We start from the raw sequence: 55,902 nt of genomic DNA, 5'->3' as shown, positions 1-55,902 counted from the left end.
AAATCGCCATGCAGCGATAGTCCCATGGCCGTTTCAGTCTTTAATGTGCAGATGCCCAGCCGCAGCCGACGCAACACCGCACTCGGGTACGCGCTGCTGGCGCCGAGCCTGTTCGGGGTGGTGTGTTTCCTGCTGCTACCCATGCTGGTGGTGGTATGGCTGAGTCTGCACCGCTGGGATCTTCTGGGCCCGATCCGCTATGTGGGACTGGACAATTGGCGCTCGGTGCTCACCGATGCCAGTCTCGGAAACTCGCTGTTGGTGACGCTGACTTTCATCGCGGTCGTCGTTCCCGCCCAGGTCCTGCTGGGGCTGCTCGCCGCCTCGTTGCTGGCCCGGGAGCTACCGGGCAGCGGCGTTTTCCGCACGCTGTACGTGCTGCCCTGGGTGTGCTCACCGCTGGCGGTCGCGGTGCTGTGGCATTGGATCCTGGCGCCGACCGACGGCGCGGTGAGCACTCTGCTGAACCACCGCATCGAATGGCTCACCGATCCGGGGTTGGCGCTGCCGGTGGTCTCGGCGGTGACGGTATGGACCAACGTCGGCTATGTCACGCTGTTCTTCCTGGCCGGCATCCTGGCCATCCCTCCGCAGATCCAGGCCGCCGCGCGGCTCGACGGCGCCACCAGCTGGCAGCGGTTCTGGCATATCACCCTGCCCATGCTGCGCCCGACGCTGTTCTTCGTCTCGGTCACCGGCATCGTCAGCGCGGCGCAGGTGTTCGACACGGTATACGCGCTCACCGGGGGCGGGCCGGCCGGACGCACCGATCTGGTGGCGCACCGCATCTACGCCGAAGCATTCGGCGCCGCAGCGATCGGGCGGGCCGCGGTGATGGCGCTGGTGCTGTTCGTCATCCTGGTCGGCGTGACGATCGTCCAGCACCTCTACTTCCGCCGGCGGATCAGCTATGACCTCACGTAACGCGCTGGTCTATCTCGGACTGCTGGCCGGTGCGCTGATCACCCTGGCCCCGTTCGGGTTGGGCCTGCTGACCTCGCTCACCTCTGCACAGCAGTTCGCCACCGGCACACCGCTGTCGCCGCCGAACCCGCCGACGCTGGCCAACTACACCGCGCTCGGTGACGCCGGATTCGGCCGGGCGCTGGCGGTCACCGCGCTGATGACCGCGCTGATCACGCTGGGGCAGCTGACGTTCTCGGTGCTGGCGGGCTATGCGTTCGCCCGCCTGGATTTCACCGGCCGGGACGCGTTGTTCTGGGTGTACATCGCCACCCTGATGGTGCCGGGCACCGTCACGGTGGTGCCGCTGTATCTGATGATGGCCGAGCTGGGTTTACGGAACACGTTCTGGGCGTTGGTGTTGCCGTTTCTGTTCGGCTCGCCCTATGCGATCTTCCTGCTGCGCGAGCACTTTCGCGCCATCCCCGCCGACCTGGTCAACGCCGCCCGGCTGGATGGGGCCAACACCCTCGACGTGCTCGTGCACGTGGTGCTGCCGGCCAGCAAGCCGATCCTGGTGACACTGACGCTGATCACGATCGTCAGTCAATGGAATTCGTTCATGTGGCCGCTGGTCATCACCAGCGGCGGCACCTGGCGGGTGCTGACGGTCGCGACCGCGGGGATGCAGACCCAGTACAACGCGCAGTGGACGCTGGTGATGGCGGCGACGACGGTGGCGATCGTCCCGCTGATCGCGCTGTTCCTGGTGTTCCAGCGCCAGATCGTGCGCTCGATCGTCGTGACGGGGCTGAAATGAGCTGGCCGCCACGGTTCTCCACCCGGATGCTGGCCGGCCTGATCACGGTCGCGCTGCTGCTGGTGGCCGGCGCACTGGCACTGGATCGCACCGGCGAGACGCCGGGCAAGACGGTGGTGACGGTGCGCTTGTGGGACCCTGCGGTGGCCGCCGCGTATCGGGAGTCCTTCGCCGAGTTCAGCCGAGCCCATCCCGACATCGAGGTGCGCACCAACGTCGTCGCGTATGCAAGCTACTTCGCCACGCTGCGCACCGATGTGGCCGGCGGTGGCGCCGACGACATCTTCTGGATCAACAACGCCAGCTTCGCCGAATACGCCGACAACAACCGGCTCATGGCCATCGAGCCCAGCTCGGACTGGGACCCGTCGGTGGTCGCCCAGTTCACCCGCAACGGAACGCTCTGGGGTGTACCGCAACTCACCGACGCCGAAATCGCCCTGTACTACAACGCCGATCTGCTGGCCGCCGACGGTGTCGATCCCTCCGAGTTGGACACGCTGCGCTGGGATCCCGACCCGACACTCGACACCTTGCGGCCGATGCTCAAGCGGCTCACCCACGGCAGGCAGTGGGGCTACAACGCCGCCAATGATTTGCAGGCCATCTACCTGGACTACATCGGGTCGGCGGGCGGGGTGTTCACCGACGGTGACCGGTTCGCCTTCGACAACCCGCAGGCCGCCACCGCGTTCACCTACGTCATCGGCCTGATCAACACCGATCGGGTCGCGCCGCCGGCGTCGGACACCAACGACAACGGCGACTTCTCCCGCAACCAGTTCCTGTCGGGGCGGATGGCGCTGTTCCAGTCCGGCACCTACAACCTGGCCCAGATCGCCGAGCAGGCGCCGTTCCGCTGGGGTACAGCCCTGCTGCCGGCCGGGCCGGCGGGGCGGGTCAGCGTGACGAACGGGATTGTCGCCGCGGGCAATCCGGCCAGCCGCCATCCCGACGCGGTGCGCGAGGTGTTGGCCTGGCTGGGCAGCACCCGCGGCAACGAATATGTCGGCCGGCACGGCGCCGCGATCCCGGCGGTGCTTGCCGCCCAGCAGGTGTACTTCGACTACTGGTCGGCCAAGGGTGTCGACGTGTCCCCGTTCTTCACCGTCCTCAATGGCCCGCGCATCGGCGCACCAGGCGGGCCGGGCTTCGCCGCGGGATACCAGGCGATCAAGCCCTATTTCGACGAGATGTTCCTCGGCAGAACACCGGTCGCCGACGCACTGGCCGAGGCGCAACGCTCCGCGAACGCGGCCGCGTCGCGTTAGATCCCGACCCCGGCGAGCACCGTCACCTGCAGGGCGACCGACACCACGCACACCGCGCCGGTGATACCCAGCGCGACCCAGTCGGCGCGCCGCGGTCCCGACGGCGCCGCCGAAATCTGACCGGTGCCGCCCCGCGCGGTAATCGCGTCACCCATCTCGTCGGCGCGCCGCAATGCCACGGTGATGCCGGCGGCCAGCAGGTCGACCAGCTCGATGGCCCAACGCCGCCGCTGATCGCGCCGGGTGGTCAGCACCGGCGCCGGCCGTAACCGCCGGGAAGCGGAGAGCAATCGGAATTCGTCGAACAGCATCGGGAAGGCGCGCAGTGCCAACGCCAGCGCCACCGCCCAGTCGTCGACGGGGATGCGGAAGAACCGCAGCGGCCGGCCCAGCCTGGCCACCGCCGGTGCGACGTCGGCCACGTTGGTCGTCCACGACACCATCGCGCCCAGCGCCACCAGAACGAACGACACGATGGTGAAGCGCACGAATTTGAGCAGGCCGCCGAATCCGATGTCGTAGGAGCCCAGGTGCAGCTCCGGGGCGCCGCCGGCCAGCGCCGCGGTCACCCCGCCCAACAGCAGCAGCAACCACAGCCAGATGGGCACCGACGGCACGGCACCGCGCGGGATGCGCGCCAGCCGCACCGCAACTGCGATCAGCACCGCCACCAATGCGATCGGCACCCAATCGGGGTAAAAGGCCATCAGGGCCGAGAGGGCAAACACCACAATGAGTTTGGTGCCCGCCCACAGTTCGTGGATCGGTGAGGTTCCCGGGATCGGTCGCAGCAGCACCACCGGGCGACGCTGACGGGTGGCCGTCATGGCCGACCGCCCGTCGTCGTGGGCGCGGTTGTCAGTACGCCGCTGTTGAGGTGCAGCGTGCGCGGACACAGCTCTTCGAGACCGACGAAGTCGTGGCTGATGACCACGACGGTCAGGCCGCTGTTGCGGCGCAGATCGACCAGCAGTCGCAGCAGGCCTCGCTGGCTGGCGGCATCCAGGCCGGCGAGCGGCTCGTCGAGAATCAGCGCCTGCGGCGAGCGGGCCAGCAGCCCGGCGATCACCACCCGGCGCATCTGTCCGCCGGAGAGCTGGTCGATGCGGCGCCGCGCCAGGGACGCGTCCAGGCCGACTCTGGCCAGGGCCGAGATGACCCGGGCCTTGTCGTCGGGTGAGAACCCGGCGGTGGAGGCGACTTCGAGGTCGACGCGGCTGCGCATCAGCTGCAGCCGGGCCGCCTGGAACGCGATGGCGACCTCGCCGACGCACTCGGTCGCCGGGCGGCCTTTGACCAGGCAGGCGCCGCTGGTCGGGGTAGTCAGCCCGGCCATGATCCAGGCCAGGGTGGATTTCCCGGATCCGTTGCCGCCGTGGATCAGAACGCCCTCACCCTCACCGACGGTGAAACTCACATCGTGCAGGGCGTTCTTGGCCCACGGTGTGCCGCTGGCGTATTCGTGACTGACGTGGTCGAGTTCGAGCACCGGCGGGCCACTGCGCGGGGCGGCGCTGGCTGTCACCGTCGGCGCCGCGGCGCTCTCGACCATGTCGGTGTTGTCCAGCGAATCGCTGAGGTTGACCACCCGGTCAGCCACGTCGGCCTCGTTGTTGTAGTGGGTGATCTGGAGTAGGGCCATCCGATGCCGTTCGGTGAGGCCCGACAGGACGCCGAGCAGTGCCTCCCGGCCACGCTGGTCGACCATGCTGGTGACCTCGTCGGCGATCATCATCGACGGGCGCCGGGCCAGCGCGGCCGCCACCGACAGCCGCTGCAGCTCACCGCCGGACAGCCCGCCGGTGTCGCGTTCCTCCATACCGGTCAGGCCCACCTCGTCGAGCAGTGCCGCGATATCGGTATTCGTCCCCGGCGGCAGGCCCCAAACCACGTCGTCGGCGACCCGGGTGCCCAGTACCTGGCTCTCCGGGTGCTGCATCACCACAGCGGTGCCGCCCAACCGGCCGAGGCCGACCGCACCGGGCCGGTCGATGGAGCCCGAGGTGGGCTGTCGCCCGGCCAGCAGCAGCATCAACGTGGTCTTGCCGGATCCGTTGGCGCCGGTGATGGCCACGTGCTCACCGGCGTCGACGGTCAGGTTCAACGGCTGCAGCGCATCGTGGTCGGCGCCGGGATAACGAAAGCGGGTCTCGATGAGGCGCACCGGCACCGGCGCGACGGGCCCGGATTCGTCCGGAGTCTCGAGTTTGTGGACGTCCGGGATCCCACGCAGCCGATCCAGCACGCGCGACAACGCCCACCAGCCGACCAGCGTCACGATCATGATCGAGAAGATCGCGTACGCCATCAACAACACCGGCCAGTACTCCAAAGCGGTGTCGAACATTCGCTTGGCATCCTCGGCGGCGGGCCGGAACAGCTCGATACGCGACATCACCGAGATGACGCCGTCGAAGTTGGCGGTCATCGCCGAGAACGTCAGGGTGCGCAGCCGCACCAGCACAGTCAGCGCGGCGATGATCTGGAGACCGAAGATCACTCCCGCCAGCAGTCCCACCGCCACTACCGTCGGGGTGCCGCGGCCGCGGCGTTTCATGATGCCGGCGAGTCCGCCGACGTAGGCGCAGGTGACGACGACCATGAAGCCGCTGATGCCGGCAATCAGGAACGACACCGCACCTGCGGCGAATGCCGACGCGAGCAGCACCCGCAGGCGGTAGCGGTAGCCCAGCAACCCCATCGGCACCGTCACCAACAGCGACAAGCCGCCGGCGAATGGGACGACGACCGAGATGATCGACAGCGCAGCAGCCAACGCCCCCATCACGGCGGCCTGGGCCATCTCGACCGGCGACAGCGACCGGGCGGGCCGTCGCCCCGACGGTGAACCGGAAGGCTGCCGCTGTAGCTCCTCCGGTTGCGTCGCGGTCATCACCCGATTCTGCCAGCCGCGCCGCGAGGGCAGTCGGCTCCACCTGCGCCGGCCCAGTGTCCTGTGGGGTTGCTGTGAGAAAAACCACGCCCGCCGACGTCTGACAACATAGTAACTCTATGTAACTATGGGGGGATGAGTCCGACGCCCATCCAGGAGCGCCCCCGCGGCCGAACCGAGACCCAGGATCACCTGGGTTCGGAGCTGCTCACCGTCGTGGCCAGGCTCAATCGGCTCGCCACCCAGCGCATCCGACTGCCGCTTCCAGTCGCTCAGGCCAGACTTCTCGGCACCATCGAGGACAAGGGCGAGGCCCGCATCTCCGATCTGGCCGAGCTCGACCACTGCTCTCAGCCGACGATGACCACCCAGGTTCGCCGGCTCGAGGACGCCGGGCTGGTGGCGCGCACCCCGGATCCTGCCGACGCGCGCGCAGTCCGCATTCGCATCACCCCGAAAGGCCAGACCATCCTGGCGCAGGTCCGCGCAGACCGCGCCTCGGTGATCGACCCGCGCATCGAGCGGCTCTCCGACGAAGACCGCGACATTCTGTCAGCTGCCGTCGGGGCGTTGCACCGTCTCCTCGACGACATCGACGCTTCCCCCACCACTGACCGCTGACGTTAGGAGCAAGCCACCCATGTGGCGTCAACCCAAGGCCGTCTGGGCCGTCGCGTTCGCATCCGTCGTCGCCTTCATGGGCATCGGACTGGTAGACCCGATCCTCAAACCGATCGCCGACAACCTCGACGCCACACCGTCCCAAGTGTCGTTGCTGTTCACCAGCTACATGGCCGTGATGGGGGTGGCGATGCTGATCACCGGCGTCGTCTCCAGCCGTATCGGCCCCAAGCGCACCCTGCTGATCGGGCTGGTGATCATCATCGCCGGCGCCGGCCTGGCTGGAATGAGCGACACCGTGACGGGCATCGTGGGCTGGCGCGCGCTGTGGGGATTGGGCAATGCGCTGTTCATCGCGACCGCGCTGGCCACTATCGTCAGCTCGGCCCGCGGCTCGGTGGCGCAGGCCATCATCCTCTACGAGGCGGCGCTGGGCCTGGGCATCGCAGTCGGTCCGTTGGTCGGCGGCGTGCTGGGCTCGATCTCCTGGCGTGGGCCGTTCTTCGGAGTGTCCGCACTGATGGCTTTGGCGCTCGTGGTGACGGCGATCCTGCTGCCCGAAACGCCACGCCCGCAACGGGCCACCACGCTGGGCGACCCGTTCCGCGCGCTGCGCCATCGCGGTCTGCTCGGGGTCGCGATCACCGCCCTGCTGTACAACTTCGGCTTCTTCACGCTGCTGGCGTTCACCCCCTTCCCCCTCGACATGAACGCCCACCAGATCGGGCTGATCTTCTTCGGCTGGGGTCTGGCTCTCGCCTTCACCTCGGTGGTGGCCGCTCCGCGGCTGCAACACCGCTTCGGCACCGTGCGCACCGTGCTGGTGAACCTGCTGTGCTTCTCGGCGCTGCTGGCGGTCATGGCGCTGGGCACCGACCACAAGGCCGTATTGGCCGGATCTGTGGTGGTGGCGGGACTGTTCATCGGCGTCAACAACACACTCATCACCGAGACGGTGATGAAGGCGGCCCCGGCGGGCAGGAGCGCAGCGACGCGGGGGTTGGAACCCGTCGAGCGTGGCGTGGCCGCGGCGGCCTACAGCTTCGTCCGGTTCGGCGGGGCGGCGCTGGCACCGTGGCTGGCCGGAGTACTCGGCGAACGCATCAGCGTGCACCTGCCGTTCTGGGTGGGCGCCGGTGCCGTGCTGGCCGGCGCCGGGGTGCTGGCCGCGACCTGGCCACACCTGAGCGGCATCGACGAGCCGGAGGACGAGCTCGAGGAGCTCACCGAGCAGGCCACCGCAGTCACCGTCGGCGACTGAACAGTCACATCCAGACGGTCGCCTTGGCGCTGTCCCGGGGCTGCGCCAGCGGGTGACCGGCGCCCAACAGGTTGCCGGTGATGATGGCGCAGAAGCGGTACATCGCAATGTCGAAGACGCTGTTGTTCATCGGTTGCTCGATGAAATGACCGAGGCGTTCGGCCGAGATGAAGACCGTCATGAGCAGCAGGCCGATCACCACGCCGGGGATCTGGTGTGAGGATCCGTCAAGGCGGCTGAAGGCCATCACGGCGAAGAACCATGCCAGCGCGCGGATGAAGACCTCGTAGTGCAGCGGGATGGGCTCGTTGCGGATCCGCTCGAGCCCGCTCTGAGCACTCACCACCCCGGTGTTGACGCTCATCAGCATCACCCGCGCCTGGGGATCGATATGGTCGGCCGCAGACAACGTCTGGATGTCGGCCGCCTGCCGGGTCAGCAGGTCGGTGGCTGTGGTCTCGGCCGGATCTTCGGGGGTGAGGTCGACGGCATCGGTCACGGGGGCGACTCCGCGCAATTCGGCGGCGAGCTGCCAGCAATACCGGACCTGACGGCGACGCATGCGGTCCAGCACGACGCCCATCTCCGGCGTGCCGCTGTCCAGCGAAGACAGCGCGTTGTGCGTGGCCCGAGAGTTGATGATGATGTTGCCCCACAAGGTCCGCGCCTCCCACCACCGGTTGTAGGCGGTGGTGTTGCGAAAGCCGATGAACACCGACGCACCGATACCCAGCACGGACAGCACCGCCGCGGCGTAGTCGATCTGCGTCGGGTCGGGCACCGGGATCAGAACCCCGGCGACCACCGCGATGGCGACGAGGTCCCATCGCAGCCGCCACGCCACCAGCCCGGCGACCTTGAGCGGACCCAGTCTGCCGACGCTTCGGATCACCGCGTCACCTTATTACCTGGCGGAGCACGGGGCGGCTCAGATGACGGTGCCGACGAGTTTCCCGACGGCATACGTTGCCGCGATCGCGATCACCCCGAACGCCAACTGTCGGCTGGCACCCCGCCACAGTGAGCCCTTGGTGAACCTCGCGGCGACTGCACCGGCGACCAGCAGTCCGGCGCCGCCGCAGATCAGGCCGGGCGCCAGCGTGTGCGCTCCGAACAGGTACGGCAACAGCGGGACGATGGCACCGAGGGCGAACAACAGGAACGACGAAACCGCGGCGACCACCGGTGAGGGCTTCTCCCGCGGATCGACGCCCAGCTCCTGGACCAGGTGGAAGTTGACCGCGCGGTCCTCGTCGCGGTGGATCTCCTCGGTGGCGGCGCGGGCCGTCGATTCGCTCATGCCCATGTCCATCAGCATGGCGACGAGTTCGACTCGCTCGGCATGGGGATGGCGTTCGAAGGCGCGCCGCTCGGCACGCACTTCGGCCTCGATCTGCTCGTTCGCGGTGGTGACGGACGTGAATTCGCCCAGCGCCATCGAGAAGGCGCCCGCCAGCAGTCCCGCAACGCCGCTGAGCACCACCGTCTGCGGGCCCGCGCTTGCGGCCACACCGGCGATCAGCGCGGTGTTGCTCACCAAACCGTCCATCGCACCGAACGTCGCAGCACGCAGCCAACCTCCGGTGACGTCGGCGTGGGAATGATCCACGTCGTGCGGCAGCGCGATCTTCTGCGGCGGCGAGTCGCGTGCGTCGTCGTCAGACATGGTCGTCATTGAACCCGCGCCGATCCGCTCACACCGACTCAGGTTCACCTGTGTTTGCCACATCCGCGTTTGCCCGCAGCGCCGGCGGGCTACTTTCACGTATGACCACCACTGCGGAACATCTGCGCAACGCGCTCGACGGTCGCTGGCGCGACGCCAAGAATGCCGTACGCGCCGAACTCGCCACCGAGGTCTTCCGGCCGCACTACACCCCGAACACCGCCATCGCGCGCGCGAAGGTGGCCGAGCAGATGAAGATCATGGCCGCTGCGGGTGCCGCCGAAGACGGGTTCAAAAAGCAACATGGCGGCAACGGCGACGTCGGCGCGGCTGTCACCCGCATCGAGATGCTGGCGATGTCGGACCTGTCGCTGATGGTCAAGGCCGGGGTGCAGTGGGGCCTGTTCGGTGGCGCCATCGAGAACCTGGGCACCGAGCGGCATCACCAGGCCTATGTCCGTCGCATCATCGACCTCGACCTGCTGGGTTGCTTCGCGATGACCGAGACCGGGCACGGCAGCGACGTGCAGTCCCTGGAGACCACCGCGACCTATGATCCGGCAACCGAGGAGTTCGTGATCGACTCCCCCACGCCGACGTCGCGCAAGGATTACATCGGCGGGGCGGCCGAAACGGCAAAGGTGGCAGCGGTTTTCGCACAGCTGGTCACCCAGGGCGAGACGCATGGGGTGCACTGCTTCGTCGTGCCGATCCGTGACGAGGACGGCAACGACCTGCCCGGCGTCACCACCTCGGATTGTCATTACAAGGGCGGCCTCCCCGGCGTCGACAACGGCCGGATCGTGTTCGACCACGTCCGCATTCCGCGGGAGAACCTGCTGAACAAGTACGCCGATGTCGCGGCGGACGGCACGTACTCCTCGCCGATCGAGAACCCCAACCGGCGGTTCTTCACGATGCTGGGAACACTCATCCGCGGCCGGGTGACGGTCGGCGGCAGCGCGGGCGCGTCGGCGCGGGTCGCGTTGGACATCGCCGTGCGATATGCATTGCAGCGCACCCAGTTCAGCGCCCCCGACGAGGAGGGCGAGGTGGTGATCATGGATTACCTGGCGCACCAGCGCCGCCTCTTCCCCCTCGTCGCCCGCTCGTACGCGCTGCAGTTCGCCCAAAACGAGCTGGTGTCCAAGCTGCACGACGTGCAGACCGCCGACAGTGCCGACCCCGAGGAGCAGCGCGAGCTGGAGTCGCGCGCGGCAGGCCTGAAGGCGGCCAACACCTGGCATGCCAGCGCCGCGATCCAGGAGGCCCGCGAAGCATGCGGTGGCGCAGGCTATCTCGCAGAAAACCGGCTGATCGCGTTGCGTGCCGACACCGACGTGTTCACCACGTTCGAGGGTGACAACCACGTGCTGACCCAGCTGGTGGCTAAGGAGCTGTTGACCGCCTACGCCGACGACATCAAGGGCATGAGCCCGGTGGAGTGGGTGCGCTTTGCCGCCAACTTCGCCGGCGACCGGGTGCTGAAAAGGACTGCGGCCGAGACGATCATGCAAACCATCATCGACTCCCGCCAGGACAACGAGGAAGAAGGAAGCCTGTTCAACCGCGGCACCCAGGTGAAGATGTTCGAGGACCGCGAGGAATATCTGCTCTCTTCAGTAGCCCGACGGTTGCAGGGCAAGTCGAAGGAGATGTCGGCGTTCGACGCGTTCAACGCCGTACAGGATCACGTGCTACACACCGCCAAGGCGCACATCGACCGGGTCGTGTTGGAAGCCTTCGTCGCCGGGATCGACACGTGCGAAGACGACAAGGCCCGCACCATTCTCGGCCTGGTGTGCGACCTGTATGCGCTCTCGGTGATCGAGGACGACAAGGCCTGGTTCATCGAGCACCGGTTCCTGTCCACCGAGCGCGCCAAGGCCGTCACCCGCGGCATCAACGAACGCTGTCGCGCGCTGCGGCCGCACGCGGAGTTGCTCGTGGACGGCTTCGGCATTCCGGAACAGCTGCGCTACGCGGAGATGCTGCACCCGGAGCATCTGTGACCGGGCGGGTCAGGGCGCCTCGACGCGACGTTTGAGTGCCGTCAACGTCGCGTCGACGATCATGGATTCGAGTCGGCTGCGGATGCACCGCGGCACCCAGACGCCGATGCCGAGCTCGAGGTGGTACTCCACCGTCGTGCCGGTTCCTTCGGCGATCAGCCGATAGCGGCCGTCCTCCTTCTTCAGGATCCGGCCCGCCACCAGCTGCCAGCTGAGGCCGGTGTCGCCGTCCCACTGGTAGCGCAGAACGAAGTCGTCGGCTAGCGGTCCGTAGTGTTCGCGCCAGCGGGCCAGCACCGGACGTGCCTGCGAGTCACGCTCGATGACCTCGACCGAATCGGCGGGCGACCATTCGAGCATTCCGGGCAAGTCGGCCAGTACGGCGATGATGTCGGCCGCCGGTGCGGCGATGGTCGTCTGTCCGATTGCCACTTAGTGCGCCGCCCACACATCTTCCAGGTAGTGGTTGGTGGCCCGCAGATTCTCCAGCCACGCGCTGCCCTCCTCGGGCGACACCGCCTTGTTCTTCTGATAGATGTCGGCGAAGGCATCGCGCAGCGCCGGGGCCACCGTGCCCGCGCCGCCGCACACGTAGGTGATGCCGCCCCGGCCCATCAGCTCCAGAATCCGATCGGCGTTGGCGCGCACCGCATCCTGGACCCGTGTCCGAGTGCCGTCCGACACCCTGGAGTAGGCGGTCACGATCGAGACCACGCCGTCGGACTCGAACTGGCGGATCTCGTCCTCGTAGATGAAGTCGGCGTCGGGCATCCGGCAGCCGTAAATGAGCAGCGCCGGGCCCAACTGGGCCGAGGCCCCCTGGGCCGCCCGCTCCTGCAGGAACCCGCGGAACGGCGACAGGCCAGTTCCGGTCGCGATCATGATCATCGGTGTCGACGGATCCTCGGGCACGTCGAAGGGCAGTCCGGGCGGCCGGATGAAGCCGGGGACCAGGGTGCCGGGCTCGGTACGCGCCAGGAAGTTCGACGACGTTCCGTGGTAGAGGCCGTTGCCGCTGCGGGCGGGCGCCCGAAGCACGCCGACGGTGATGCTGCACCGATCCGGGTAAGCCGTCGGCGACGAGGAGATGGAGTAGTAGCGCGGCGCCAGCCCGGGCAGCAGATCCAGGCACGTGTTGAGCGGCACGTCGATCGACCGGTAACGCTGCACCATGTCGAGCAGCGACACCCGCTTGAACAGAACCTCTTCCCGGTAGCGGGTGACGTTGTCCTCACCGTCGGCGGCCAGCGCAGCCAGCTCCGCCTGTTCGTCGGCGTCGGTCGCGAACTCCGCCAGGGTGCGGATCTGCGCCCGGGTCAGCGGGGCCTGCAACTCAACCCGCGCGGCCAACAACTCCGAGACCACGAACGGTGTGTCCAGCGGCAGGTGGCTGGACACACCGGTGTTGGCGCGGATCATCACCAGCTCGTCAAGGTCGAGTTCGGCCAGCGCGGCGGCCCGGCCGATCAGTTCGGCGGCGTTGCGCGGCAACAGCGCGATGTGGTCGCCGGTGCGGTAGGTCACGCCCTCGGGCAATTCGAACTCGATGTGGCGGGTGGATTGGGCGACGGGTCCCGACGCACCGACCCGCCCCAGCAGCTCCCGGTTCTCGAGCATGCGGTACGGCGTCGCCTCGAGTGCGGAGAAGAACGACGCGTGCAGGCGTTGGCCGGTGGGCGCGATCTCGTAGCGGTTCATGTCGGCGGCGACCTCGACCTGCGGCGCCAGTCCGAGGGCGTCGCCGGCCTGCGTCCAGAATCCGCCGTACCAGTCGCGGAACATGCCGTCGAAGTCGTCGGAGGCGTCGGCGGCCCCGCGGGGTGCGAAGCGGGTCGCACCGGCGGCGGCAAGCAGGTCGTCGATCTCGGCGGGCACCTTCTGGAAGGTGGAGGCCCACACCCGATCTCCCGACCCGAAGACGGTGTAGGTGATCCCCGCCAGCGCGTCGGCCGCGAGCCCGCCGCCGAGCCAGCGATGGAAGTCGGTGGCGTTGTCGGGCGGGTTGCCGTTGTAGGACGACGTACAGATCACGACCAGACCGTCGCTGGGTAGGGCGTCGACGTAGTCGTTGAGTGCGCCCTGGGTGACGGTGAATCCGCGGGCTCGGCCGTCCTCGGCGATCTCGGTGGCGATCCGTTCGGAGGTGCCCAGATTGGAGCCGAAGAGCACCAGCAGGTGGTTGCCGGCACCGTAGTCGGACACGACGCGGGCGGGCGCGGCGGCGTGAACCGGTGCCTCGGCCGGCGCGGCGGCGCGCGGACCGGAGATCACCGCGGCTTCACGTCCCTCACGCGGCGCCACGGTGATGGTCAGGTTGCTCGGCTTGATCGAGAAGAAGTCCTTGATGTCGAGCTGGTAGTCGAACGAATCGAGCAGCCTGAAGCGCTGCAGGATCAGCCCGAGCAGCAGTTGGGATTCGTAGAACGAGAAATGCCGGCCGATGCACGCCCGCTGACCGCTGCCAAACGGCATGAACGCCCACGCCGGACGGGAGGCCTCGAGTTCGGGGGTGAACCGGTCCGGGTCGAAGGTCTCGGGATCGGGGAAGATCGCCGGATCGCGCTGCAGCTGCGGGGTCAGCAGCAGGATCGCCTGGCCCTTCTTGATCCGGTACCTACCGCCAAGCACCTCATCAGCCAGCGGGCGGACCTGGAATCCGGCACCCACCGGCCACAGCCGCAGCGCCTCCTTCATGCACTGCAGCAGGTACTGCAGCTTGGGGATCTGCGTGTCGTTCGGCAACACCGACAGATCGTCGCCGAAGACCTCGTCGACCTCTGCGTAGCACTTGGCCAGAACATCAGGATTCTTCAACAGGTGGTAGACGGTCCACATCAACATCCCGCTGGTGGTGTCATAGCCGGCCGCGAGGAAGGTCAGCATCTGCTGGCGAATGTTGAGCCGGTCGAGTTTCTGGCCGCTGTCCTTGTCCGGCTGGGTCAGCATCAGGTCGAGCACGTCACCGTTCTTGCCGACGTCCGCACTTCGAATTCGGTCCTCGATGATCGTGTCGGCCAGGTTGTTGAGGAAACTGACTTGCTCCTTGTATTTGCGACGGCCCTTGATCGCTTCGTAGATGTCTTGGCCGGGTAGCCGGCTGGGTCGGTTGACGCACTCGGCGATCGCCTCTTCCAATGCCGTCACGATCGGCGGCATGTCCTGGCGATAAAAGGAACCGGGCCGGTAACTGAAGCAGACCAGGCAGATGGTGTCGAACGTCAGCTTGGTCATATCGGTGACGATGTCCACCGGATCGCCCGGGTTCAGCCGCGCCCACTTCATCACCAACTGATCGGCGATGTCGGCCATCTTCTCGGTGTAACCCTTGATCGCCTGCGGTGCGAAGGCCGGGAGCAGAATGTTGTGCGCCTTCTTCCACGCGGGCTCCTGGGTCCACGAGCTGAAGATCGCGTCGCCCACGACTTCCCGCATCGCCACCAGTTCCGGTGCGACGTTCTTCTCGAACCGGGTTTCGTCCAGACACTCGGTCGCAATCTCCCCACCCGAGACGACGATCATGTCCTGACCGGGGGCCACCAGGCTGTAAATCGGGCCGAGCTCATCAGCCAGCTCCATCAGGCTACGAGTGGGGTGAGCTCCGTCGAGGTGCAGCGCGTCACCGAGAACCGGCACCCTGTTCTTCGGCTGCGGGATGTCGTCGTACGCGTTCTGAATGTTCTTCACGGTCAACGGGATCCGGCGGTGGCTGTCACGGCCACGAGCTGGGCGCCGGGCCGGCCGGTGGCGCGGGTACGACGAGATTGGCACCCGGAATCTGCGAGTTCTGCAGCGCCGCCATGCACAGGCCCAGCCTGCCCGGCAGACACATGCCGCCGGTGCCGCTGATCCCCAGCGTGGTCTGGGCCTGCGACCAACACACCCCGGTACGGGGATCGTTGACCTGCCCCGCATTACACGCGGCATGCGCGATTGGGGCAGCTACCAGTGGCGAGAACACAAGTGCTGCACCGCACACCGATGCGAGCACAAAACCTGGAACAGTGAATTGGCGTTTCATGTTATGGGTCTCCGTCGCAAAGCAGGGCTTACGTGGGCTTCAGGACAACCAGCCAGCACTAGGCCGGCCCGGTGATCTTCGTCTGCTCGTCGATCACCTTGGCCGCATCCAGAATCACGTCCTGTTGGCCATCAAGAGCGTCAGCATTGAGCTGCAGCGCGAACAACGCATCCTTGCCCGGAATCACCACCGTCTTCTGAGCGGCGATGCGCTTCTTGCCGTCGTTCATGTAGGTGCCGGCGTACTGCACCGCGTCGAAACCCGACAGGGAACTCTTGTTCGGCTCACCAATCGGGGAGAACTCCGGCAGAGCCTGCAACTGGCTAGGCGCCAACTCCAGCACCCTGGCCGGATCAACGTCGCCGGTCAGCTTGACCGCAATGGCGTACATGATCGGCGGGTCGTTGGGGTCGGTCGGTTTGTCGTACACGATCGCCCCGTATGCCCACTCCGGGGTCCTGTCCCCGGCCGGGCTCCACCCCGCCGGGAACGGAAAATCAAAATTGGGCGTGCCGGGTTGATCGGGTTTGATCGGCACCTCGGCAATGTCGTTCTTCGTGATGTAGTCGTTGATCGTCATCCCGGCAGCCGCAGGCGCGGCCGATGAGGACACCACCGACGATGACGAACCAGCCGACGACGAACTCGTCGACGAGGCCTCGGTCCCACTCTTTGATCCACAGCCAACCAATGCGAAGCTCAACCCGACAACGGTCACACCCGCGGCGGCTGCCACCATGACGTTCTTCATCAGATCGCCTTCTCCTTGCTGGTCAATATGGGTTGTTACCATCACCAGAGAACGACAGCACCGTAACAGTACACCGTATTAAAAAAGGCCGCAGCGGATTCGGACACGGACGGTGGGCGGCCGTTCCCCACCAAGCCGAACGAAGCGAGCCTTGCCCAAACAGGTTGACCACGACCAACGCCGTCGCGAAATCACCGCCGCGATGTGGCGCATACTCCTGCGCGACGGCATGGCGGCGGTGACGGTTCGCGCCCTGGCCGCAGAAGCCGGCTGGTCGGTGGGCGCGATTCGGCATTACTACCAGTCCCAGGACGACCTGATTCTGTTCGCGACGGGCGAGATGCTCTCGACGATCAGCCAGCGGATCTACGCCCTCGACCTGGACAGTCCCGATCACCGAGTACTCCAACAAGCCATCGAAGAGATGCTCCCCCTCGATCGGCAACGCAAGGCCGAAGCACAGGTGTGGTTCGCACTTCTGACACGCCGAGTCGCCAGCCCCCAAGTCGCGACCGAAGCCAACGAGCTAGACCTCGTCGTCCGCGACGCAGTACATCAGGTGCTGACGAAACTGGACTCCGCCAAGCTGCTATCGGAGGGGCGCGACCTCGAGGTCGAAGCAGTGCGCTTGCACGCCCTGATCGACGGCCTGGCCCTGCACGCACTGTCCGAACCGCCACTCGATTCACCCACGGCAATACGCGCCGCGATCAGCACCCACCTCCGAGAACTCGCCCGCTGAACGAGGATGCCGGAGAACGCGATTCCGGTTGGCGGGCAGGTCAATTCAGGTCTGCTGGTTATCGGCGGCCACTGCCGCCCGGTGCTTGGCCGCACGAACCGGAACCGTCAGCAGCGGAAGGGTCAGCACCACGACGAGCAGGGCCGTCATGCCCAGCCGGGACCAGTGCCCGCCCGTACCGGCGATCCAGCCTCCGACCGCGGGCGCGACGGCCCCGGCCACCAGGCTGATGCCACCGGCCACGACGACCAGCCGGCCCGAGCTCGTGTCGAGTTCGGCCGCCATCGCGAGCAGCAGCGGAGTAAGGCAGAAGAAGGCCAGGTTGATCGCGAGGAAGCCGACCATGTACGAGGTGGGGCCGGTCGCGGTGCCGACAAGCAGATTGCCCACACCGAGCACGACGACGGCCGGTGCGATGAGGAACATCTTGGGCACCCTGCTGCCCAGGGCCAAGGTGATGCCCGATCCGATCAGGCCGATCAACTGGGAGAGCCCGAGGAAGGTCGCCGTGAATTGCGGAGACAGCCCTGCTCCTTCCCCGATCGACTCGGCGAACGTCCAGATCATCACGTTGCCGACTTCCATCAGGAACAGGGAACCGACCAGGAGCGCCGCCGGAAAGACCGAGGTGATCTGCCCCGAGGAGTCGGGGCCGGCCTGGCGTTCGGCCAGCTGTTCGTGTTCGGCCAACGTTCGCACATCCGGTAGGCGCAGGATGAAGATGACGCACACCAATTCCGCGGCCGCCATTCCGAGGTAGATGCCGACCTTGGGCCAGGCATCGTGCAGCGCGGGACCCGCGGTGAGCATGGCCGCTCCGACGAGCATCCACGTGATGGTGACGATGCTGAACGCCCGCTCCGGAAATCGCGAGTAGGCCAGCGCGGAGTTGGCACAGGCGTAGCAGAGGCCGGCGCCGAGTCCCATCACGATCTGCAGCGCCAGAACCGTGCCGAAGCTGTCGGCGAAACCGGTCAGCGCGAGGCTTGCCGCGGCGATGATCGCCCCGGCGATCCCGACCCGCCTGCGGTCAAGCCGCGGCAGGACCGGCAATATGCCGAACGCCGACACCGCCACCCCGCCCTGCCCGAGCGCCACCAGCAGACCAGCCGATTGGATGCCGAAGTTGAACTCCTGCGCGAACGAGACCGCCAACAACGGTGAGAGCAGAGTGGTGAGGAATCCTGCGACCATCATGGCGGCGGCGCCGACCAACAGGCCTTTGTGTTCCTTAACGGCGTGTTCCTTAACGGCGTGGTCCTTGACGGCGTTCTCCGATGCGACCATCAGATGCTCCCCACAGCGCCGTCACCGCGCAACCGTCGAGCCACACTGCAAGGCTTCATCACTATCCGGTTCGGTGTCGACAATGGTTCGGGGTTCGGGCTCGCAACGCAGCCTAGAAGGCCGCGCCGAAGATCGCTCGGCAACGGCTCACATCGCCGCAACTCGCATGGCCCGGTTCACTTCGCCGACACCCGGCGCCCGCTTTCCGCCGACAAACGACGCGCCGTCGTTTTGACAATTTTGACAAACCGTTGCCGATTCTGACCCGGCAGGCGGGGTGGGCACAGTAACGTCGCCGCCGTGGAATTGAGGCTGCAACGCGTCGGCGCGTGGTGCGGGACGATCATGATCGTGCTGTACGGGACGAGTCTTTCGGGGATAGCGCGGATGTTCCCGCCGCTGTCACCCGTCGCGTCTCCCGAGGAGATCGCCGAGTTCTACGTCGACCACAAGATTTGGATCCGCATCGGCGTCGCCGGGTGCCTACTGACGTCGGTGATCGCACTGCCGTTCCTGGCTACCATCGTGCTGCGCATCCGTCGGATCGAAGGCCAGTGGGGCATGCTGTCGATCACGCAGCTGTTCGCCGCCACGATTTTCGTTCCGGCCCTGCTGTTTCCGTTCCTGATCATGGCTGCCGCCGCATTCCGTCCCGAATCCCGACCGCCGGACATCACCCAGGCCCTCAACGACGTGTTCTGGCTGATGTTCATCGGCATCGTCGGAACGATCATCGTGCAGAACATCACCCTGGCGATCGCGTCGTTCATCGACAAGACAGAGCCGCAGACGTTTCCGCGCTGGTACGGCTACCTCAACCTGTGGGTGGCGCTGCTGTCCCTTCCGGGTTGCGTGGTCGTGGTGTTCAACGACGGACCACTGGCCTGGCACGGGGTGTTCGCGTTCTACATTCCGGGTGCGGCGCTGACGATATGGCTGTTCTCGACGACCTACGTGCTGAATCGTGGCATCAAGGCCCAGCAGCTCGCCGAAGCACAATGACGGCGGTGGGACAACCACCAGCCAGCACACGACGCACCCCGGGCGAAGCGGGCACCTGGGTATTCCTGCTCGGCGACATGCTGGTGTTCGCGGTCTTCTTCGCCACCTTCATGGTCGAAAGATCGGCGGCGCCAGAGGTTTTCGACGCAGCCCGCAAGACCCTGCACGTCAACATCGGACTGGTCAACACGCTGGTGCTGCTGACCAGTTCGCTGTTCGTGGTGGCGGCGATCAACGGTCTGCGTACCGGAGCCCGCCCCGTCGCTGCCAGGGTGTTGCTGGTGGCGATCGCCTGCGGGGTGGTGTTCGTGGCGCTGAAGGTCACCGAGTACGTCTTGCTGGTAGGCGCCGGGCACACCGCGGGCGCCAACCACTTCTACCTGTACTACTTCATCCTGACCGGGCTGCACCTGCTGCACGTGTGCATCGGGATTCTGGTGCTGGTGTTGATGCTCACCCAGACCCGGCGCACCGAACTGTCGGCGAACCGGCTTGCCGTCGTCGAGGGCGGCGGCTGCTTCTGGCACCTGGTCGACCTGTTGTGGATCGTGCTGTTCCCACTGCTGTATCTGGTGAGCTGATGTGGGCATTGATGCGCAGCCGCGCCGGCGTGAGCTGGCTGATCCTGGTGGCCGCCACGCTGGCGTCGTTCGCGTTAGGCGCCGACCACGGCACCGGGTCCCTCGTGGCGGTCGCCGTGCTGGCGATCGCGGCGGTCAAGGTGCGGCTGGTGGGCCTGGACTTCATGGAATTGCGGCACGCGCCGATCCCGCTCCGGGCGGCATTCGAGGTGTACTGCGTGGCGTTATGGGCGCTGCTGTCCGGGCTGTATCTGTGGCTCTGAGGCGGTCGAAGTCCGCATCTCAGCGGCGCACAGCACGGAACACATGTCGCAACTTCCCATTTCGGGGATTGACTTCGGGGCGCTGCTCGGCCAGGTCTATGGCCACCGGACCGGCGCCCTGGGCGGCGATGAAACCTCTGAGCCGTCGGTTTACCTCTGTCCATACCGCGCACCGGTCGCTGCCGGCATCTTCGTCCAATCGGATGGTGAGGCCTGCGGGTGCAGTCTGGACGATCTGATAGCGCAACACACCGGGCGTCTCTTCGACCACGGTGGCGATTGCCATCGGAATCAAGACCACCTCACCGCCCTCTCGCGCAGGGAGTTTCAGCAGCTCGTCGGTCCGACCCTCCGGCGTCACCGTCGGTAACGGGCTGCCGCATGGGCACGGGTCGGCGGCCACGACGACGCTGTCGCCCATCTCGTAGCGGATCAGCGGCTGCACGTGGTTGGCCAGGTTGGTCAAGAGCAGCGAATCGGATCGGCGCCCGGGCGGCACCACATCGCCGGAGCTGTCGATGGGCTCGACCAGATACCAGTCGGTGTTCAGGTGCAGGTTGCCCAGGCGGCAGGGCAGCGACAGCGGGGTGGCCTCCGAAGCGTTGTAGGTTTCCGTCACGACGCAGCCGAACACATCCTGCGCGCGTTGCCGGACACTCGGCAGCAGCAGTTCGCCCCCGCTGGTAATGACGATCGGGTGAATGTTGAGCCGCCCGGCCTCCTGTTCGTCGATGAGCACACTGAGCGCGCTGGCGTAGGTGCCCAGCAGCACAGGCTGGAATTCGTTGAGATCTGCGACGATCTCCGGCAGCGGGTCCAGCACCGAGAGGAAGCGAGAGTAGCGGCGACGCACCGGATGAGCGCGTAGCCGACGCTCGAACATCACGGTAGCCACGAAATGGCCGCCGGTGGCGAACAGCGCGGCTTGGCGCGCCCCGCGGCCGAGAACGCGAAGCATCAGCCCCGGCGGCAACACCCCCGCCGACCGCGCGTACGTCAGCCCGAACATGACTGCCATCGCCCGACGATCCTCGATCAACAGTGCCGGCTCGGCCGTCGACCCCGACGTGGTGAAGACGACGTACTCGCCGAACATGTCGCGTCCGGTGTTGGCGGGATCGGCGACGAATGCCGAGACGGCCGTCCTGGTCAGCCGGGGATCGGTGACCCATTCGTCGAATCGGGCCATCAGTTCGGGCTTGTACACGGCGGGAAGCGAGGGAAGGGCTGCCAGATTCACCGGACCTCGCTGAACATCCCGGTAGTGCTCGGCGTAAAACCGCGAATGAGTGCGGGCGTGCGCAACCAGCGCCTGCAACCGCGTCGTCTGTCGGGCCGTGACCGCACCGGCGCCGCCCCGCGTGGTGCGCCAGGCGTCCCAGGCCACCCCGAAAGCCTTCATATCGCCATCAACGTACGACACAATCAGCGCCATGGGGGCCCCGGTGCTGCTGGACGGTTTGTCGGCGCAGGAGGCGGCACGGCGACTGGCGGCCGATGGGCCCAACGAATTGCCCACGGCGAAACGACGCAACCTGCTGCAAGAGGCCAGGGACGTCGTCCGGCAGCCGATGCTGCTGCTACTGCTCGGCGCGGGCGCCGTCAACTTCGCGCTGGCCGCGCTGCGCGATCTGTCTTCGCCGCGCGCCCTGGTGATCCGCGACGGCCAGCAGGTCCGCATCGCCGGACGCGATGTGGTCCGCGGGGACGTGATCCTGCCGGCCGAGGGCGACCGGGTGCCTACCGACGCAATCCTGTTGGAAGGCAACAACTTCTCGGTGGATGAATCGGCCCTGACCGGGGAATCGGTCCCGGTACGTAAGGTCGCCGGCTCGGGAGAACAGTTGTCGGCCGACATGGGGCAGCCGGGTGGCGATGCTACCCCGTGGGTGTTCTCCGGCACGCTCGCGGTCAAGGGTCACGCCATTGCGGTGGCCAAGGAAACCGGCGCCGGAACCGAGTTGGGCAAGATCGGCGCGACGCTTCCGCACGATCGACGCCGAACGCACCCCGCCGACCCGATGGACAAGGCTTTTCGCACAGTGCCGGCGTTGCGGCACGCCTTCAACTTCGGACCACTGCCTGCACTTGGCTGGCTCGTCGCGGTAGTCGCCGGTGTGGCCGGCGTCGTGTGGTTCGAGATCTACACAGCCGTTGCCGCCCGTCGGCCCACCGGAAAAGTGGAGTCGTGAAACGGGTTCCGTCGGTCTCGGTCGGTTTTCAGATCGGCACGCAACCTCCACTGGCCGCGCTACGTGCTTTTCTGGTCGGAGCGCGGGTGATGCGGCTCGACTCGGTGATGGTCATCGACCACTTCCAGAACGTCTTCCCCACCGCGATCTGGGATCGCGAACTGACCTGGCTTGCCGCGCAACGGTCAACCCCGCACGAATTCTTCGACTATCAAGTCCTACTGGGCCATCTCGCCTCGCGGGTCGGCTCCCTTCGCCTGGGAGTCGGTGTGACCGAACCCATCCGGCGCCACCCCCTGGTCATCGCCCAGGCCATGATGACGCTGTCGCATCTGACCAAACGCGCCCCTATCCTCGGCATCGGGGCCGGCGAACGAATGAACATCGACCCCTACGGGCTGGACCCCTCCGAGCCGGTGACCCGCTTGGAAGAGGCGTTACAGATCATCCGTCAGTGCTTCTACGGAGCAGGACCGATCACGTTCTCCGGCAAGCACTTCAACCTCGATCGGGCGACGATGGACCTCAAACCGGCCAGCGGACGGACCCCGCAGATCTGGGTAGCCGGACACGGTCGGCGCATGCTCGGCTTGACTGGGCGCTACGGGGACGGGTGGTATCCCGCTGCTGTGGCCTCCCCCGACGAATATGCCATCAAACTGGAGACCGTGCGGATCGCGGCCCGTAACGCCGGACGCGACCCTGCCTCGATCACCCCTGCCCTGCATCGCTTTCTGGTGGTCGCCCAATCCGAATCAGAGGTGCGGGCCATGCTGGACACCAAAGTGATTCGCGCGCTCGGGCTCATGGCGCCAGCTGATGTGTGGCGACAAGCCGGGGTGGCGCACCCGTTCGGTGAGCGGTTTAATCCCCTAGTCGACTTTGTCCCCGACCGCTATGACCGCCGGACGATGGACAATGCCATCGATGCCGTGCCCACCGAGGTGTTGACCGAAGGGCCGCTGCTGTGGGGCACTCCTGAGCAAGTGGTGGCGAAGCTTCGGCAGTTCCACACAGCCGGCTTGCGGCATGTGGTCCTGGCGCCTGTCTCAGGGCTGGTGTCCAAGCGCGCCGCCTTCTACGGCCTGCGGGCCACCGGCATGATCGCCCGCGCGCTGGCCCACTGAGCGGTCTAGGAGCGCGATGAGTTCCGCGACCCGACCGAGCACGAGCGGAAGGCATTCGTTGAACAGCAGGTGGTGATCGGTGTCGAACACGACCAGCTCTTTTGCCGGAGCGACGATTCGGGCGAAGACCTGCTTGGTGTAGTCCAGGCTGAACAAGGGGTCGCCGCGCCCGGCGACGACCACGATGGGACATGCGATGGTGCCGTCTCGGACGCCGCTCATGTCGGCGGTCAACAGGTCGGCCAGAAAGGCGACCGGGTAGGTACGCAGACTCAGTGGGTCCAATAAGAACTGCTCGGCGGTCCATGGCTCACGACAGACCCGAGTCATGTCGAGATAGACACTGAAGGAGATCGGTAGCCGGGGCACGAACTTGGCCAGCAGGCGCAGGCCACGCATCGCCGGCTGGTAGGCACGCTGAAGGAAAGACGGAAACCGTGACACCGTGATGGAAGCGGGAAGTTCGGGATCGAGGATGTTGTGAGCCACCACGCCGGCCAGCTGTCGGTCGCGGGTCACGACGATCATCGCCAGCACTCCGCCCTGACTGGAGCCCACGACCACCGGCCAGCGCCCGAATCGCGCACGCGCCCACGACGTCGCGTCCAGTGCGTTGGCGACCAGGCTTTCCAGGCGCAGGAGCCGGCCCACGCGCGGGCTCTTGCCGTGCCCCTCGAAGTGGACGCCCACGACATTGATGCCCATAGCGGCAAGCCCGTCGCAGAATTCTTCATAGAAGAGCGGATGTGTCATGGTTCCAGGCAAGAACACCGCCACCGGTCCACCCGACTGGCCATGCCACACCGACAGCACTATCGGCACATCGCAGGAGGTGATGGTCACCTCCGCGTAGCGCTCCGGGTGCTCCACCTCGTTGCGTAGCCGTTGATCCCTGTCACGCATCGGCATCCTCTACGATTCCCACCGTCGGTCGACGTACCGTCAACCCCACTGCGCCTGCACAGACCAGAAAAGTGCCACAAGTCCCTGACCAGGTCGCCATTCCTCACCTCGATGAAGGGAGTCAGTCGCCAATTACGGCACTCGCCACCAACCCGCCCCGCCTGGTGAAACACTCTCGACATGGCCTCCGGCGTCGAACTCACGCTGCGCTGCCTGGGCGCGGCCAACACCGTCACCGGCTCCAAACATCTGTTGGAAGCCGAGGGCAGGCGAATCCTGGTGGACTGCGGCCTGTTTCAGGGTGTGAAGAATTTGCGCGAGCTCAACTGGGCGCCGCTGGCCGTCGAGCCGTCAAGCATCGACGCGGTGATCGTGACCCACGCCCACCTCGATCACACCGGTTACCTGCCTCGGTTGGTCCGCGACGGGTTCCGGGGGCGCATCCTGTCCACCCAGGCGACCGCCGCAGTCGCCGAGATCATCCTGCGGGACAGTGCCTACCTGCAGGAGCGGGACGCGGCGTTCCTCAACAAGCACAAGGCCAGCAAGCATCACCCCGCCCTGCCGCTGTATGACAGCGAAGACGCCCAGAGCGCCATCGACGCATTTGACACCCACCCGTTCGGAGGCGAGTTCCGTGTCCCAGGCACCGAGGCGGCTGCGACGTTCCGCCGAGCCGGGCACATTCTTGGCGCGGCGACCGTCGAGGTGGTGTGGCACGGCCGACGCATCGTGTTCACCGGTGATCTGGGCCGTTACGACGACCCGGTGATGCACGATCCCGACCCGGTGACCACTGCGGACTACTTGGTGATGGAGTCGACCTACGGCGATCGTCTGCATGACCAGGCAGACCCCGTCAACGCACTCGCCGAGGTCATCGACTCGACAGTGGCTCGCGGCGGCACCCTGGTGATCCCGGCGTTCGCGGTCGGCAGGGCCCAGACGCTGCTCTACTACCTGTGGCAGTTACGCGCGGCGGGCAGGCTGCCGGACATCCCGGTCTACCTGGACAGCCCGATGGCGATCAATGCCAGCGACCTGCTCGGCGCCTATCGCTGTGACCACCGGCTGCGCCCGGAGGTCTACGTAGGCATGTGCGCCATGGCGACATACACCCGCGACTCCGAGCAGTCCAAGGCAATCTCAGCCAGCCGGGATCCGAAGATCGTGATCTCCGCCAGTGGGATGGCCACCGGCGGCCGCATCCTGCACCACCTCAAAGCGTTCGCCCCGGATGCCCGCAACACAATCATGATCACCGGATATCAGGTACCCGGCACCCGCGGCGCGGCGATCGCCGCCGGTCAGCGCTTCGTACGGATCCACGGCGAGTGGATCCCGATTAACGCCCAAGTCGCCAACCTGGCGATGCTGTCGGCGCACGCCGACGCCGACGAACTCATCCGTTGGGCAGCCGGGTTCGACGCGCCGCCCCGAGAAGTGTTCGTTGTCCACGGCGAACCTCAGCCTGCCGATACCCTGCGCACCCGACTGAACCGCGAATTCGGCTGGTATGCAACAGTTCCGCGGCCGAATCAAAGGTTCAGCCTCTGATTCGGTGAAACGGCGGCGAACTGCTCACCGGTCTGGCGGTCTTGGGCGAACGTGCCGGCAGTGCACCACCGCTCACCCTGGCGTTCAGCGAAACGGGGCCAGCGACGCGATTCCCCTTAGCCTCGTCGGATTCGTCGCGAGGCCGAACGTCGTTGTGGAGATCATCACGGGGTCGACGGACTGGCCAAAGCGGGTTGAACCTACTCTAGGTTCGCCAATGTCGCACGGCTTGTAACGAGCCACCTGACCTGGCTCCCCCGGATGGACTCGAACCATCAACCGTCCGATTAACAGTCGGAAGCTCTGCCAATTGAGCTACAGGGGACTACCTTCCCGCGCAAGCGTTGAGCGCTGAGCGGGCCGGGAAGTGACTCTAGCGTACCGGGCGGCCCTCATGCCAAAACGGGTGGCCAGGCGCCGACCCCACCGCGTCAGGCAGGATGGTGGGGCGAGGTTTTCGGAAGGGAGCGCAGTGATCCGGTTTCTGGCTGCACTGGGAGTGGGCTACGTCTTGGGCTCGAAGGCGGGCCGTCGGCGCTACGAGCAGATCGTGGGCACCTACCGCGCCGTGACCGGCAATCCCGCTACCAAGACGGTGATCGACGCCGGGCGCCGCAAGCTCGCCGATCGCGTATCGCCCGATCCCGACCCGAAGATGGTCACGCTGACCGAGATAGACGCAGAGACCGCCGTGGTGGAACCACGGCGGTCTGAGACGAACTAATCGGGGCTTTAATTACCCCAGCGGGATGCTGATGGTCTGGCCGGGCAGCAGCGGGCCGGTGCTCACACCGATACCGCCACCGGGCATCGACCCGGAGTCGGGACCGTACACACCGAGCTGCGGGGTACCGACGTTGACGTTGTTGTTCGAGTAGGACAGGCATTGCCCGTCGCCCCGCGAGCCGAACCAGGCCAGGCAAGTGCCGGTGGCGGTGGTCGACGCGGCGGGAGCCGTCAGCTCAGCCAGGGCCGGCACGGCAGCCGCGGCCACAGCCAGCGCGCCCATGGCGGCGATACGCCGTGCACGAATTTTCGCGGTAGTCATATCTGACCTTTCGCCGGAGACAGGCTGCGCGTTAACCATAGCGTGCTGGCCAGCCTCATGCAGTGAGGTCGTCGCCGCTGGCCTGTTCCAGCAGGCTACGCCGGTAGGCCTCCAGCGCCACCAGGTCCCCGAACAGGGCGTGATATTCGTCTCCCTGTTCCACCGGCGACATCCGCTGCAGCTTGGACTTCACCTCGGCGACTTGGCGACCGACCCACACCTCCTGCAAGCGGGCCAGCACGCCACCGATGTAGCGGGGCAGTTTCTCCTCGTCCTCCACCCGAATGGCCTCGACGCTGAGCTCGAGGATCAAGCCTTCGGCGGCGGGGGCGTTCGCGTGTCCGCGCACGCTGTCGATCCATTGCGCACCGGTCACCCCCGACGACGTCCCGCCGGCAGCCGCGATGGCCGTGCGCACCGCGGCATAGCCGGGGTGGGTGAAACTCTCCACCGTCAGCGAGTCGAACACCGGACCGGCCAGCGCCGGGTACTGCAGGGCGGCCTTGAGCGCTTCGCGTTGCGGCCACAGTGTCGGATCGCGCGGATCGGGCCGTCGTGCGCCGGCGTCACCGGCCACCTTGGGCCGGGCCTGCGCCGCTCTCCGGTTGTCGCCCCGCACGCCGGGCTTGTGGCCGGCCTCCTCCCGGACCCGCGAGATCACCTGCGCGACGTCGTCCCAGCCGACCCAGCCCGCAAGCTGGCGGGCGTACTCGTCACGCAGCGTCGGATCCTTGATCTGGGCGACCATCGGCACGCAGCGGCGCAAGGCCGACACCCGCCCCTCGGCCTGCTCGAGGTCATGGTCGGCCAGCGCCGTGCGGATCGCGAACTCGAACAGCGGCGTGCGCCGCGCCACCAGGTCACGCAGCGCGCCGTCGCCAAACCGGAGTCTGACATCGCACGGATCCAGCCCCGCCAATTTCTCTTCCGTGGCCACCGCAACGAAACTCTGGCCGGCCAGGTTCTGTTCGCCCTCGAACGCCTTGAGCGCCGCCGCACGCCCGGCGGCGTCGCCGTCGAAGACGTAGATGAGTTCGCCGCGGAAGAATTTGTCGTCCATCATCAGCCGCCGCAGCATCGACAGGTGCTCGTCGCCGAACGCGGTGCCGCACGAGGCGACCGCGGTGGTGACACCGGCCAGGTGCATGGCCATCACGTCGGTGTAGCCCTCGACCACGACGGCCTGGTGCCCCTTGGCGATGTCGCGTTTGGCCAGGTCGATGCCGAAGAGCACGTTGGACTTCTTGTACAACACCGTTTCCGGGGTGTTGACGTACTTGGCTTCCATCTGGTCGTCGTCGAAGATGCGGCGCGCCCCGAAGCCGACGACTTCGCCGCTGGCGGTGCGGATCGGCCACAGCAGCCGGCGATGGAACCGGTCCATCGGACCGCGCCGACCCTCCCGGGACAGCCCGGCCGCTTCGAGTTCCTTGAACTCGAAGCCCTTTCGAATCAGATGCTTGGTCAGCGAATCCCAGCCCGACGGAGCGAAGCCGCACCCGAACTGGCGGGCCGCGGCGGCGTCGAAGTTGCGCTCGGTCAAGTACTTCCGCGCCGGGGCCGCCTCTTCGGAATCCAGCGCGGCGGCGTAGAACTCCTGGGCGGCGATATTGGCGGCGATCAGCCGGCTGCGGCTGCCGCGGTCGCGCTGCACGCTGGTGCCGCCACCGGTGTAGGTCACCGAGTAGCCAATTCGGTCGGCCAGCGTCTCCACGGCTTCGACGAAGCTGACGTGCTCGATCTTCTGCATAAAGGCGTAGACGTCGCCGCCCTCACCGCAGCCGAAGCAGTGGAAATGGCCGTGGTTGGGGCGGACATGGAACGACGGCGACTTCTCGTCGTGGAACGGGCAGATGCCCTTCAGCGAATCGGCACCGGCACGGCGCAGCTGGACGTAGTCGCCCACCACCTCTTCGATGCGCACCCGATCGCGGATGGCGGCGATGTCACGCTCGGGGATCCGACCCTTCCGGTCGCTCCCCCCGCTCACCGCTGCCATCGGCACAGTCTAAAGCGCGCCGAGATGGTCCACGCCGCGTCGGCCAGCGCCGCCGCCGCACGATGTCGCCGTGAACTTGCTGCAAATTTCCGTACTTTGGTTTGGGTTGCCTTACCTCGATGCGTAGATTCCTTTATCGTTAGCTTCCGCAGCATCGTGACTCTCGAACCGGAGGACTGCCCGTGCGCCGAGCGCGCCGCCAGCGCGACAATTCCCGTCTTGGCCCAGAACATCCGGAAACCTTGGTTGACCTACCGGTTGGTGTCACTGCAAACATCGTCACCCTCGACCCCACCGCACCCGCGGACGTTCTGACCCGGCTACGGCACCTGGGTTTTAGAAGCGGGGTCGAAGTCACGAAATTGCGCACCGCTCCGTTGCGCGACCCGTCCCTTTACCGCCTACTCGGCTACGACACCTGCCTGCGCCGCCGCGAAGCGGCGCACGTGCGGGTCAAGAGCCAGCCGTGAGCTCGTCCTGTCATGACCAAGGTCCAGTCGCCGCGCCTGCCGACCAAACCCGCATCGCGCTGATCGGAAGTCCTAACGCGGGAAAGACCAGCGTCTTCAATCAGCTCACCGGGATGCGCGCCCGCACCGGCAACTACCCCGGTGTGACCGTCAGCCGCAGCGTCGGCACCGCCCGCTATCGCGGGCCCAACGGTGAAACGAAGTTCACCATCGAGGATCTGCCCGGCACCTACAGCCTGCAGCCCATCAGTCCTGACGAACAGGTCGTCTACGACCTGCTCAACGGTGAACTAGCCAAGATCGCTCCACCGGAAGCGCTCGCCGTCGTCGTCGATGCGACGGTGTTCGAACGATCGCTGTCCCTGGTCGCGCAGATACTCGGCCTGGGCAAGCCGACGCTGCTCATCGTCACCATGACCGACGAACTCGCCGCCCGCGGCGGCCGGCTGGACACGGACGCGCTGGCGACCGCATTGGGAATTCCCACTGCCGCCGTCGTCGCCAACCGAGGCAGGGGGTTCGACGCCCTGCGTGCCCTGCTGTCGGCGCCGCACGAGTGGTCGCGCACCCCGATACCACCACCACTCGATGATGCCGAGTTCACCAGCTGGACCGCCTCGATCCTGAAGGCAGCCCACTACCGGCTCCCCGAACCCGACGGCCGCAGTGCACGAATCGACCGCATCCTGCTGCACCCGCTGTTGGGATCACTGGCCTTCCTGGTGGTGATGTTCTCGTTCTTCCAAGTGGTGTTCACCGTCGCCGCCCCGTTCCAGGCCATGATCACCGACTTCTTCGACTGGCTGGGTAGCTTCGTTGCCCAAAACGTGCACAACAGCGTGGTCGCCGGACTGATCGGCAACGGCATCATCGGCGGGGTCGGGACGGTACTGGCGTTCATCCCCCAGATCGTGTTGATGTTCCTGCTGATCGCGTTGCTGGAGAACGTCGGCTACATGTCGCGCGCGGCCTTCCTCGTTGACCGTCTGATGGCGACCACCGGTCTGGAGGGCCGGGCCTTCGTGGCCATGTTGTCGTCGTTGGCCTGCGCGGTCCCCGGCATCATGGCGACTCGCACCCTGCCGTCCTCGCGGGACCGGATTGCCACCGCCATGGCCGCCCCGCTGATGACCTGCTCGGCGCGTCTGCCCGTGTTCATCTTGTTGATCGGGCTGCTGGTCAAACCGGATCAGCGTTGGGGACCTGTCTCGATCCAGGGTGCGGCGATGTTCGGGCTGTATCTACTGGGTGGAGTGTCGGCGATGGCCGCTGCCTGGCTGTTCAAAGCGACGGTGCTGGGCGGTGACAGTCTTCCGTTCTACATGGAGATGCCACCCTATCGATTCCCCCCGGTCAAATCCGTCTTGCTGACAATGTGGGATGCAGCAAAAGCCTTCCTGCGCAAGGCCGGAACGATCATCCTGGCGACGTCGATCGTCTTGTGGTTCTTGCTGAATCTGCCGACCCGAACCGCTCAGGTTGCCGGCATGGACGACAACGCCGCCGCTGCTGTCGTCGTCGAGAACTCCTTCGCCGCCCACATCGGTAAGTTCCTCCAGCCGGTGTTCGATCCCCTCGGCTTCGACTGGCGCATCTGCGTAGGACTGATCGGAGCGATGGCCGCCCGCGAAGTCTTCGTGGCGACCCTGGGCCAAATTTTCGCGGCCACCGATCCCGAGAACCCGACGACGGCGGTGCAATCGGCGTTGTACACCTCTGGACCACACCAGGGTGAGCTGCTCTTCACCGCACCCACGGTGGTCGCGCTGCTGGTGTTCTTCGTCTACGCCCTGCAGTGCATGTCGACGGTGGCGACGATCAGACGTGAAACAAATTCCTGGCGTTGGCCCTTGGTGGCCTGGACGTACATGTTCGTGCTGGCCTGGATCGGGGCATTCGTCGCCCGTCACATCACCCTGTGGTTGACCGGATGACGCTGTCGGTACCTGCCCTGCACCCGGAACGCACCGACGACCCTCGGTTGCTGCGCTGGCTGATCGGCTCGCGCCAGCTGCCCGGCTGCCCGCCGCAACTGACCGCCCTCATCGACGAAGGCGTTCTCGAACGGGCCGAGATCAGCGCCGGCGAAGTGCATACCTGGCTGGGCGTCGACAGGTCCTGGACCCACGACGGACCGCGGGTCCGCTCGGCGTTGTTGGCCGCCTTGTCGGCACCGAACAGTGGCGAGAACCTCAGCACGGAGGAAACGCTTCGCCGGATCGCGGACCTCGTGGAGCGCGCTGTGGCCCCCACCGCGGCGTCGCACGGCGGCGACGTGACGGTCCGGTCACTGTGCGACGGGGTGCTCACCGTGGAGTTTCACGGCGCGTGCCGAGGGTGCACCGGACGCGGACGAACCCTCAGTGAGCTGATCACCACCACCGTCCGCGCTCACTTTCCCCAGGTACGGGAGGTCCGGGCCGCACAACCGCGGCGCAGGTGGCTGGCCATGCCCGTTCGGCGCGCGGACTGACGACTGCGAGTTCGCCGAGAGTGAGCCGGTGCTCAGCCTTTCCGGGCATCCATTAATTCTGCTGACGCCTGTTCGCTATCCGTTAAGACAATTCCGCATTTCGGGCTATGCCCCTCCGCCGGCCATTTTCGGCGCGGACGCGTCAGCCACGGAATTTGTCGCGAGTTCACGGGCGACGTAGGCCTCCAGGTCAAAAATATTGCCCGCCGCCTGGTCCACCACTGCCAGCAGCGTGGACATGCTGGCGACTTCCTCGACCTGCTCCTGGAGGAACCACTGCATGAACCGCTCGCCCAGAAAGTCACTCTCGTCCCTGGCCGCCCTGGTCAGTTCAGTGATCTGTTCTGTTACCCGCTTCTCTTGAGCCAGAGCCAATTCCACCGCATCGTGAACCGATTCGAACTTCGTGATCACCGGGTCCAAGCCCTGGAGGTCGACGTCGATATCCCGGTCGAGCAGATACTGCACCATCATCAGAGCGTGGCTGCGCTCCTCGGCGGACTGGGTGTAGAACCGCTTGGACATCTGCGGCAGGTGCATCGAATCGAAATAGATGGCGACGGCCAGATATTGGTGCGCAGCGGTGAATTCACGCTGAATTTGTCGATGAAGTAGCGCCAGGAATGCGCTCTGCGCGCCACCATTGTCTTTGGTCACGGGCGCACGATATCTGCGTGCGATCCGCAGCACAAGATCTACGTTTGTCGGCAATTTGCCACTGTGGTGCCGTTCAGAGGGCTAGGACGCCACGATCCGCTCCAGCCGACCCTCGGTGAACGACGCGATCTGATCGACGACGACCCGCATCCGGGCCGCGTCGTCGGCGGCGGCGTTGAACTCCGGCGCGAACACCGGATCCAGCGTTGCCGGCGCACCGTCGAGCAGCCAGTTCGCCACCCGGTGGATGCGTTCTCGCTGCCGTTCCTGCAGCTCGAGATGCCGGGGGTCGGACATGATGAACTGCAACGCCAGCGTCTTGAGCACCGTCACCTCGGCCCGCACCGTCTCGGGTACGTGCAGCTGGGCCTGATAGCGCACCAGCGGCTGCGGACCGGCCAGCTCATGGGTCAGAGTGACCGCCGCCGAGGCGAACCGGCCCACCAGCTCACTGGTGAGCCGCTTGAGCGCCACCGAAGCGGTGAGCGTGCCGTCGTACTTGCCGACGGCCGCGACCACCGGCAGCTGCGACAGCCGCCGCGCCGCGGCCTCCAGACCGTCTGCACCCAACGCCTGGGCAGCGTCGATCGAGTTGGACTCCCCCAGCCGGCCCAGGGCCGCCGCGGCGTCGCTGTCGGCCAGCACCCGCAGGTCGATGCGGCCCGAGACCACGCCGTCCTCGACGTCGTGCACCGAGTAGGCCACGTCGTCGGCCCAGTCCATCACCTGTGACTCCAGGCAGGGTTGCTGCGCGGGAGCGTCGCCGCGGACCCACTGCGCCAGCTCCCGGTCGTCGGCGTAGAAGCCGAATTTGCGTCCCCGTTCCCCCCGGAACCACGGGTACTTGGTGACGGCGTCCAGTGCGGCGCGAGTCAGGTTGAGACCGACGCTACGCCCCTGAGCGTCAAGCACTTTCGGCTCGATGCGGGTCAGGATGCGGAAGTTCTGCGCATTGCCCTCGAAACCGCCGCACGCTGCGGCGAACTCGTTGAGTGCGCGTTCCCCGTTGTGGCCGTATGGCGGGTGGCCGATGTCGTGGGCCAGTCCGGCCATGTCGACCAGATCCGGATCGCACCCCAGGGGCAGCGCCATTCCCCGGCCGATCTGGGCCACCTCCAGGGAATGGGTCAGTCGGGTGCGCGGATTCTCGCTCTCCCGCGGTCCGACCACCTGGGTCTTGTCCGCCAGGCGGCGGAGGGCAGCACAGTGCAGCACCCGGGCGCGGTCGCGCGCGAAGTCAGTGCGATGTTCGGTCGCCGTACCGGGCAGCCCGGCAGTCTTGGGCAGTTCGCGCACCACCCGTTCACGGTCGGCCTCGTCGTAGTGGCCGTGCTGATTCGTTGTCACCGAGGCACAGTCTGCCAGCATCACCGACCCGTCGATTACACCCGACTTCGGCCGGTCCGTCGCCCCGGCGCTACTACATTGGCCCTCATGCGCCTCGCCCGTCTGCTCAGCCTGCTCGCGGCGGTCCTCACCGCCGCCACCCTGATGGCGCCCGCCGCCGGGGCTGAGCCGCCGTTCCGGCTGCCCGGCTACGTCACCGACAACGCCGGCGCCCTGGACGGCGGACAGGTCGCCGAGGTGCAGCGTGCCGTCGACAGTCTCTACAACGCACGCCGCGTGCGGCTGTGGGTGGTCTTCGTCGACTCCTTCTCGCCGAAGGGCGCCGTTGCCTGGACCCAGGACACCCGAGTGGTCAGTGATCTGGGCGACCAGGACGCAATCCTCGCGGTGGCGACCGGGCAACGGTCCTACGCCTTCCTGGTGCCCCCCGCCGCCGCAGGCGGCACATCGACGCAGATCGACGACATCCGTCGCGACAAGATCGAACCGGCCCTGCGTGACAACGACTGGGCCGGGGCGGCGGTCGCGGCCGCCGACGGCCTGGCCGCCACCGGCTCCGGCGCTTCGGGCGGTGGCCTGTCGCTCTTCTCGGTGCTGATCATCGTGGCGGTGATCGCGCTGCTCCTGGCCGCGCTGCTGGTGTGGAGCCGGCGCCGGCGGCGCAAGCGGCACGAGGCCGAGGTGGAGGCGGCCAAGCGGGTCGACCCGACCGATCCCACTGCGCTGGCCGCGGTGCCGCTGGACGCGCTCGACGAGCTGTCCCGCTCGATCGTCGTCGACGTGGACAATGCCATGCGCACCAGCGGCAACGAACTGGTGCTGGCCGTCGAGGAGTTCGGCCAGCAGCAGACGGCGCCGTTCGCGCGCGCCGTGGAGAACGCCAAGGGAACGCTGCAGCAGGCGTTCAACGTGCGCCAGCAGCTCGACGACGCGGTGCCCGAAACCGCTGCCGAGCGCCGCGATCTGTTGACCCGGGTCGTGGTGGCAGCGGCGCGGGCCAACCGGGAACTCGACGCGCAGACCGAGTCCTTTCACCAGCTGCGCGATCTGGTCATCAACGCCCCCGACCGGCTCGACGTCCTGACCCGCCAGCTGGTCGACGTCAGCGCCCGCATCGACCCGGCGCAACAGACCTTGACCCAGCTGCACGACGAGTTCGCCGAATCGGCGCTGGCGTCGGTGGCGCGCAACGTCAATGCCGCCAAGGAGCGGCTGGCTTTCGCCGAGGAGTCGATCACCCGCGCCCGCGAGCTGGTGGCCAAGCCGGTAGCCGGCAAGCAGACCGAACTCGTCGACTGTGTGCGGGCCGCCGAAGCTGCTCTGCAGCAAGCCGGTTCGATGCTGGACGCGGTGGACAGCGCAGCCAGCGACATCCGCAGGGCGGTCGCCACGCTGCCCGCGGCCATCGCCGACATTCAGCAGGGCATCACCGCCGCGGCCGGCCAGCTGGCGCAGGGCGGGTTGGCCAACGCCACCGAACTGGCGGCGGCGCGCGACGCCGCGATCAAAGCCGTCACGGATGCCCAAGCCAACGGTGCCGCAGATCCGTTGGGCGCCTTCACCGAACTGACCCAGGCCGACGCCGACCTGGACCGGCTACTGGCCACGGTGGCCGAAGAACGCCAGACCACCGAGCGGCTCGGGCGGGCCTTCGACCAGGCGCTGTTCACCGCCCAGTCGCGGGTGCGCTCGGTGTCCGACTACGTCGACACCCGCCGCGGCAGCGTCGGGCCCGAAGCACGGACTCGGCTGAATCAGGCTGTGCGCCAACTTGAAGCGGCTCAGGCCAAGAAGACGTCGAACATCTCCGAGGCGATCGCCCACGCCAACGGCGCCTCGATGCTGGCCGCTCAAGCTCAGCAGTTGGCCAACTCCGACGTCCAGTACGCCCAGCAGGCTTACATGAACCGGCACGGCGGCGGCGGATCGTCGAACATGGGCGCGGTGATCGGCGGAATCATCCTCGGCAACATCCTCTCCGGCGGTATGCGCGGCGGGGGGGTCGGCGGCGAGGGCTGGACGTCCACCACCTTCGGTGGCTCGCAGGGATCCTCCGGCGGCGGGATGTTCGGCGGCGGCGGACGGTTCTAGCCAGCTAGCCCTTGAGCCGCGCCGCCAGGTAGTCGACCACTGCGTCCAGGGCGATACGTTCCTGCGACATCGAATCACGCTCGCGCACCGTGACCGCATGATCCTCGAGGGTGTCGAAGTCGACCGTCACGCATAACGGCGTGCCGATCTCGTCCTGGCGGCGGTAGCGCCGGCCGATCGCACCGGCATCGTCGAACTCGATGTTCCAGTACTTGCGCAACTCCGCGGCCAGGTCTTTAGCCTTGGGGCTCAGGTCGGCGTGCCGCGATAGCGGCAACACTGCGGCCTTGACCGGCGCGAGCCGCGGGTCGAGCCGCAGCACCGTGCGTTTGTCCACCCCGCCCTTGGCGTTGGGCGCCTCGTCCTCGGCGTAGGCGTCGACCAGGAACGCCATGAACGAACGGGTCAGTCCCGCTGCGGGTTCGATGACGTAGGGGACGTAGCGGGTGTCGCTGCCCTGGTCGTAGAACGACAGGTCGACGCCGGAGTGCTGCGAATGCGTCTTGAGGTCGAAGTCGGTGCGGTTGGCCACACCCTCGAGCTCACCCCACGGGTTGCCGTGGAAGCCGAACTTGTACTCGATATCGACGGTGCGATCCGAGTAGTGCGACAGCTTCTCCTTGGGATGCTCGTAGAGCCGAAGGTTCTCCGGGTCGATGCCGAGGTCGACGTACCACTGCAGTCGGGTGTCGATCCAGTACTGGTGCCACTCGCGCGCGGAGTCGGGCTCGACGAAGAACTCCATCTCCATCTGTTCGAACTCACGCGTGCGGAAGATGAAATTGCCCGGGGTGATCTCGTTGCGGAAGCTCTTGCCGATCTGGCCGATGCCGAACGGCGGCTTCTTGCGTGAGGTGGTCACCACGTTGGCGAAGTTCACGAAGATACCTTGCGCGGTCTCCGGGCGCAGATAGTGCAGACCCTCCTCGGATTCGATCGGGCCGAGGTAGGTCTTGAGCATCATGTTGAAGTCGCGGGGCTCGGTCCATTGGCCCTTGGTGCCGCAGTCCGGGCAGACGATCTCGCTCATCGGCACCGAATCGGGGTCGACACCCTTCTTGGCGGCATACGCCTCCTGCAGGTGGTCCTGACGATGCCGCTTGTGGCAGTTGAGGCATTCGACCAGCGGGTCGTTGAACACCGCGACGTGACCGGAGGCCACCCACACTTCACGCGGCAGGATGATCGAGCTGTCCAGGCCGACGACGTCGTCGCGGCCGGTCACCACCGAGCGCCACCACTGGCGCTTGATGTTCTCCTTGAGCTCGACGCCGAGCGGACCGTAGTCCCACGCCGACTTGGTACCGCCGTAGATCTCACCGGACTGGTACACCAGACCACGTCGCTTGGCCAGGTTGACGACGGAATCGATCACGGACGCCACGATCGGAGCCACTCCTGTCTGTGCACGGATAACAGCCACTCAGCCTAGCTACGCGACGATGCCGGGCCGGACCGGCCCTGAAGAGGAACGACGCAGGTCTGCCCAAGCTACCCCGCGGACGCTGCCGCGTCGCCTTTGACATGCATGATCATGCATGCAACAGTGGAGATTAAGTGGAAATGATTTCCAATAGCATGCCCGCGCAGGAGGTGCCGAGATGACCGCGCCCAGCCACGGTCGAGTCGACGATCTGACACTGCCCCGGCCTGACATCCTGGATCGCGCCGGCGAGCTGCTGCGCGCGCTCGCCGCCCCGGTCCGCATCTCGATCGTGCTCCAGCTACGGGAATCCGCGCGCTGCGTCCACGAACTCGTCGACGCGCTCGACGTGCCGCAACCGCTGGTCAGCCAGCATCTGCGGATCCTCAAGGCGGCCGGCGTGGTGGCCGGGGAACGATCCGGCCGCGAAGTGATGTACCGGCTGGTCGACCACCACCTCGCCGACATCATCGTCGCAGCGATCAGCCACGCCGGTGAGGAGCAGCCATGACCGGAGCCGACATCCGGCCGCGCGCCGCAGGCACCGGGGTGCGCGCCACCCGTCAGCGGGCGGCCATCATCGAGCTGCTCGACACCGTCGACGAGTTCCGTTCCGCGCAGGAACTGCACGACGAGCTGCGCCGCCGCGGCGAGAACATCGGGCTGACCACCGTCTACCGCACCCTGCAGTCACTGTCGGCCGGCGATCTGGTGGACATGGTCCGCACCGATACCGGTGAATCGATGTACCGGCGCTGCTCGGCCCCCGATCACCACCATCATCTGGTGTGCCGGCGTTGCGGCTCGACCGTCGAGGTCAGCGGCCGCGAGGTCGAAGCCTGGGCCGCCGAAGTCGCTGAGGCGCATGGCTTTACCGAGGTGAGTCATACCATCGAGCTGTTCGGCACCTGTGCGGACTGCGGGACCTGACCGGACCGGACCGGTGAGCGCTAACCGCTCAGTGCCGCGCGGGCCTCGACCCCGCCGGCGAGCACCATCAGCGCCAGCGTCTGCAGCGCGCTATTGGCCAGTCCCTCACCGGGGAAGTTGTAGCGCAGCATCACATCGCCGCGCTTACCGGGCTGCTCGATCAGCGTGACGGTTCCCAGCATCGTCGCCGCCGCCTGCGCCGCAACACGTTTGCGCAGTTCGGCACTCAACGGCAGATCCCATGCCAACACCTGGGTCACTGAAACCATCTCGATACCCTCGGCGATGGCCACGGTACGCAAGGAGGCGAACGTCCCCTCGTAACGGACGGTCAGCGCACCATCGGGGTCGACCTCGACGTGCATCACGTCCGAAAGCGCTTGCGCCAGCCTGGTTGCCAGTTCGCCGGTCATTCAGGCGCGGCCGAAGCGCCGGTTGCGCTCGGCATATTCCTCGCACGCCGACCACAGGTCGCGGCGGTCGTAATCGGGCCAGAGCTTGTCCTGGAACACATATTCGGCGTACGCGGCCTGCCAGAGCATGAAGTTGCTCGACCGCTGCTCCCCCGACGTACGGATGAACAGATCCACGTCCGGGATGTCGGGCCGGTGCAGGTGCTCGGTGATGGTGGCCTCGTTCACCCGCTCTGGATCGATCCGGCCCGCCGCGGCGTCACGCGCGATCTGCCGTGCCGCCTCGGCGATCTCGGCCCGGCCGCCGTAATTGACGCAGTAGTTCACGGTGATGACGTCGTTGTCGACGGTCATGTTCTCGGCAATGTCGAATTCTTTGATCACGCTGCGCCACATCCGCGCCCTCGACCCGACCCAGCGCATCCGCACGCCCATGATGTCGAGATTCTCCCGTCGGCGGCGCACCACCTCCCGGTTGAACCCCATCAGGAAGCGCACCTCCTCGGCGCTGCGCCGCCAGTTCTCGGTGGAGAAGGCGTAGACCGTCAGATGCTTGATCCCGATCTCGATGGCGCCACAGGTGATGTCGATCAGCACCGCCTCGCCCATCTTGTGGCCCTCGGTCCGACTCAGTCCGCGCTGGGTGGCCCAGCGTCCGTTGCCGTCCATGACGACGGCGACGTGTTTGGGCATCTGATCGGCCGAAATGGCGGGCGGGGCGGCTTTGGACGTGTGCTGGGGTGGACGGCGCGGCCCCCCGCCGGGGGCCGGGGGCAGCTGCGGGAACACCACCGGCCACACCGAGGTGTCCGGGAACATCGGGTAGTCATCGGGCGCCGGGGGCAGCTGGGGGAACTGTTCGGACCGCCTGCGCTCAGCCCCCCGCCACGAGCTGGTCACCCGGTTCATCGCCATGGGGCACATCCTGCCTGAACATCTCCTTACCTTGGGTAGTGGGCTGGCGGTAGGCACGCTCCACCAGCGGCAGCGTCCGCAGCTGGCGTTCGAGGTGCCACTGCAGATGCGCGGCCACCAGCCCGCTGGCGTGACTGCGATGCGACGGCGTCGAAGCCTCCGCGGTTTCCCAGTCACCGTCGTGCAGCGCCGACATCAGATCCAGCACCGCCTGCGGCGGGGTGGTCGAGCCGGACGGGCGACAGTGCATGCAGACACTGCCACCTGCGGCGATGTGGAAGGCGCGGTGCGGGCCCGGCGCCGCACAGCGTGCACATTCGGTCAGCGACGGCGCCCACCCGGCGATACCCATCGCGCGCAGCAGGTAGGCGTCCAGCACCAGCTCACGCGACCGAGCACCGTCGGCCACCGCCCGCAGCGCCCCGACCGTCAGGCGGTGCAGGGCCGGCGCGGGGGCCCGCTCCTCCCCCGCGAGCCGCTCGGCCGTCTCCAGCACGGCACACGCACTGGTGTAGCGGCCGTAGTCACTGACGATGTCGGTGGCGAAGGCGTCGATGGAGACCACCTGGGTGACGATGTCCAGATTGCGGCCGGGATGCAGCTGGACGTCGATGTGCGCGAACGGCTCCAACCGGGAGCCGAACTTGCTGCGGGTACGGCGAACCCCCTTGGCGACCGCGCGGACCAGGCCGTGGTCGCGGGTCAGCAGGGTGACGATGCGGTCAGCCTCGCCGAGCTTGTGCTGGCGCAGCACGACCGCCCGATCCCGGTAAAGCCGCATTCGACAAGTTTCCCACCGTATTGCGACATCTGCGTGAACCCGCGCCGTTAGTCTCGACGTCGCCATGACAGCTCACGCGAGCCTGAGCAGGCCGCAGCGGTTCCCCACCATCGGCGACCAGCTCTATCAGTTGGCCAGCGGCACCGTGACCTCCGCCGAACTGGTCCGCCGATCGCTGCGCACGATCAGCGCCAGCCAGTCCACGCTCAACGCCTTCCGCGTCGTGCTCACCGAGTCGGCGCTGGCCGAGGCCGCCGAAGCCGACCGACGCCGCGCGGCCGGTGCGAAGGCGCTGTTGCTCGGCATCCCGATCGCGGTCAAGGACGACGTGGACATCGCCGGCGTGCCGACCTCTTTCGGCACCGGTGGGCGGATCCGGCCCGCGACCGAGGACGCCGAAGTGGTGCGCAGGCTACGGGCCGCGGGTGCGGTGATCGTCGGCAAGACGAACTGCTGTGAGCTGGGCCAGTGGCCGTTCACCAGCGGCCCCGCCTTCGGTCACACCCGCAACCCGTGGTCACGCAAGCACACCCCAGGCGGTTCCTCGGGCGGCAGTGCGGCGGCCGTCGCCGCCGGCCTGGTGGGCGCGGCCATCGGCTCCGACGGCGCGGGCAGCGTCCGGGTGCCCGCGGCCTGGACCCACCTCGTCGGCGTCAAGCCGCAACGGGGACGCATCTCGACCTGGCCGCTGGCCGATCCGTTCAACGGCATCACCGTCAACGGGGTGCTGGCCCGCACCGTGGCCGATGCCGCGCTGGTGCTCGACGCCGCGTCGGGCAATGTCGAGCAGGATCTGCACCAGCCGCCGCCGGTGCGGGTGTCCGACTACGTCGGGCTGGCCCCGGGGCCGCTGCGGATCGCGGTGTCCACCCGGTTTCCGTTCACGTTCTTTCGCGCCACGTTGCATCCTGAGATCCGGGCCGCGCTCGACACCGTCGCCGAACAGCTCGACCTGCTCGGCCACACGGTGATGGCGGGCAATCCCAACTACGGCCTGCGGTTGCCGCTGTCCTTTCTGCCTCGCTCGACCGCGGGATTGTTGGAGTGGGCCGACCGCCTCGGCGAGGATGTCACCTTCGATACCCGCACCGAGGCCAACATGCGGCTGGGCCGGCTGCTGTCGGGATCCATGCTGCGCCGAGCCCGCGCCAGCGAATCGGCTCTGCAGCGCCGCGTCGGGGAGATCTTCCGCTCCGTGGATGTCGTCCTGGCCCCCACCACTGCCCAGCCACCCCCGCCGGCCCGCACGTTCGACAACTTGGGTTCGACCGCCACCGACCGGGCCATGATCGCGGCCTGCCCGGTGACCTTCCCGTGGAACGTACTGGGGTGGCCCTCGATCAACGTCCCGGCCGGCTTCACCGCCGACGGCCTTCCGATCGGGGTTCAGCTGATGGGCCCGGCCAACAGCGAACCGATGCTGGTCTCGCTGGCCGCGGAGCTGGAGGCCATCAACGGCTGGGCCAACGAGCAGCCTGAGATCTGGTGGAACACGCCAAGTCTGCGCGAGCTAGAAGCCTAGCCGCCCAAGCTGTTTGGGATCGCGCTGCCAGTTCTTGGCGATCTTGACCCGCAAGTCCAGGTACACCTTGGTGCCCAGCAGTTTTTCGATCTGCGTGCGGGCCACCGTCCCGACCTCTTTGAGGCGGGCCCCGCCCTTGCCGATGACGATGCCCTTCTGACTGTCCCGCTCGACATAGAGCACGGCGCGCACATCGATCAGGTCGTCGCGGCCCTCCCGGTTTTCCACCTCCTCGATCACCACCGCCAGCGAGTGCGGCAGCTCGTCGCGCACGCCTTCCAGCGCGGCCTCCCGAATCAGCTCGGCCATGAGCACCTCTTCGGGCTCGTCAGTGAGCTCCCCGTCGGGATAGAACGCGGGCCCGGGCGGCAGCAGCCCGGCCAGCACATCGGTGAGGATGTCGACCTGATCGCCCCTGGTCGCCGAGACCGGCACGATTTCGGCGGCGGTGTCGCCGACGAGTTCGTGCACGGCCATCAGCTGTTCGGCCACCCGGTCCTTGGCCACCTTGTCGATCTTGGTGACGATCACGACGAGTGTGGTCCTGGGAGCCACGTCGCGGATCTGTTCGTAGATCCACCGGTCGCCGGGCCCGATGGCCTCGTCGGCGGGGATGCACAGGCCGATGACGTCGACCTCGGAGTAGGTGTCGCGCACCAGGTCGTTGAGCCGCTTACCCAGCAGGGTGCGTGGCCGGTGCAGGCCGGGAGTGTCGACGAGCACGATCTGGAAATCGGGGCGATGCACGATGCCGCGGATGGTGTGCCGGGTGGTCTGTGGCTGATTGGCGGTGATGGCCACCTTGGCGCCGACCAGCGCGTTGGTCAGTGTCGATTTGCCGGTGTTGGGCCGGCCGACCAAACACACGAAGCCGGACCGGAACTCGCTCACTGTGGCGTCCCGGACCGGTCGGTGACGATGATCGCCGCGGTCGGCGACAGCTCGCGCACGGCCGCGACACCGGCGTCGTCACCCGAACCGCCGACTAGCACGGCGGCCTCGAAACCCGTTGCACCGCTGGACACAGCGGCGACCACAGCGGCTTGCAGCCCACTCAACCGCAACGCCGTCAGGGCGACCGGAGCGCCAGCGTAGGTGCGGCCGTCGAGGTCGCGTACCGCGGCGCCCTCACCAGCCTCGGCCCGGGCCATCGCGCCGCGCGCGAGCACGACCAGCTTGGCATCCTCGCCATCCAGTGCATCACTCATCGTCGTCGCTCTCCTCCAGTTCGGTCCGGCTGACCAGCACGGTGCCGATGCGTACGCGGCCACGATGGTCGGGGCCGCCTTCCGCGCGCAACCGTAGTCCGTGGGAGACCACCTCGGCGCCCGGCAGCGGAACGCGACCGAGTTCGAGAGCCAGCAGGCCGCCCACGGTGTCCACGTCGAGGTCCTCTTCGAACTCGATGTCGTAGAGCTCACCGACGTCTTCGATCGGCAGCCGGGTCGACACCCGGAACTTGTTGTCGCCCAGTGCCTCCACTGGTGCCACCTCGTCGGTGTCGTACTCGTCGGCGATCTCCCCCACGATCTCTTCGAGCACGTCCTCGATAGTGACCAGACCCGCGATGGCGCCGTATTCGTCGACCAGCAGCGCCATGTGGTTGCGGTCGCGCTGCATCTCGCGCAGCAGGTCGTCGAGCGGTTTGGAGTCCGGGACGAACACCGCGGGCCGCATGATGTCGGTCACGCTGGTGTCCCGGCCGCTGTTGGCCGAGTAGTAGGTGCGCTGCACCAGGTCCTTGAGGTAGACGACGCCGACGACGTCGTCGACGTTCTCACCGATCACCGGGATGCGGGAGTGCCCGCTGCGCACCGCAAGCGACGTGGCCTGGGCCGCGCTCTTGTCGTTCTCTATCCAGACCATCTCGGTGCGCGGAACCATGACCTCGCGGGCGGCGGTGTCGCCGAGTTCGAACACCGATTGGATCATCCGGCGTTCGTCGTCGGCCACCACACCGCGCTGCTGGGCCAGGTCGACCACTTCACGCAGCTCGATCTCGGAGGCGAATGGGCCGTTGCGGAATCCGCGCCCGGGGGTCAAGGCGTTGCCGAGCAATATCAGCAGGCGGCTGATCGGGGTGAGCAGCACCGAAATCGCATGCAGCGGAACGGCTGCACCCAGCGCGAGGGAGTAGGCGTTCTGCCTGCCGATGGTGCGCGGACCAACCCCGATGACGACGAAGCTGGCCACCGTCATGATGCCGGCGGCCGCGACGAGGCCCCATTTCAGGCCGAGGTCATCCCACAGGAACGCCACCAGCAGCACGGTGGCGGCGGATTCGCAGGCGATGCGCAGCAGCACTACGAGGTTGATGTAGCGCGGCCGTTCGGCCATCACCCGCGCCAGGCGCAGCGCACCCGGCCGCTCGTCGCGGACCAGTTCTTCCACGCGAGCCACCGACACCGTGCTGATGGCGGCGTCGATCGCGGCAAAGAGGCTGCCGAGGGCGATGAGCGCTATCGCGGCGAGCAGCGGAGCAAGTCCGGTCACGGTGCGTCGAAATACCGCGACTTGTCGAGCAGCCGCTGGTCCTTCTCGAACTGCCGGTCCTGGTGGTAGGCCTCGACCTGTTCGGCGACCCACTCCGCAAGCAGGTCGCGCTGCAAGCCGAACATCTCCTTCTCCTCGTCCGGCTCCGCGTGGTCGTAGCCCAGCAGGTGCAGAACACCGTGGACGGTCAGCAGGGCCAGCTCCTGGCCGAGGCTGTGTCCGGCGGCGGCGGCCTGCTCGGCGGCGAACTGCGGACACAGCACGATGTCGCCCAGCATGGCCGGGCCCGGCTCGGGGGCGTCGGGACGGCCCCCCGGCTCCAGCTCGTCCATCGGGAAGCTCATCACGTCGGTGGGACCGGGCAGGTCCATCCAACGCATGTGCAGGTCGGCCATCGCGTTGGTGTCCAGCAACACCATGGACAACTCAGCGGCGGGGTTGACGTTCATCCGGCGGATGACGAACCGTGCGACGCTGATCAACTCCTCTTCGGAAACGTCGAGGCCGGATTCGTTGGATACCTCGATAGTCATGTGCAGTGCGCCCCTAACGCCGGGTCGAGCGTCGTTGCGAACGGTTCATCAAGGCCGGCTGCTCAGCCTTGGCATAGGCGTCGACGATCTCCGACACCAGCCGGTGACGCACCACATCGGCACTGGTGAGCTGGGCGAAGTGGATATCGTCGATGCCCTCGAGGATGTCCATCGCCGCACGCAGCCCGGAGCGGGCACCACCGGGCAGGTCGACCTGCGTGATATCGCCCGTCACAACGATTTTCGAGCCAAACCCCAACCGGGTGAGGAACATCTTCATCTGTTCGGCGGTGGTGTTCTGCGCCTCGTCGAGGATGATGAAGGCGTCGTTCAACGTCCGGCCGCGCATGTAGGCCAGCGGCGCGACCTCGATGACACCGGCACTCATCAGCTTCGGAATGGCGTCGGGGTCCATCATGTCGTGGAGCGCGTCGTACAGCGGGCGCAGGTAGGGGTCGATCTTCTCGCTCAACGTCCCGGGCAGAAACCCAAGGCGCTCACCGGCTTCCACCGCCGGACGGGTCAGGATGATGCGGGTGACCTGTTTGGTCTGCAGTGCGTTCACCGCTTTGGCCATCGCCAGGTACGTCTTGCCGGTACCCGCCGGCCCGATACCGAACACGATGGTGTTGACGTCGATCGCGTCGACGTAGCGCTTCTGGTTGAGCGTCTTGGGGCGGATGGTCTTGCCACGCCGCGACAGGATGTCGAGGGTGAGCACCTCGGCCGGCGACTCGTTGTCGGTGCCGGAGATCATGCCCACGCTGTGCCGCACCGCGTCCGGGGACAGCGTCTGCCCGCCCGCGACGATCGCGATCAACTCGGAGATCACCCGCTCGGCCAGCGCCACGTCAGCGGCCGTACCGGACAGTGAGATGGTGTTACCGCGGACATGCAGATCGGCCGAAACGCTGCGCTCGAGTGCTCGCAGGTTCTCGTCGGCGGAGCCCAGCATGCCCAGGACGAGGTCGGGCGGAACAGTCATGCTGCTGCGCACTGTGCGGTCATCGACAGAGCGAGCGGCGGTCGTCTCGCGGGGCGTCACGTGGTCTTCGAAGCCTGCTTTCTGGGTTCTCGGTCGACCTGGGATTTCTGTAGTCGACACCGAGTGCCCAGTTTACCGTCCTGTGCCGATACCCCCCACCGGTTAACCCAGACCGTCGGTGAACACCTCGTGGGTCAGCGCGGAGTTCATGAAGTCGCGGAAGTGCAGCCACCTGCCGTCCCGCAGGGTGATGATGTGCGCGAACTCCGACTCCCACGTCCGGCCGGTGGCCGGGCGAAGGAACGTTTGGTGGCCCCAGACCGCGAGGTTGTCGCCGTCGGCGATGAACAGCCACGGCTCCATGGCCACGATCTCGATGTGGGTACCCACCGTGCCGAAGAATTCCGTGGCCGCCTCGATGCCGCGGTAGTCGCCGGCATATGGGATGGCGGCACTGCCGTAATAGGTGATGCGGATGTCCGGATCCATGTGGAGCAACGCGGTGTCCAGGTCACCGGCTGGAACCGCGGCGTAGATCGCCCTGGTCGCGGCGATGTTGACGCTCTCGACCGTGGTCATCGCGCCAGGTGAAGCGGTAACCGGACGAAGCCGTGGGTGAGCAGGCTGGCGGTCTGCCGTTCGGGGGGCTCCTCGGACGCGGCGATGGTCGAGTAGCGATCGAGGACCGCGCCGACGACCGCGGATACCTCCAGCCTTGCCAGCGGCGCCCCCAAGCAGAAGTGCAGACCGTGGCCGAAGGCCAGGTGCTGGCGGATGTTGGGGCGGTCTAGGTCCAGCCGTTGCGGGTCGTCGAAGACCGCGGGGTCGTGATTGGCCGATCCGAAGAACAACGCCACCCACTCCCCCTTACGGATATGTGCCCCGTCGATCTCGACATCGCGGGTGGCGATGCGGAACAGCCGCTGCGGACCGGTGAGCCGCGCGACCTCCTCAATGAAAGTGTTCACCAACGAGCGGTCGGCCCGCAGCCGAGCGGTCACCGCGGGTTCGCGGGCCATGGCATGTAAGACGCTGCCGATCAGGTAGGTCGTCGTCTCGCTGCCGGCGACCACCAACGTCACACAGAGGCGCACCACCTGCTCCGGGGTCAACCGCCGGCCGTCCAGCTCGGCGCGCAACAGTGCCGAGATCAGGTCCTCGGCGTCTTCCACGTCAGCGGAGTCGCCGCTGGAATCCTCAAGGCGCGCACTGTGTTCCAGCACCCGCTCGCTGAACGCGGCCACCATCTCGGTGTTGCTGGCCATCCGTTCCTCCGGTGTCATCGCCGACGAGAGCATAAATGCGTTGGCCCAGTTCTTGAACCGGACGTGGTCGCCGGCGGGAAGGCCGAGCAGTTTCACCATCGCCCGGGTCGGTACCTCGGCGGCGAACTCCATGACGTCGGGGTCGCCGTCACCGCCGCGCGCGTCGAAGTCGGCGAGCAATTGCGGAACCAGATCGCACAGCCAGCCCTCGAGCCGGTGGATGCGCCGCGGCGAAAACGCTTGGGAAACCAGTTTGCGTTCACCGGTGTGGGCGGGCGGGTCGGTGTTGACCAGCATCAGACTCGGCGCCGAGGACGCCTCCTGGATGGGATCGCGTGACGAGAACGTCTCGTTGTCGCGAGCGGCGGCGAGCACCTGGTCGTGGCGGAACAACGCCCACGCGGTGACCGGCTCGTCAGCACCGGGCACCGTACCCGGCGGCCAGTCCTGGTAGCCCGGCACCGGCGAGGAATCCCGCAGTTGTTCGAAGAGCGGATAGGGGTTGGCGACGCCCTCCGGGGTGGTGAGGGTGCGCAGTGCCGAAGTGATGGTCGAGGTCATCAGATCAGCCTCGGCGCTGACCATGGATGCGGTCGATCTCCCGATGGAGGTCAGTTGTGCTCCCGACCGAGCGGTTTCGGTGCGGGCACCGTCGGGTCGGTGAGACGATCGGTCCACTGTGACCAGCACCACTGAACCGCCGACCGTGACCGCACTCGTCGACGGCAACCACCCCGGCTGGGGCTCTAAGGAGCCACGGGCCAGTGCGGTGTCCCGGCGGTACGACGAAGCCTGCCGCCTGGGCATCGTCGAGCCGGCCGACGATCCGGTCCGGGCGGTCGCCGACACCCTCGATGCCCAGGCCGCCGTCGTGCGTGAGGCACTCGAAGCCCTCGGCGACGAGACGACGCTGACAGCGCTGGAGGCGGTGCTCGACCTGTCGCTGCTGGAACGGCAGTTGATCGAGGACAACGCCCGCCGCCGGGTGCTGGCCCTGCTGCGGGTGCAGGAGGGCCTGTCCAAGCTACGGGGGATCGACGAGGTCGCCACCATCGTCGATCGGGCACCGCGGGAGCTGGTCGAGTCGTGTGGGTTCGACCGGGCGGTGTTGTTCCGGGTGCACGAAGGCCGAATGGTGATGGAGTCGGCGTACTTCGGTGCCGACACCGACGGAGCCGAGAAGATGGTGGCCTTCGCCCAGTCCGTCTCACCGCCGCTGGACCACATGCTGCTTGAGACCCAGATGATCCGCAGACACGCACCGGAGATCGTGCGCGACGCCCGCAACGATCCCCGGGTCAACCGCCCGATCATCGACTTCTCCCTGACCCGGTCCTACGTCGCCGCCCCGGTGATGCCGACCGGCCGGGTGATCGGATTTCTACACGCCGACCGGCTCTATTCCGGGCGCACCGTAGACGAGATCGACCGGGACACCGTGTGGGCGTTCGCCGAGGGGTTCGGCTACGCCTTCGAGCGGACGGTTCTGATGGAGCGAATGCGCCGCCAGCACGCCGAGGTGCGTACCGCGCTGGCCACCGCCGAGCAGGCCGCCCAGGCCCTGCAGGACGCCGACCTGGAATTGCGCAAGGTCGAACCACCCGAACGAAGCCCGGCCAGCCGTCGGCTGGCCGAGGTGGAATCGCGGGTGCACGACATGCTGACCCGCCGGGAGGCCGAGGTGCTGCGACTGATGGCCGAGGGACGCACCAACCAGCAGATCGCCGACGAACTGGTGATCACCCCGGGCACGGTGAAATCCCACGTAAAACGGGTGCTGCGCAAGCTGCACGCCAGCAACCGGGCCGAGGCCGCCTCGATCTACGCCAGGCTGGGCACCCGATCGGAGCCGGGCTGACCCCAGCGGAACTCGACTCCGTCAGCGTCGGGTGCCGTGTACCTCGGTCATCCGCATGAAGCGAAACACCGCTTCGGCACGGTTGGACGCCTTCAACTTCCGCAGGATGTGCTTGACGTGGGTCTTGACGGTGCCCTCGGCGATCACCAGCTGGGTGGCGATCGCCGCATTGCTTCGGCCCTCCGCCATCAGCGACACCACTTCGATCTCGCGGCGCGACAACAGGGTTTCGATCGGGGAATCGGCGACCAGCGACGCGGCCACCACGGGCCGGCTGGCGGGGCTGTCGTCCTGTCGCGGTTGGCAGACAAGCACGGTCCTTGCGGTGCACAGGTCGTCGGCGGCGTTCGCGACGTTTCGGGCCATGCGCTGAATCTCGTTGCGCGCGAGACGGAGTCGTTCACTGAGCACCGTCCGCTGGTAGGCGTAGCCGAATCCTTCGGCGAACATCCACAGCACGGCGAGGTCGTCCTCGTCGACGTGGCGGCGGCTGTTGTAGCAGTCGGCATGCAGCAGCCCGATGACGCGACCGTCCGGCATGATCGGGGCGGCGACATAAGACCTCGACAGCGAGGCCATGCCGATCGCGGTGTTGATCCGCGGATCGTGCTCGACGTCGCGAACGAGCACCGGTGCACGCCGCCGGATGACTTCGCTTTCGACAACCGTGTGGTCGATCACCAGGGGGTTCTCCCGGCCCACGCGGACGATCTCGCCGGCCCATTCCGGATCGGCGTGAACGTGGACGTTCTCCACCCACCAGGTCGAGTCCTCGACCCGCGAGATGATGGCGCGGTCGAACCCGCATCGGCACAACTCCACCAGGGCCCGATCGAGCATCTGCGCGACGGAGTCGACGCCATGCAGGCGCGAGAGTGCGTTACGCACCGCGCCGTAGCGTTCGTCCTTCTGCGCGGCGCGGGCCCGGGCCACCTCGGTGTGCAACGCGGTGACCTCACCGAGCATCCCGGCAAACCATGCCGCGCCGAGCCGCCGGACCGGCAGTCCGCCGTTCGCCAGATGCCTGTTCAACTGCTCCCGGCTGGCGTCCAGAGCGGTCAGTAGCCGGGTGAAGTCCCGCTCGTCGCCGGCTACCTCGATACACCCCGGCACCGCCGACGCGGCCTGTTCGAGTGCCACCAGCACCCGGTCGCGCAGGTCACGGTCGCGCAGCGGATCACCGACGACCGACCATTCCCGGTCGTCGCGCGCCCGGATCGATCGGACCGAGGGCAGCGCGCGCACCTGGGCACTATGGCCCAGCTCGCTCGGGGCGATATCGGACAGCGGAAAAGTGGCGACAGTCACATCAATGACGGTAGGGAGGCCCGAGTCACCGGAACATGGAACCCGCTTCCAAAGTTCTCGCTGAGTACTGGAATGGGCTCACATGTCGCCGGGACTGAGCTCACCGTTCGCGTCGGCCAGCCGCAGCGCCACCTCCAGTTCCAGCCGACGATCGGTCAACGGGAGGCCGAGCAGATCCTTGGCCTGCTGCACCCGGTACATCACGGTGTTCTGGTGCACGCCTAGCCGTTCGGCGGTTCGCCCCCAACTCATGTTTTCCTCGAAGAACACGCTAAGCGTGGTGCGCAGTCGCCGGCTGCGTTCGGTGTCCGAACTCAGTTCGCCGAGTTCATCGCGGACGAATCGCCGTGCTGCCGCGAGGTCGTGGGTCAGCAGCGCATCGAGGGCGACGTCGCGGTGGTAGAGCACCGCACCAGCGGGCCGGGCCAGAACCCCGCTCATCCGCCGCGCGTCGCCGGCCTGGTGGTGCGACTCAACAAAGCCGGCCAGGCCGGGAGCCAGGCCACCAACCGAACCCAGCAGCGGCGCGTCGACGGTGATCGTCGCCGTGGGACGATCGGTCACGGACGGGCCGCTGGTCCAGGCCCACACCATCCCGGCGCCGGCCGGGACCACCAGCAGCTCCATCCCTTTGAGCTGGTGGGCGATCGCCGCGGCGGCACGCTTCAATGCCTGCAACGGCGGGCGGTCGTGGCTGCGCGGATCGGTCCACACCATCATCGCGACGTGCGGCCGGTCGAGGTTGTAGCCGAGCGCGGCGCTGGTGGCCCGCAGATCCACCGGCCGACCCGAGACGACACCGTGCACGAGTTCGGCGCGCACCGAATCGGCTCCCTGCGCCCAGAGTTCGCGTTCTCGCTGGTAGTGGTCGACCAGGTCGCCGGAGACCTTCTCGCAGTAGCCGAACAGGTACTGGGAGGCCGACCCGGCCAGCTGCCAGCGCACATCTTCGGGGGCGTCGAGTTGGTTGATCGCATTGCGCAGTGCGGCGTCGCACATACCCGACCCGATGACATAACAGCGCGGGATCACCGCCACAGTGATGCCGCGCTGGGCCAGGGTCGCCACCCAGTTGAGGGTGAGCTCCGGCGGCTGCGCCGAGGCCGGCGACTCCCCCGCGGCCAAGGCGCGTAACACGGCCTGGACGTTGCTCAGCGCCGCCTCAACGGTCAGCTGCTCGAGGTCGCGATCCTTGGTGTCGTGCAATTCGGCGATGACTTCGACGGCACGCATGCCGATCCGCTGTCCCAGGGCCGCGACGTCCATCGACGCCGCAAGGGCGGTGAACTCCTCAACCGACATACGTGCGAGGTCTTGACCCACCAACGCTCCCCAATCACGCGGCTGGACGTGGGCGACGGTAACACCTGCGTCCCACGTCCGACTGCGTTCGGCTCACATCGGTCAATCGAAGACGACCACCGGCTTGATCACGTCGCCGCGCGTCGAGGCCTCGATCGCGGCGTTGATGTCGGCGAAGGCGAAAGTCTCGATGAGGCGGTCGAACGGGAATCGCCCCTCCCGGTAGAGCCGGATGAGGCTGGGCACGAAGGCCTGTGGGTCGGCATCGCCCTCGATCACCCCGGACAGCCGCCGGCCTAGCAGTAGATGTCCCTGGTCGATCGTGATGTCGTGCTGCAGGCCGTGGAAACCGACGGTCACGCAGTGCCCCGGGGAGCCGAGAATCTCCAGCGCCTGCCGGATGACGGCGTTCGAGCCGACCGCGTCCAGCGAGTGATGCACCCCGGCGGGCACCGTGCTCATCACGTCCCACACCAGATCCCGGCTTGTCGCCGGGTTGACGGTGTGGGTGGCGCCCAGAGTGCGCGCGACCTCCAGGCGGGACTCGTTGACGTCGATGGCGATCACCGGATCGCAGCCCAGCGCGACACCGGCCATCACCGCGGCCAGACCCACCGCCCCCAGGCCGAACACGGCCAGGCTCTCCCCCCGCTGCGGTCGCAACACGTTCATGACCGCGCCCGCCCCGGTCTGCAGCCCGCAGCCCAGCGGGCCGAGAAGGTGCAACGGCAGATCCGTGGGGACCTTGACCGCGTTACGGGCGGCGGCGATGGCCAGGCTCGAGAACGACGACTGCCCGAACCAGTTGCCGTGGATCTCTTCGTCGCCGGCCCGCATCGTGACGGTGCCGTCGAGCCGTTCGCCGAAGTAGTTCAGCGGTGCGAACAGATCGCAGTAGGCGGGCGTCTTCGTGCGGCAGGTGTCGCATTCGTCGCAGTAGGCGAAACTGAGCACCACATGGTCACCCGGAACCAGCGTGGTCACCCCGGCGCCCACCGACACCACGACGCCGGCGCCTTCGTGGCCGAGCACGGCCGGTAGCGGCAGCGGTACGAGCCCCTGTGCGGCGGAGATGTCGGTGTGGCAGATCCCCACTCCGGCGATCCGCACCAGAATCTCGTCGTCGGCGAGGTCGGCCAGCTCGACGGTCTCCAGTGACAACGGCCGGCCCTCCTCGCGCAGGACCGCCGCGAGAGCGGTCGACGGCCGCGACGCAGTGATGGTGCCGCTGGCATCAGTCACGTTGTCGGTCAACGTGTTCCCCCATCCCGAGCCGCGTCAGCCGCGGCGTCCTTCTCGGCAACGAGCTCGCGGTAGATGGGGAACAGCGGCTTGGTCAACGGCACCAGCTTGAGGATCTTGTTGACCGGTCCCTTGGCCTTGACCTGGCCCTTGGCCAGCCCCACACCGAGGTTGTATTCGCCGCGCCAGAACTTGTCGCCGATATCGGCGGGCATGTACAGCTTCACGTCGGCATCGGCGTTGTCCCCGCCGTCGGCGACCTCGATGCTGGGCTCGCGCAGCCGGACCGTCATGCAGGCGTCCGGGTCGGTGTAGTACACCTGTAGGTCGATGTCGGCGGACTTCAGCTTGGGCCCCACATCGGTGCCGTTGGCGGCCCGGAACACACCTCCGAGGTAGGCGTAGATCTCTTCTGGGTTGGCGTAGTACGGCATGGCTGTTCTCCTGTGTTCGGCTCTGGCGGTCAGCGATTGGTGGGTGGTGTCCAGCGCACCGGCAACGAGTGCACGCCGTGGATGAAGTTGTTGACCTGATAGTCGGGTTCCCCGCTGAGCGTGATATCCGGTATGCGCGTGTAGATTTCGGTGATCGCCGAGCGCAGCATCTGCCTGCCCAGCGCGCTGCCGAGACAGAAGTGCGGGCCGCCCGCACCGAAACCGGCGTGGTCGTTGGGGCTGCGCAGGATATTGAATCTGGCCGGATCTGCGAAAACCTCGGGATCACGGTTGGCCGAGCAGTACCACATGACCACGTGCTCGCCTTCTTTGACCTCGGCATCGCCGATGACGACGTCCTGGGTGGCCGTGCGACGGAAATGCATCACCGGGCTGGCATACCGAATAACCTCTTCGGTGGCGCCGCCGACGCGGCCCTCCAGGTCTTCGAGCAGCAGGGCGCGCTGGTCGGGGTTCTCCGACAGCAGCCGGATCGCGTGCGCGATCGAATGCCGGGTGGTGTCGTTCGCCGCGGATCCCAGCAGCGAGAAGAATGACCCGATTTCCCACTCGTCGAGCTTCTGGCCTTCGAATTCGGCATTGATGACCCAGGTGATCAGATCGTCCTTCGGTTCCTTGCGCCGGCGCTCGGCCATCATCAACGCGATGTCCTGGATACGCTCACTTTCCTCGGCATGAGTGGTCAGCGCGTCGCGTCCCAGAGCCATGCGGGGGTCATCCCAGGCCAGCATCCGCTCGGCAGCCTCCATGACGATGTGCTGCTCTTCGCTGTCGCGCTCGAGGCCGAAGAAGTGCGCGAAGATGCGCCCAGGCACGTACTTTGCGTAGTCCTCGGAGAAGTCGCCCTCGCCGCGGTCGATGATCTCGTCGAGGCGGTCACGGGCATGCTGGGCAACCCATTCCGAGATCTTGCGGACGTTGCGGGGGCTGAACGCCTGCTCCATGATGCCGCGCATTTTGCGGTGCTGCTCACCGTCCATCACCAGGAAAGAGGCTGTCGCGGTGATGACGACCTCGGGCATGTCCTCCATCAACACGCCCTTGCCCGAGCAGAACAGCTTCGGGTTGCGCGAGACGAACCGGCAGTCCTTGTGTTTGGTCACCGACCAGAAGCCGGGGGTGTCGTCCTCGGGTGGGAGCAGCGTCGATTCGTAGGGCCGATGGTAGGAGACACGATGTTCGTCTCGCAGTCGAGCGAACGCCTTTTCACGCTGTTCGAAGTTCTGTGCCCAGAACGACCTTGCCGACAGATCCAGCTCGGGGTCGGTGATCGTCAACGGGTGTTCGGCGATACTGGTCATACCGATCAGGCTGCCACCGGCCGGTCCCGCTGACGATCCGGCGCGGGAGACATCCGCATCCCCCCTTCGGGGTGCGGGACGTGGCTGGCCATCATAAGTCGAGGACCAACTGCTGTGTCAGCGAACGCGATACGCACACCATCATCGCGTCGTTGGCGGCTTTCTCGTCGTCGGTGAGTACCGAATCGCGGTGATCGGGGACCCCTTCCAACACCGCCGTCTCACAGGTGCCGCAGATCCCCTCCATGCAGGAGGACAACATGTTCACCCCATGCGCTCGTAACGCATCCAGGATCGAGGTGGTGGGGCCGATGTCGATGGTGAGATTCGACTTCTGGCAGACCACCTGGAAGTTGTCCAAAGCCTCGGATGAGCCGGCCACCGCCGAACCGGCGGCCGTAGCTACGCCGGCGGCGAACCGTTCCACATGCAGAGCGCCGGCGGGCCAGTGCGCACAGGCAGCCTCGACGGCTCTCAGCAGACCCTCGGGTCCGCAGCAGTACACCAGGGTGTCCTCGCGCGGGGTGCCCAGCAGATCGTCGAGATCGAGCAGGCCCTGCTCGTCCTGCGGCCGAATATCCACGCGCTCGGTATATTTCGCCAATTCGTCGGCGAACGCCATCGACAATCTGCGCCGTCCGCCGTACAACAGGTGCCAATCGGCACCCGCGGCAACCGCGGCGTCGATCATCGGCAGGATCGGGGTGATGCCGATTCCGCCGGCGATGAACTGGTAACGCTCGGCTGGCCGCAATGCGAAATGGTTGCGCGGACCGGCGATCCGGAGACGCGCGCCCTGGTGTACCTGCTGGTGAACGAATGCGGAACCGCCTCGGCCGGCGGCCTCCAGCAGCACCCCGATTCGCCAGCGCCGCCTATCGTCCGGGTTCGAGCACAGCGAATACTGCCGCACCACGTCCCCGCTCAGCACGACGTCGATGTGCGCGCCCGGTGCCCACTGCGGCAGGTCCCGCCCGTCTGGATCCTCAAGAACCAGGCCGATGACGTCGTCGGCTAGTTCCTCGCGTTGTGCGACAACAACCTCGATCACCCGAACTCCTCTGCGACAAACCCGAAACCGACCCCTCGAGCGTGCGGGGTGTCGCCGGTGGTGACAAGCCGTCGGAGGGTGGAGCGCCCTACCCCGAACGGAGTGGTGACGGCACAGCGGACTCACACCGTCGGCATCGCCTAGCGGGGCGGCTCGGACAGCAGCGCGTC

The 55,902-nt window shown here is 66.9% G+C and carries 56 protein-coding genes and 1 tRNA gene (2 of these 57 cut by a window edge); 22 read left to right on the top strand and 35 right to left on the bottom strand.

Features of this window, described 5'->3' with window-relative positions; translation table 11 throughout:
* Nucleotides 1-10, bottom strand: partial view of an SAM-dependent methyltransferase gene (locus tag ACXDF8_RS13725; protein WP_457223809.1) — the 5' portion only. The gene continues 455 nt to the left of window position 1, outside the view; the window shows 10 of its 465 coding nt (coding positions 1-10); it begins with the start codon at nt 8-10; the stop codon falls past the left edge of the window.
* Between the two features lie 41 nt (nt 11-51).
* Between ACXDF8_RS13725 and ACXDF8_RS13720 the strand changes: the two genes are divergently transcribed.
* From ACXDF8_RS13720 to ACXDF8_RS13710, 3 genes are read left to right on the top strand one after another with little or no spacing between them, the layout of a single operon-like run.
* Nucleotides 52-924, top strand: a complete 873-nt coding sequence (locus tag ACXDF8_RS13720; protein ID WP_457223808.1) for a carbohydrate ABC transporter permease — start codon at nt 52-54, stop codon at nt 922-924.
* Entirely contained in the window at nt 911-1,723 is an 813-nt protein-coding gene (locus ACXDF8_RS13715) for a carbohydrate ABC transporter permease (protein ID WP_457223807.1), read from the top strand. The genes ACXDF8_RS13720 and ACXDF8_RS13715 overlap by 14 nt, the downstream gene beginning before the upstream one ends.
* Nucleotides 1,720-2,994: an ABC transporter substrate-binding protein gene (locus tag ACXDF8_RS13710; RefSeq protein ID WP_457223806.1), complete on the top strand. Its 1,275-nt coding sequence runs from the start codon at nt 1,720-1,722 to the stop codon at nt 2,992-2,994. Before ACXDF8_RS13715 ends, ACXDF8_RS13710 begins: the two co-directional genes overlap by 4 nt.
* On the opposite strand, the gene ACXDF8_RS13705 is transcribed toward ACXDF8_RS13710, so the two are convergent.
* Both ACXDF8_RS13705 and ACXDF8_RS13700 read right to left on the bottom strand, forming a co-directional pair.
* Nucleotides 2,991-3,821 carry a CbiQ family ECF transporter T component gene (locus ACXDF8_RS13705; RefSeq protein WP_457223805.1) on the bottom strand — a complete coding sequence of 277 codons (831 nt, stop codon included), beginning with the start codon at nt 3,819-3,821 and terminating at the stop codon, nt 2,991-2,993. The two genes, ACXDF8_RS13710 and ACXDF8_RS13705, sit on opposite strands and share 4 nt — an antisense overlap.
* A complete protein-coding gene (locus ACXDF8_RS13700) occupies nt 3,818-5,887 on the bottom strand; it encodes an ABC transporter ATP-binding protein (protein ID WP_457223804.1) in 2,070 nt (689 codons plus the stop codon). Before ACXDF8_RS13700 ends, ACXDF8_RS13705 begins: the two co-directional genes overlap by 4 nt.
* 135 nt (nt 5,888-6,022) lie before the next feature.
* Between ACXDF8_RS13700 and ACXDF8_RS13695 the strand changes: the two genes are divergently transcribed.
* Nucleotides 6,023-6,508, top strand: a complete 486-nt coding sequence (locus tag ACXDF8_RS13695) for a MarR family winged helix-turn-helix transcriptional regulator (protein ID WP_457223803.1) — start codon at nt 6,023-6,025, stop codon at nt 6,506-6,508.
* Nucleotides 6,509-6,527: 19 nt separating this feature from the next.
* A complete protein-coding gene (locus ACXDF8_RS13690) occupies nt 6,528-7,769 on the top strand; it encodes an MFS transporter (protein ID WP_457223802.1) in 1,242 nt (413 codons plus the stop codon).
* A 4-nt stretch (nt 7,770-7,773) separates the two neighbouring features.
* Here the strand turns inward: ACXDF8_RS13690 and ACXDF8_RS13685 are convergent, their stop codons facing one another.
* Both ACXDF8_RS13685 and ACXDF8_RS13680 read right to left on the bottom strand, forming a co-directional pair.
* Nucleotides 7,774-8,661, bottom strand: a complete 888-nt coding sequence (locus ACXDF8_RS13685) for a bestrophin family protein (RefSeq protein ID WP_457223801.1) — start codon at nt 8,659-8,661, stop codon at nt 7,774-7,776.
* Nucleotides 8,662-8,697: 36 nt separating this feature from the next.
* Complete coding sequence (locus ACXDF8_RS13680) at nt 8,698-9,435, bottom strand: VIT1/CCC1 transporter family protein (RefSeq protein ID WP_457223800.1); 738 nt, start codon at nt 9,433-9,435, stop codon at nt 8,698-8,700.
* A gap of 101 nt (nt 9,436-9,536) precedes the next feature.
* Here ACXDF8_RS13680 and ACXDF8_RS13675 point away from each other — a divergent pair, with 101 nt between their 5' ends.
* On the top strand, nt 9,537-11,447 hold the full coding sequence (locus tag ACXDF8_RS13675; protein ID WP_457223799.1) for an acyl-CoA dehydrogenase family protein: 1,911 nt from the start codon (nt 9,537-9,539) through the stop codon (nt 11,445-11,447).
* Between the two features lie 9 nt (nt 11,448-11,456).
* Here the strand turns inward: ACXDF8_RS13675 and ACXDF8_RS13670 are convergent, their stop codons facing one another.
* The 4 genes from ACXDF8_RS13670 to lpqN are packed head-to-tail and all read right to left on the bottom strand — an operon-like array spanning nt 11,457 to nt 16,216.
* Complete coding sequence (locus ACXDF8_RS13670; RefSeq protein ID WP_457223798.1) at nt 11,457-11,879, bottom strand: SRPBCC family protein; 423 nt, start codon at nt 11,877-11,879, stop codon at nt 11,457-11,459.
* A complete protein-coding gene (locus tag ACXDF8_RS13665; protein ID WP_457223797.1) occupies nt 11,880-15,131 on the bottom strand; it encodes a bifunctional cytochrome P450/NADPH--P450 reductase in 3,252 nt (1,083 codons plus the stop codon).
* A gap of 25 nt (nt 15,132-15,156) precedes the next feature.
* Nucleotides 15,157-15,465 (bottom strand): hypothetical protein, encoded by a 309-nt coding sequence (locus ACXDF8_RS13660; protein WP_457223796.1) that lies wholly within the window; start codon nt 15,463-15,465, stop codon nt 15,157-15,159.
* Between the two features lie 58 nt (nt 15,466-15,523).
* A complete protein-coding gene (gene lpqN / locus ACXDF8_RS13655; RefSeq protein ID WP_457223795.1) occupies nt 15,524-16,216 on the bottom strand; it encodes an envelope biogenesis lipoprotein LpqN in 693 nt (230 codons plus the stop codon).
* A 151-nt stretch (nt 16,217-16,367) separates the two neighbouring features.
* On the opposite strand from lpqN, the gene ACXDF8_RS13650 reads away from it, so the two are divergent.
* The gene (locus ACXDF8_RS13650; protein ID WP_457223794.1) at nt 16,368-16,958 is read left to right on the top strand and encodes a TetR/AcrR family transcriptional regulator; all 591 of its coding nucleotides are present in this window, start codon (nt 16,368-16,370) and stop codon (nt 16,956-16,958) included.
* Nucleotides 16,959-17,003: 45 nt separating this feature from the next.
* On the opposite strand, the gene ACXDF8_RS13645 is transcribed toward ACXDF8_RS13650, so the two are convergent.
* On the bottom strand, nt 17,004-18,245 hold the full coding sequence (locus ACXDF8_RS13645; protein ID WP_457223793.1) for an MFS transporter: 1,242 nt from the start codon (nt 18,243-18,245) through the stop codon (nt 17,004-17,006).
* Between the two features lie 345 nt (nt 18,246-18,590).
* On the opposite strand from ACXDF8_RS13645, the gene ACXDF8_RS13640 reads away from it, so the two are divergent.
* The 3 genes from ACXDF8_RS13640 to ACXDF8_RS13630 are packed head-to-tail and all read left to right on the top strand — an operon-like array spanning nt 18,591 to nt 20,091.
* A complete protein-coding gene (locus ACXDF8_RS13640) occupies nt 18,591-19,247 on the top strand; it encodes a hypothetical protein (protein WP_457223822.1) in 657 nt (218 codons plus the stop codon).
* Nucleotides 19,244-19,828 carry a cytochrome c oxidase subunit 3 gene (locus tag ACXDF8_RS13635; RefSeq protein WP_457223792.1) on the top strand — a complete coding sequence of 195 codons (585 nt, stop codon included), beginning with the start codon at nt 19,244-19,246 and terminating at the stop codon, nt 19,826-19,828. The genes ACXDF8_RS13640 and ACXDF8_RS13635 overlap by 4 nt, the downstream gene beginning before the upstream one ends.
* Nucleotides 19,828-20,091, top strand: coding sequence for a cytochrome C oxidase subunit IV family protein (locus ACXDF8_RS13630; protein WP_457223791.1), 264 nt, complete (start codon nt 19,828-19,830; stop codon nt 20,089-20,091). Before ACXDF8_RS13635 ends, ACXDF8_RS13630 begins: the two co-directional genes overlap by 1 nt.
* Nucleotides 20,092-20,110: 19 nt before the next feature.
* Here ACXDF8_RS13630 and ACXDF8_RS13625 read toward each other — a convergent pair whose 3' ends face one another.
* A complete protein-coding gene (locus tag ACXDF8_RS13625; RefSeq protein WP_457223790.1) occupies nt 20,111-21,514 on the bottom strand; it encodes a phenylacetate--CoA ligase family protein in 1,404 nt (467 codons plus the stop codon).
* A 10-nt stretch (nt 21,515-21,524) separates the two neighbouring features.
* On the opposite strand from ACXDF8_RS13625, the gene ACXDF8_RS13620 reads away from it, so the two are divergent.
* Entirely contained in the window at nt 21,525-22,283 is a 759-nt protein-coding gene (locus ACXDF8_RS13620) for a P-type ATPase actuator domain-containing protein (RefSeq protein ID WP_457223789.1), read from the top strand.
* Entirely contained in the window at nt 22,280-23,410 is a 1,131-nt protein-coding gene (locus tag ACXDF8_RS13615; protein WP_457223788.1) for an LLM class flavin-dependent oxidoreductase, read from the top strand. Before ACXDF8_RS13620 ends, ACXDF8_RS13615 begins: the two co-directional genes overlap by 4 nt.
* Here ACXDF8_RS13615 and ACXDF8_RS13610 read toward each other — a convergent pair.
* Nucleotides 23,333-24,313, bottom strand: coding sequence for an alpha/beta hydrolase (locus ACXDF8_RS13610; protein WP_457223787.1), 981 nt, complete (start codon nt 24,311-24,313; stop codon nt 23,333-23,335). The two genes, ACXDF8_RS13615 and ACXDF8_RS13610, sit on opposite strands and share 78 nt — an antisense overlap.
* A gap of 180 nt (nt 24,314-24,493) precedes the next feature.
* Here ACXDF8_RS13610 and ACXDF8_RS13605 point away from each other — a divergent pair, with 180 nt between their 5' ends.
* Nucleotides 24,494-25,870 carry an MBL fold metallo-hydrolase RNA specificity domain-containing protein gene (locus ACXDF8_RS13605; RefSeq protein ID WP_457223786.1) on the top strand — a complete coding sequence of 459 codons (1,377 nt, stop codon included), beginning with the start codon at nt 24,494-24,496 and terminating at the stop codon, nt 25,868-25,870.
* Nucleotides 25,871-26,119: 249 nt separating this feature from the next.
* On the opposite strand, the gene ACXDF8_RS13600 is transcribed toward ACXDF8_RS13605, so the two are convergent.
* Nucleotides 26,120-26,195, bottom strand: a tRNA-Asn gene (locus ACXDF8_RS13600).
* A 147-nt stretch (nt 26,196-26,342) separates the two neighbouring features.
* On the opposite strand from ACXDF8_RS13600, the gene ACXDF8_RS13595 reads away from it, so the two are divergent.
* Entirely contained in the window at nt 26,343-26,594 is a 252-nt protein-coding gene (locus tag ACXDF8_RS13595) for a hypothetical protein (RefSeq protein WP_457223785.1), read from the top strand.
* A 12-nt stretch (nt 26,595-26,606) separates the two neighbouring features.
* Here the strand turns inward: ACXDF8_RS13595 and ACXDF8_RS13590 are convergent, their stop codons facing one another.
* Both ACXDF8_RS13590 and dnaG read right to left on the bottom strand, forming a co-directional pair.
* A complete protein-coding gene (locus ACXDF8_RS13590) occupies nt 26,607-26,918 on the bottom strand; it encodes a DUF7155 family protein (RefSeq protein WP_457223784.1) in 312 nt (103 codons plus the stop codon).
* 55 nt (nt 26,919-26,973) lie between these two features.
* Nucleotides 26,974-28,917, bottom strand: a complete 1,944-nt coding sequence (dnaG, locus tag ACXDF8_RS13585; protein ID WP_457223783.1) for a DNA primase — start codon at nt 28,915-28,917, stop codon at nt 26,974-26,976.
* Nucleotides 28,918-29,099: 182 nt separating this feature from the next.
* Here dnaG and ACXDF8_RS13580 point away from each other — a divergent pair, with 182 nt between their 5' ends.
* The 3 genes from ACXDF8_RS13580 to ACXDF8_RS13570 are packed head-to-tail and all read left to right on the top strand — an operon-like array spanning nt 29,100 to nt 31,860.
* Nucleotides 29,100-29,387, top strand: coding sequence for a FeoA family protein (locus tag ACXDF8_RS13580; RefSeq protein WP_457223782.1), 288 nt, complete (start codon nt 29,100-29,102; stop codon nt 29,385-29,387).
* Entirely contained in the window at nt 29,384-31,321 is a 1,938-nt protein-coding gene (feoB, locus tag ACXDF8_RS13575) for a ferrous iron transporter B (RefSeq protein ID WP_457223781.1), read from the top strand. The genes ACXDF8_RS13580 and feoB overlap by 4 nt, the downstream gene beginning before the upstream one ends.
* A complete protein-coding gene (locus ACXDF8_RS13570) occupies nt 31,318-31,860 on the top strand; it encodes a NifU family protein (protein WP_457223780.1) in 543 nt (180 codons plus the stop codon). The genes feoB and ACXDF8_RS13570 overlap by 4 nt, the downstream gene beginning before the upstream one ends.
* Nucleotides 31,861-31,965: 105 nt before the next feature.
* On the opposite strand, the gene ACXDF8_RS13565 is transcribed toward ACXDF8_RS13570, so the two are convergent.
* Entirely contained in the window at nt 31,966-32,517 is a 552-nt protein-coding gene (locus tag ACXDF8_RS13565; RefSeq protein ID WP_457223779.1) for a ferritin, read from the bottom strand.
* 81 nt (nt 32,518-32,598) lie between these two features.
* The gene (locus ACXDF8_RS13560; protein ID WP_457223778.1) at nt 32,599-33,885 is read right to left on the bottom strand and encodes a deoxyguanosinetriphosphate triphosphohydrolase; all 1,287 of its coding nucleotides are present in this window, start codon (nt 33,883-33,885) and stop codon (nt 32,599-32,601) included.
* 66 nt (nt 33,886-33,951) lie between these two features.
* Between ACXDF8_RS13560 and ACXDF8_RS13555 the strand changes: the two genes are divergently transcribed.
* The gene (locus tag ACXDF8_RS13555; RefSeq protein ID WP_457223777.1) at nt 33,952-35,955 is read left to right on the top strand and encodes a TPM domain-containing protein; all 2,004 of its coding nucleotides are present in this window, start codon (nt 33,952-33,954) and stop codon (nt 35,953-35,955) included.
* A 4-nt stretch (nt 35,956-35,959) separates the two neighbouring features.
* On the opposite strand, the gene ACXDF8_RS13550 is transcribed toward ACXDF8_RS13555, so the two are convergent.
* Nucleotides 35,960-37,339, bottom strand: a complete 1,380-nt coding sequence (locus ACXDF8_RS13550) for a glycine--tRNA ligase (protein ID WP_457223776.1) — start codon at nt 37,337-37,339, stop codon at nt 35,960-35,962.
* Nucleotides 37,340-37,556: 217 nt separating this feature from the next.
* Here ACXDF8_RS13550 and ACXDF8_RS13545 point away from each other — a divergent pair, with 217 nt between their 5' ends.
* Both ACXDF8_RS13545 and ACXDF8_RS13540 read left to right on the top strand, forming a co-directional pair.
* Nucleotides 37,557-37,889, top strand: coding sequence for an ArsR/SmtB family transcription factor (locus ACXDF8_RS13545; protein ID WP_457223775.1), 333 nt, complete (start codon nt 37,557-37,559; stop codon nt 37,887-37,889).
* Nucleotides 37,886-38,308: a Fur family transcriptional regulator gene (locus ACXDF8_RS13540; protein ID WP_457223774.1), complete on the top strand. Its 423-nt coding sequence runs from the start codon at nt 37,886-37,888 to the stop codon at nt 38,306-38,308. Before ACXDF8_RS13545 ends, ACXDF8_RS13540 begins: the two co-directional genes overlap by 4 nt.
* A 20-nt stretch (nt 38,309-38,328) precedes the next feature.
* Here the strand turns inward: ACXDF8_RS13540 and ACXDF8_RS13535 are convergent, their stop codons facing one another.
* Genes ACXDF8_RS13535 through recO form a run of 3 tightly spaced genes read right to left on the bottom strand, consistent with a single transcriptional unit; the run spans nt 38,329 to nt 40,417 of the window.
* Nucleotides 38,329-38,721, bottom strand: coding sequence for a hypothetical protein (locus tag ACXDF8_RS13535; RefSeq protein ID WP_457223773.1), 393 nt, complete (start codon nt 38,719-38,721; stop codon nt 38,329-38,331).
* Nucleotides 38,722-39,636: a decaprenyl diphosphate synthase gene (locus tag ACXDF8_RS13530; RefSeq protein ID WP_457223772.1), complete on the bottom strand. Its 915-nt coding sequence runs from the start codon at nt 39,634-39,636 to the stop codon at nt 38,722-38,724. It abuts the gene before it with no gap.
* Entirely contained in the window at nt 39,596-40,417 is an 822-nt protein-coding gene (gene recO, locus ACXDF8_RS13525; RefSeq protein WP_457223771.1) for a DNA repair protein RecO, read from the bottom strand. Before recO ends, ACXDF8_RS13530 begins: the two co-directional genes overlap by 41 nt.
* Nucleotides 40,418-40,481: 64 nt before the next feature.
* Between recO and ACXDF8_RS13520 the strand changes: the two genes are divergently transcribed.
* Nucleotides 40,482-41,939 (top strand): amidase, encoded by a 1,458-nt coding sequence (locus ACXDF8_RS13520; protein WP_457223770.1) that lies wholly within the window; start codon nt 40,482-40,484, stop codon nt 41,937-41,939.
* Here the strand turns inward: ACXDF8_RS13520 and era are convergent.
* The 7 genes from era to ACXDF8_RS13485 form a co-directional block, all read right to left on the bottom strand.
* The gene (era, locus tag ACXDF8_RS13515; protein ID WP_457223769.1) at nt 41,928-42,830 is read right to left on the bottom strand and encodes a GTPase Era; all 903 of its coding nucleotides are present in this window, start codon (nt 42,828-42,830) and stop codon (nt 41,928-41,930) included. The genes ACXDF8_RS13520 and era overlap by 12 nt on opposite strands.
* Nucleotides 42,827-43,147, bottom strand: a complete 321-nt coding sequence (locus ACXDF8_RS13510; RefSeq protein ID WP_457223768.1) for a cytidine deaminase-like protein — start codon at nt 43,145-43,147, stop codon at nt 42,827-42,829. The genes era and ACXDF8_RS13510 overlap by 4 nt, the downstream gene beginning before the upstream one ends.
* Nucleotides 43,140-44,432: a hemolysin family protein gene (locus ACXDF8_RS13505; protein WP_457223767.1), complete on the bottom strand. Its 1,293-nt coding sequence runs from the start codon at nt 44,430-44,432 to the stop codon at nt 43,140-43,142. Before ACXDF8_RS13505 ends, ACXDF8_RS13510 begins: the two co-directional genes overlap by 8 nt.
* Nucleotides 44,429-44,965 (bottom strand): rRNA maturation RNase YbeY, encoded by a 537-nt coding sequence (gene ybeY / locus ACXDF8_RS13500; protein ID WP_457223766.1) that lies wholly within the window; start codon nt 44,963-44,965, stop codon nt 44,429-44,431. The genes ACXDF8_RS13505 and ybeY overlap by 4 nt, the downstream gene beginning before the upstream one ends.
* A 13-nt stretch (nt 44,966-44,978) precedes the next feature.
* Nucleotides 44,979-46,010, bottom strand: a complete 1,032-nt coding sequence (locus ACXDF8_RS13495; protein WP_457223765.1) for a PhoH family protein — start codon at nt 46,008-46,010, stop codon at nt 44,979-44,981.
* Nucleotides 46,011-46,112: 102 nt separating this feature from the next.
* Nucleotides 46,113-46,529: a nuclear transport factor 2 family protein gene (locus ACXDF8_RS13490; protein ID WP_457223764.1), complete on the bottom strand. Its 417-nt coding sequence runs from the start codon at nt 46,527-46,529 to the stop codon at nt 46,113-46,115.
* Entirely contained in the window at nt 46,526-47,776 is a 1,251-nt protein-coding gene (locus tag ACXDF8_RS13485; RefSeq protein ID WP_457223763.1) for a cytochrome P450, read from the bottom strand. The genes ACXDF8_RS13490 and ACXDF8_RS13485 overlap by 4 nt, the downstream gene beginning before the upstream one ends.
* Before the next feature lie 118 nt (nt 47,777-47,894).
* On the opposite strand from ACXDF8_RS13485, the gene ACXDF8_RS13480 reads away from it, so the two are divergent.
* Nucleotides 47,895-49,073: a LuxR C-terminal-related transcriptional regulator gene (locus ACXDF8_RS13480; RefSeq protein WP_457223762.1), complete on the top strand. Its 1,179-nt coding sequence runs from the start codon at nt 47,895-47,897 to the stop codon at nt 49,071-49,073.
* Nucleotides 49,074-49,094: 21 nt separating this feature from the next.
* Here ACXDF8_RS13480 and ACXDF8_RS13475 read toward each other — a convergent pair whose 3' ends face one another.
* From ACXDF8_RS13475 to ACXDF8_RS13445, 7 genes are all read right to left on the bottom strand, one after another.
* Nucleotides 49,095-50,381: a LuxR C-terminal-related transcriptional regulator gene (locus ACXDF8_RS13475; protein WP_457223761.1), complete on the bottom strand. Its 1,287-nt coding sequence runs from the start codon at nt 50,379-50,381 to the stop codon at nt 49,095-49,097.
* A gap of 78 nt (nt 50,382-50,459) precedes the next feature.
* On the bottom strand, nt 50,460-51,683 hold the full coding sequence (locus ACXDF8_RS13470) for a PucR family transcriptional regulator (protein ID WP_457223760.1): 1,224 nt from the start codon (nt 51,681-51,683) through the stop codon (nt 50,460-50,462).
* A 102-nt stretch (nt 51,684-51,785) separates the two neighbouring features.
* Nucleotides 51,786-52,937: an NAD(P)-dependent alcohol dehydrogenase gene (locus ACXDF8_RS13465; RefSeq protein ID WP_457223759.1), complete on the bottom strand. Its 1,152-nt coding sequence runs from the start codon at nt 52,935-52,937 to the stop codon at nt 51,786-51,788.
* Nucleotides 52,934-53,359 (bottom strand): hypothetical protein, encoded by a 426-nt coding sequence (locus ACXDF8_RS13460; protein ID WP_457223758.1) that lies wholly within the window; start codon nt 53,357-53,359, stop codon nt 52,934-52,936. The genes ACXDF8_RS13465 and ACXDF8_RS13460 overlap by 4 nt, the downstream gene beginning before the upstream one ends.
* A 29-nt stretch (nt 53,360-53,388) precedes the next feature.
* Entirely contained in the window at nt 53,389-54,681 is a 1,293-nt protein-coding gene (locus tag ACXDF8_RS13455) for a cytochrome P450 (RefSeq protein WP_457223757.1), read from the bottom strand.
* Between the two features lie 91 nt (nt 54,682-54,772).
* Nucleotides 54,773-55,732, bottom strand: coding sequence for a PDR/VanB family oxidoreductase (locus tag ACXDF8_RS13450; RefSeq protein WP_457223756.1), 960 nt, complete (start codon nt 55,730-55,732; stop codon nt 54,773-54,775).
* Between the two features lie 140 nt (nt 55,733-55,872).
* On the bottom strand, nt 55,873-55,902 hold the 3' end of the coding sequence (locus tag ACXDF8_RS13445) for an aldehyde dehydrogenase family protein (protein WP_457223755.1). The gene runs 1,488 nt beyond the window's last position; the window shows 30 of its 1,518 coding nt (coding positions 1,489-1,518); its start codon lies beyond the right edge, outside the window — the gene reads right to left on this strand; it ends in the stop codon at nt 55,873-55,875.

The sequence above is a fragment of the Mycolicibacterium sp. CBM1 genome (genome assembly GCF_054073305.1).
Note: the sequence above shows the minus strand (reverse complement) of the source record. Positions and strands in the feature narration are given on the sequence as shown.

Excerpts from the sequence above, each read along its gene's own strand:
- ACXDF8_RS13720 (WP_457223808.1), top strand. The coding sequence starts at position 52 with ATGCCCAGCCGCAGCCGACGCAACACCGCACTCGGGTACGCGCTGCTG.
- ACXDF8_RS13715 (WP_457223807.1), top strand. The coding sequence starts at position 911 with ATGACCTCACGTAACGCGCTGGTCTATCTCGGACTGCTGGCCGGTGCG.
- ACXDF8_RS13710 (WP_457223806.1), top strand. The coding sequence starts at position 1,720 with ATGAGCTGGCCGCCACGGTTCTCCACCCGGATGCTGGCCGGCCTGATC.
- ACXDF8_RS13705 (WP_457223805.1), bottom strand. The coding sequence starts at position 3,821 with ATGACGGCCACCCGTCAGCGTCGCCCGGTGGTGCTGCTGCGACCGATC.
- ACXDF8_RS13700 (WP_457223804.1), bottom strand. The coding sequence starts at position 5,887 with ATGACCGCGACGCAACCGGAGGAGCTACAGCGGCAGCCTTCCGGTTCA.
- ACXDF8_RS13695 (WP_457223803.1), top strand. The coding sequence starts at position 6,023 with ATGAGTCCGACGCCCATCCAGGAGCGCCCCCGCGGCCGAACCGAGACC.
- ACXDF8_RS13690 (WP_457223802.1), top strand. The coding sequence starts at position 6,528 with ATGTGGCGTCAACCCAAGGCCGTCTGGGCCGTCGCGTTCGCATCCGTC.
- ACXDF8_RS13680 (WP_457223800.1), bottom strand. The coding sequence starts at position 9,435 with ATGTCTGACGACGACGCACGCGACTCGCCGCCGCAGAAGATCGCGCTG.
- ACXDF8_RS13675 (WP_457223799.1), top strand. The coding sequence starts at position 9,537 with ATGACCACCACTGCGGAACATCTGCGCAACGCGCTCGACGGTCGCTGG.
- ACXDF8_RS13660 (WP_457223796.1), bottom strand. The coding sequence starts at position 15,465 with ATGAAACGCCAATTCACTGTTCCAGGTTTTGTGCTCGCATCGGTGTGC.
- lpqN (WP_457223795.1), bottom strand. The coding sequence starts at position 16,216 with ATGAAGAACGTCATGGTGGCAGCCGCCGCGGGTGTGACCGTTGTCGGG.
- ACXDF8_RS13645 (WP_457223793.1), bottom strand. The coding sequence starts at position 18,245 with ATGGTCGCATCGGAGAACGCCGTCAAGGACCACGCCGTTAAGGAACAC.
- ACXDF8_RS13640 (WP_457223822.1), top strand. The coding sequence starts at position 18,591 with ATGATCGTGCTGTACGGGACGAGTCTTTCGGGGATAGCGCGGATGTTC.
- ACXDF8_RS13635 (WP_457223792.1), top strand. The coding sequence starts at position 19,244 with ATGACGGCGGTGGGACAACCACCAGCCAGCACACGACGCACCCCGGGC.
- ACXDF8_RS13630 (WP_457223791.1), top strand. The coding sequence starts at position 19,828 with ATGTGGGCATTGATGCGCAGCCGCGCCGGCGTGAGCTGGCTGATCCTG.
- ACXDF8_RS13620 (WP_457223789.1), top strand. The coding sequence starts at position 21,525 with ATGGGGGCCCCGGTGCTGCTGGACGGTTTGTCGGCGCAGGAGGCGGCA.
- ACXDF8_RS13610 (WP_457223787.1), bottom strand. The coding sequence starts at position 24,313 with ATGCGTGACAGGGATCAACGGCTACGCAACGAGGTGGAGCACCCGGAG.
- ACXDF8_RS13605 (WP_457223786.1), top strand. The coding sequence starts at position 24,494 with ATGGCCTCCGGCGTCGAACTCACGCTGCGCTGCCTGGGCGCGGCCAAC.
- ACXDF8_RS13590 (WP_457223784.1), bottom strand. The coding sequence starts at position 26,918 with ATGACTACCGCGAAAATTCGTGCACGGCGTATCGCCGCCATGGGCGCG.
- dnaG (WP_457223783.1), bottom strand. The coding sequence starts at position 28,917 with ATGGCAGCGGTGAGCGGGGGGAGCGACCGGAAGGGTCGGATCCCCGAG.
- ACXDF8_RS13570 (WP_457223780.1), top strand. The coding sequence starts at position 31,318 with ATGACGCTGTCGGTACCTGCCCTGCACCCGGAACGCACCGACGACCCT.
- ACXDF8_RS13560 (WP_457223778.1), bottom strand. The coding sequence starts at position 33,885 with ATGCTGGCAGACTGTGCCTCGGTGACAACGAATCAGCACGGCCACTAC.
- ACXDF8_RS13555 (WP_457223777.1), top strand. The coding sequence starts at position 33,952 with ATGCGCCTCGCCCGTCTGCTCAGCCTGCTCGCGGCGGTCCTCACCGCC.
- ACXDF8_RS13545 (WP_457223775.1), top strand. The coding sequence starts at position 37,557 with ATGACCGCGCCCAGCCACGGTCGAGTCGACGATCTGACACTGCCCCGG.
- ACXDF8_RS13540 (WP_457223774.1), top strand. The coding sequence starts at position 37,886 with ATGACCGGAGCCGACATCCGGCCGCGCGCCGCAGGCACCGGGGTGCGC.
- ACXDF8_RS13535 (WP_457223773.1), bottom strand. The coding sequence starts at position 38,721 with ATGACCGGCGAACTGGCAACCAGGCTGGCGCAAGCGCTTTCGGACGTG.
- ACXDF8_RS13530 (WP_457223772.1), bottom strand. The coding sequence starts at position 39,636 with ATGGCGATGAACCGGGTGACCAGCTCGTGGCGGGGGGCTGAGCGCAGG.
- recO (WP_457223771.1), bottom strand. The coding sequence starts at position 40,417 with ATGCGGCTTTACCGGGATCGGGCGGTCGTGCTGCGCCAGCACAAGCTC.
- ACXDF8_RS13520 (WP_457223770.1), top strand. The coding sequence starts at position 40,482 with ATGACAGCTCACGCGAGCCTGAGCAGGCCGCAGCGGTTCCCCACCATC.
- ACXDF8_RS13510 (WP_457223768.1), bottom strand. The coding sequence starts at position 43,147 with ATGAGTGATGCACTGGATGGCGAGGATGCCAAGCTGGTCGTGCTCGCG.
- ybeY (WP_457223766.1), bottom strand. The coding sequence starts at position 44,965 with ATGACTATCGAGGTATCCAACGAATCCGGCCTCGACGTTTCCGAAGAG.
- ACXDF8_RS13490 (WP_457223764.1), bottom strand. The coding sequence starts at position 46,529 with ATGACCACGGTCGAGAGCGTCAACATCGCCGCGACCAGGGCGATCTAC.
- ACXDF8_RS13485 (WP_457223763.1), bottom strand. The coding sequence starts at position 47,776 with ATGACCTCGACCATCACTTCGGCACTGCGCACCCTCACCACCCCGGAG.
- ACXDF8_RS13470 (WP_457223760.1), bottom strand. The coding sequence starts at position 51,683 with ATGTCGGTTGAGGAGTTCACCGCCCTTGCGGCGTCGATGGACGTCGCG.
- ACXDF8_RS13460 (WP_457223758.1), bottom strand. The coding sequence starts at position 53,359 with ATGCCGTACTACGCCAACCCAGAAGAGATCTACGCCTACCTCGGAGGT.
- ACXDF8_RS13455 (WP_457223757.1), bottom strand. The coding sequence starts at position 54,681 with ATGACCAGTATCGCCGAACACCCGTTGACGATCACCGACCCCGAGCTG.